At 36.7% G+C, this 50,044-nt stretch carries 38 protein-coding genes and 1 other annotated feature (1 of these 39 running past the window's edge); of the genes, 28 read left to right on the plus strand and 10 right to left on the minus strand.

All coding sequences use genetic code 11. From position 1 onward, the window contains the following. The 6 genes from ABH968_RS16445 to ileS form a co-directional block, all read left to right on the plus strand. Positions 1 to 343: the 3' portion of a YggS family pyridoxal phosphate-dependent enzyme gene (locus tag ABH968_RS16445; protein WP_370045611.1), read on the plus strand. Its footprint begins 362 nt before the window's first position; 343 of the gene's 705 nt are visible here — the last part of the coding sequence; its start codon lies beyond the left edge, outside the window; the stop codon is at positions 341 to 343. Beyond that, positions 327 to 824 (plus strand): cell division protein SepF, encoded by a 498-nt coding sequence (locus tag ABH968_RS16450; protein WP_370045613.1) that lies wholly within the window; start codon positions 327 to 329, stop codon positions 822 to 824. Before ABH968_RS16445 ends, ABH968_RS16450 begins: the two co-directional genes overlap by 17 nt. A 20-nt stretch (positions 825 to 844) precedes the next feature. Then, the gene (locus tag ABH968_RS16455; RefSeq protein ID WP_053483383.1) at positions 845 to 1,126 is read left to right on the plus strand and encodes a YggT family protein; all 282 of its coding nucleotides are present in this window, start codon (positions 845 to 847) and stop codon (positions 1,124 to 1,126) included. A 500-nt stretch (positions 1,127 to 1,626) separates the two neighbouring features. Beyond that, positions 1,627 to 2,415 (plus strand): YlmH family RNA-binding protein, encoded by a 789-nt coding sequence (locus tag ABH968_RS16460; RefSeq protein WP_370045615.1) that lies wholly within the window; start codon positions 1,627 to 1,629, stop codon positions 2,413 to 2,415. Between the two features lie 95 nt (positions 2,416 to 2,510). Further along, positions 2,511 to 3,035: a DivIVA domain-containing protein gene (locus tag ABH968_RS16465; RefSeq protein ID WP_370045617.1), complete on the plus strand. Its 525-nt coding sequence runs from the start codon at positions 2,511 to 2,513 to the stop codon at positions 3,033 to 3,035. A gap of 99 nt (positions 3,036 to 3,134) precedes the next feature. Further along, positions 3,135 to 3,354 (plus strand) — a binding site (T-box leader). A gap of 354 nt (positions 3,355 to 3,708) precedes the next feature. Continuing rightward, positions 3,709 to 6,477, plus strand: a complete 2,769-nt coding sequence (gene ileS, locus ABH968_RS16470) for an isoleucine--tRNA ligase (protein WP_370045619.1) — start codon at positions 3,709 to 3,711, stop codon at positions 6,475 to 6,477. Between the two features lie 488 nt (positions 6,478 to 6,965). On the opposite strand, the gene ABH968_RS16475 is transcribed toward ileS, so the two are convergent. Further along, complete coding sequence (locus tag ABH968_RS16475; RefSeq protein WP_370045621.1) at positions 6,966 to 8,144, minus strand: AraC family transcriptional regulator; 1,179 nt, start codon at positions 8,142 to 8,144, stop codon at positions 6,966 to 6,968. A gap of 237 nt (positions 8,145 to 8,381) precedes the next feature. On the opposite strand from ABH968_RS16475, the gene ABH968_RS16480 reads away from it, so the two are divergent. The 14 genes from ABH968_RS16480 (at position 8,382) to pyrE (ending at position 23,941) form a co-directional block, all read left to right on the plus strand. Beyond that, positions 8,382 to 8,717, plus strand: coding sequence for a DUF485 domain-containing protein (locus ABH968_RS16480; RefSeq protein ID WP_370045623.1), 336 nt, complete (start codon positions 8,382 to 8,384; stop codon positions 8,715 to 8,717). Positions 8,718 to 8,741: 24 nt separating this feature from the next. Next, positions 8,742 to 10,310, plus strand: coding sequence for a sodium/solute symporter (locus tag ABH968_RS16485; RefSeq protein WP_370045625.1), 1,569 nt, complete (start codon positions 8,742 to 8,744; stop codon positions 10,308 to 10,310). 480 nt (positions 10,311 to 10,790) lie between these two features. Then, positions 10,791 to 11,270 (plus strand): signal peptidase II, encoded by a 480-nt coding sequence (lspA, locus tag ABH968_RS16490; protein ID WP_370045627.1) that lies wholly within the window; start codon positions 10,791 to 10,793, stop codon positions 11,268 to 11,270. After that, positions 11,267 to 12,178: an RluA family pseudouridine synthase gene (locus ABH968_RS16495; RefSeq protein ID WP_370045629.1), complete on the plus strand. Its 912-nt coding sequence runs from the start codon at positions 11,267 to 11,269 to the stop codon at positions 12,176 to 12,178. Before lspA ends, ABH968_RS16495 begins: the two co-directional genes overlap by 4 nt. Positions 12,179 to 12,418: 240 nt before the next feature. Continuing rightward, positions 12,419 to 12,961: a bifunctional pyr operon transcriptional regulator/uracil phosphoribosyltransferase PyrR gene (gene pyrR, locus ABH968_RS16500; protein ID WP_370045631.1), complete on the plus strand. Its 543-nt coding sequence runs from the start codon at positions 12,419 to 12,421 to the stop codon at positions 12,959 to 12,961. A 20-nt stretch (positions 12,962 to 12,981) separates the two neighbouring features. Continuing rightward, positions 12,982 to 14,292, plus strand: coding sequence for a solute carrier family 23 protein (locus ABH968_RS16505; RefSeq protein WP_370045633.1), 1,311 nt, complete (start codon positions 12,982 to 12,984; stop codon positions 14,290 to 14,292). Between the two features lie 182 nt (positions 14,293 to 14,474). Then, positions 14,475 to 15,353, plus strand: coding sequence for an aspartate carbamoyltransferase catalytic subunit (locus ABH968_RS16510; protein WP_370045635.1), 879 nt, complete (start codon positions 14,475 to 14,477; stop codon positions 15,351 to 15,353). Position 15,354: 1 nt separating this feature from the next. Continuing rightward, entirely contained in the window at positions 15,355 to 16,632 is a 1,278-nt protein-coding gene (locus ABH968_RS16515) for a dihydroorotase (protein ID WP_370045637.1), read from the plus strand. Beyond that, positions 16,632 to 17,732: a carbamoyl phosphate synthase small subunit gene (locus ABH968_RS16520; protein ID WP_370045638.1), complete on the plus strand. Its 1,101-nt coding sequence runs from the start codon at positions 16,632 to 16,634 to the stop codon at positions 17,730 to 17,732. Before ABH968_RS16515 ends, ABH968_RS16520 begins: the two co-directional genes overlap by 1 nt. Next, positions 17,725 to 20,922, plus strand: coding sequence for a carbamoyl-phosphate synthase large subunit (carB, locus tag ABH968_RS16525; protein WP_370045639.1), 3,198 nt, complete (start codon positions 17,725 to 17,727; stop codon positions 20,920 to 20,922). The genes ABH968_RS16520 and carB overlap by 8 nt, the downstream gene beginning before the upstream one ends. Position 20,923: 1 nt before the next feature. Then, the gene (locus ABH968_RS16530) at positions 20,924 to 21,697 is read left to right on the plus strand and encodes a dihydroorotate dehydrogenase electron transfer subunit (protein ID WP_370045641.1); all 774 of its coding nucleotides are present in this window, start codon (positions 20,924 to 20,926) and stop codon (positions 21,695 to 21,697) included. Continuing rightward, positions 21,694 to 22,608: a dihydroorotate dehydrogenase gene (locus tag ABH968_RS16535; RefSeq protein WP_370045642.1), complete on the plus strand. Its 915-nt coding sequence runs from the start codon at positions 21,694 to 21,696 to the stop codon at positions 22,606 to 22,608. The genes ABH968_RS16530 and ABH968_RS16535 overlap by 4 nt, the downstream gene beginning before the upstream one ends. After that, complete coding sequence (gene pyrF, locus ABH968_RS16540; RefSeq protein WP_370045644.1) at positions 22,605 to 23,309, plus strand: orotidine-5'-phosphate decarboxylase; 705 nt, start codon at positions 22,605 to 22,607, stop codon at positions 23,307 to 23,309. Before ABH968_RS16535 ends, pyrF begins: the two co-directional genes overlap by 4 nt. Positions 23,310 to 23,311: 2 nt before the next feature. Then, complete coding sequence (gene pyrE, locus ABH968_RS16545; RefSeq protein WP_370045646.1) at positions 23,312 to 23,941, plus strand: orotate phosphoribosyltransferase; 630 nt, start codon at positions 23,312 to 23,314, stop codon at positions 23,939 to 23,941. Between the two features lie 448 nt (positions 23,942 to 24,389). Here the strand turns inward: pyrE and ABH968_RS16550 are convergent, their stop codons facing one another. After that, positions 24,390 to 25,919 (minus strand): cardiolipin synthase, encoded by a 1,530-nt coding sequence (locus tag ABH968_RS16550; protein WP_370045648.1) that lies wholly within the window; start codon positions 25,917 to 25,919, stop codon positions 24,390 to 24,392. Positions 25,920 to 27,410: 1,491 nt separating this feature from the next. Between ABH968_RS16550 and ABH968_RS16555 the strand changes: the two genes are divergently transcribed. The 8 genes from ABH968_RS16555 (at position 27,411) to ABH968_RS16590 (ending at position 37,872) form a co-directional block, all read left to right on the plus strand. Then, positions 27,411 to 28,415, plus strand: a complete 1,005-nt coding sequence (locus ABH968_RS16555; protein ID WP_370045650.1) for an ABC transporter ATP-binding protein — start codon at positions 27,411 to 27,413, stop codon at positions 28,413 to 28,415. Then, complete coding sequence (locus ABH968_RS16560; RefSeq protein WP_370045652.1) at positions 28,412 to 29,392, plus strand: ABC transporter ATP-binding protein; 981 nt, start codon at positions 28,412 to 28,414, stop codon at positions 29,390 to 29,392. Before ABH968_RS16555 ends, ABH968_RS16560 begins: the two co-directional genes overlap by 4 nt. A 61-nt stretch (positions 29,393 to 29,453) precedes the next feature. Then, entirely contained in the window at positions 29,454 to 31,178 is a 1,725-nt protein-coding gene (gene opp4A / locus ABH968_RS16565; protein ID WP_370045654.1) for an oligopeptide ABC transporter substrate-binding protein, read from the plus strand. Positions 31,179 to 31,261: 83 nt separating this feature from the next. Further along, positions 31,262 to 32,227, plus strand: coding sequence for an oligopeptide ABC transporter permease (gene opp4B, locus ABH968_RS16570; RefSeq protein WP_370045656.1), 966 nt, complete (start codon positions 31,262 to 31,264; stop codon positions 32,225 to 32,227). Positions 32,228 to 32,240: 13 nt separating this feature from the next. Continuing rightward, on the plus strand, positions 32,241 to 33,149 hold the full coding sequence (opp4C, locus tag ABH968_RS16575) for an oligopeptide ABC transporter permease (RefSeq protein WP_370045658.1): 909 nt from the start codon (positions 32,241 to 32,243) through the stop codon (positions 33,147 to 33,149). 165 nt (positions 33,150 to 33,314) lie between these two features. Beyond that, complete coding sequence (locus ABH968_RS16580) at positions 33,315 to 33,455, plus strand: hypothetical protein (protein ID WP_370045660.1); 141 nt, start codon at positions 33,315 to 33,317, stop codon at positions 33,453 to 33,455. Positions 33,456 to 33,541: 86 nt separating this feature from the next. After that, complete coding sequence (locus ABH968_RS16585) at positions 33,542 to 36,577, plus strand: lantibiotic dehydratase (protein ID WP_370045661.1); 3,036 nt, start codon at positions 33,542 to 33,544, stop codon at positions 36,575 to 36,577. 77 nt (positions 36,578 to 36,654) lie between these two features. Then, complete coding sequence (locus ABH968_RS16590) at positions 36,655 to 37,872, plus strand: lanthionine synthetase C family protein (protein ID WP_370045663.1); 1,218 nt, start codon at positions 36,655 to 36,657, stop codon at positions 37,870 to 37,872. Positions 37,873 to 38,434: 562 nt separating this feature from the next. Here the strand turns inward: ABH968_RS16590 and ABH968_RS16595 are convergent. From ABH968_RS16595 to ABH968_RS16630, 8 genes are all read right to left on the minus strand, one after another. Then, positions 38,435 to 39,361, minus strand: coding sequence for an ABC transporter ATP-binding protein (locus tag ABH968_RS16595; protein ID WP_370045665.1), 927 nt, complete (start codon positions 39,359 to 39,361; stop codon positions 38,435 to 38,437). Further along, positions 39,354 to 40,409 carry an ABC transporter ATP-binding protein gene (locus ABH968_RS16600; RefSeq protein WP_370045667.1) on the minus strand — a complete coding sequence of 352 codons (1,056 nt, stop codon included), beginning with the start codon at positions 40,407 to 40,409 and terminating at the stop codon, positions 39,354 to 39,356. The genes ABH968_RS16595 and ABH968_RS16600 overlap by 8 nt, the downstream gene beginning before the upstream one ends. 14 nt (positions 40,410 to 40,423) lie before the next feature. Then, a complete protein-coding gene (locus tag ABH968_RS16605) occupies positions 40,424 to 41,344 on the minus strand; it encodes an ABC transporter permease (protein WP_370045669.1) in 921 nt (306 codons plus the stop codon). Next, positions 41,344 to 42,273: an ABC transporter permease gene (locus ABH968_RS16610; RefSeq protein WP_370045671.1), complete on the minus strand. Its 930-nt coding sequence runs from the start codon at positions 42,271 to 42,273 to the stop codon at positions 41,344 to 41,346. Before ABH968_RS16610 ends, ABH968_RS16605 begins: the two co-directional genes overlap by 1 nt. A 131-nt stretch (positions 42,274 to 42,404) precedes the next feature. Then, positions 42,405 to 44,054 carry a peptide ABC transporter substrate-binding protein gene (locus ABH968_RS16615; RefSeq protein WP_370045673.1) on the minus strand — a complete coding sequence of 550 codons (1,650 nt, stop codon included), beginning with the start codon at positions 44,052 to 44,054 and terminating at the stop codon, positions 42,405 to 42,407. A 1,699-nt stretch (positions 44,055 to 45,753) separates the two neighbouring features. Then, positions 45,754 to 47,439, minus strand: a complete 1,686-nt coding sequence (locus ABH968_RS16620; protein ID WP_370045675.1) for a methyl-accepting chemotaxis protein — start codon at positions 47,437 to 47,439, stop codon at positions 45,754 to 45,756. A gap of 650 nt (positions 47,440 to 48,089) precedes the next feature. Continuing rightward, complete coding sequence (locus ABH968_RS16625) at positions 48,090 to 49,787, minus strand: Rqc2 family fibronectin-binding protein (RefSeq protein ID WP_370045677.1); 1,698 nt, start codon at positions 49,785 to 49,787, stop codon at positions 48,090 to 48,092. Positions 49,788 to 49,842: 55 nt separating this feature from the next. Beyond that, positions 49,843 to 50,044: hypothetical protein (locus tag ABH968_RS16630; RefSeq protein WP_370045679.1), on the minus strand; the 202-nt coding region annotated here is incomplete at its 5' end.

Genomic DNA, 50,044 nt, shown 5'->3' on the forward strand with positions numbered 1-50,044 from the left:
AGTTAATGTATCAGGCGAAGAATCAAAACATGGTTTATCGATTGAAGAAGTCCTGCCTTTTATTGAATCATTAAAGAGTTTTACAAAAATTCAAGTTGTTGGTTTAATGACAATGGCACCAAATACAGATGAGGATACAATTATTCGCTCTGTTTTTAAGCAATTAAAACAATGTCAACAGCAAATAGCCGAGCAAGGATTCGCACACGCACCTTGTACCGAGTTATCAATGGGCATGTCTAATGACTTTGAAATTGCGGTAGAAGAAGGGGCTACATTTGTTCGAGTTGGAACGGCTCTTGTTGGAAATGAAAGAGGGGAACAGGATGAGCATGAAAAATAAAATTAAAAACTTCTTTTATCTAGAGGAAGAACTAGAAGAAGAAATCACGCAAGCTCCTATTCAACAGCAACGGACCGTACAACAACAGCAACAGATTCAATCAGTGAAGCCTAAAAAAGTTATGAAGGAGCGTAAGGCACCGGTTCAGGAAATTTTTCCGCAGAGTACAACACCTACAAACAACATTGTAAGTTTGCAGGCAGCAATGAATTCAAAAGGCGCAAAAGTTGTATTAGTTGAACCTAGAGTTTATGCCGAAGCTCAGGACATTGCTGAACACTTAAAAAATAAGCGTGCAGCGATCCTCAATTTACAACGTATTGAGCGAGAGCAAGGTGTACGGATTATTGATTTTTTAAGTGGCACAGTTTATGCACTTGGCGGTGATATTCAAAGAATCGGTAAAGACATTTTCCTATGCACACCTGATAATGTAGAAGTGTCTGGCGAAATTTCGAATTTTATTTTAGACGATAATTAATAGCGAGGATTGTAGTTTATATGACTTTTTATTTAATCTTGAAGTATGTGTCAATAGCATTTTATGTCTATTCACTAATGTTAGTCGCATATGTTTTAATGTCTTGGGTGCCAGCTATTCAAAACTCATCAATTGGACGTTTATTAGCAAAAGTATGCGAACCTTATCTTGCCATCTTTAGAAAATTCATTCCGCCAATTGGCATGATTGATATTTCACCTATCGTAGCAATATTTCTCCTTAATTATATTCAAAAAGGTCTATTTATTGTTATTTTAAAAATATACGATATGTTTGCTTAAAAGAAATCCTCACGAACGGTGGGGATTTTTTATTTATGGGGAATACTAAATATAAACAATTTAGTGGTGATTCCCAAGAATTCATAAGAATAAGTAGGGATCGAGGTTTTAACTATCCCTGCAGAAAGCGTTCTACCAGCGTATAATGTGCACGTACATATTTTTATGAAATATCAAAATCCTGGATAACGTTTGTTGAAACGTATCTATGTATATAAGTTGATCTACGTTCCGACTGGGCGACTCCTTGGGGATCAGCGTCACAGATGAGACCCTGGAGCGAGCCGGCAGGGGAACGAAGGCTAAGAGCATCACGTCCTGTGATAACGCCTTCGTGACCAACTTCGTGTTGGCCGAAGCGGCTCATCGGACGCCCCCAGGAAAGCGCCCAGCCGGAACGGAAATCAACCCTACGTTATGATTATGAGCCTATTTTTAATAATCCTTAAAATACCAATGAAATTGTACAGATAAAAGAGTGATAATAGAGGTGGAGTTACATGGAGCATTTAATACAGCATTTTAGGAAAGATGAACAGCCTTTTATTGAACAGGTTGTGGGCTGGCAGCATGAGGTAGAGGATCGATATGCTCCAAAGCTTACTGATTTTCTAGATCCTCGACAGCGCTTTATTGTTGCATCGATAATTGGACAGTATGACACTTTAAAAATAGCTAGTGCTGGGCTCTTTGAGGATGCAGAAAGACAACGCATGCTTATTTATCCTACTTATTATGAGCCTATGGAGGAAGATTTTCAGCTTACAGTATTTACAATTCAATATCCTGTGAAATTTGTCCAACTACGACATCCAGATGTTCTTGGAGCTTTATTATCTTTAGGATTGGATCGTGGCAAATTTGGTGATATTCGTGTCAATGACTATCTAGTACAATTTGTAGTAGCGAATGAGGTAGCGGAATATGTACGCTTACATTTAACTGGCATCGGCAAAGTAAAGGTACATGTAGAATCGATTAAAGAGACGGAGCCATTGCTTCAAAACGAGGAAGAGTGGCTAGAAGAGTCTCATACTGTTTCTTCAATGCGTTTAGATGTTATTATTTCCACTGTTTTAAAAATTTCTCGTCAGAAGGCACAAGCATTAATTACAGGTAAAAAGGTACGTATCAATTGGACTGAACGGGATACAGTTGCCTTTGAATTACAAGAAGGGGATATTTTATCTGTACGTGGTAGCGGTCGAATAAAAATTATGATGACTGAAGGCCGTACAAAAAAAGATAAAATTCGTTTACAAATCGGTCGATTGACTCAAAAAAGCTGAAAATCAAGTAAATTTCATTAATTTTTACTGCTAAGTTGTTGGAACAATTGTATAATAGAAAGTACGAATGTACATGTAAAGGAGAGAAGGATCGTATGCCATTATCACCTATTGATATACATAATAAGGAGTTTACTAAATCCTTCAGAGGTTATGCTGAAGATGAAGTAAATGAATTTTTAGATCAAATTATTAAAGACTATGAAATTTTGTTACGTGAAAAAAAGGAAGTAGACAGACAATTAGAAATTTCTTTAGAACAAGCGAGACATTTTAACACTTTAGAGGAAACGTTACAAAAATCAATTGTTGTTGCACAAGAGGCAGCTGACGAAGTGCGAAGAAATTCTCAAAAAGAGGCTAAACTCATTGTAAAGGAAGCAGAAAAAAATGCTGATCGTATTATCAATGAGGCTTTAACAAAGGCTCGAAAAGTGACAATTGAAATTGATGAGCTGAAAAAGCAATCAAAGGTATTCCGTAATCGTTTTAAAATGCTTGTAGAGGCACAGCTGGATTTACTAAATGCAGACGATTGGGACCATTTGCTACAATATGATATTGACCTTACTGAAATTCAAACATCTGTTGAAGAAGCACAGGAAGCCGATCAAGTTTAATCACTATTATGTAGACATTGGAACGCAATAAGTGAAGCTTGACGTGATTGTTTGATTTTCATATACTATGGTAATAGTAATTATTTTGAACACATATGCAAACAGGCAGAGACGAAGACAGTATTTGTTAGGCGTAGTTAAGCGATTTGGGGATAGTGTGAGCCCAAACAAGCAAATAACAATGAACATCACTTCGGAGCTAAATAACTGAATGAAGTAAGTTATTTCGTGACGCACAACGTTAACGTGCTTTAAGTGGTAGTACAATTTTGTGCTACAATTAGGGTGGTACCGCGAGTATAAGCTTCTCGTCCCTTTTTGGGATTGAGAGGCTTTTTTATGTTCAAATGGCGGAAGACTTCCATTTCTATTCGTGTGAAATGGATAAATTCTATGATTGAACTACTTCCGTTGTTAAAACGTGTTGATTTTGCTAATAACTAGAACTCGAGGAGGGCATTTCACAAAACGTATGCTATGTATATAAGTTGATTGGAGTGGAGGCTGGGCGACTCCTCGGGGATTAGCGGCTCATCGGACGCCCCCAGGAAAGCGCCCAGTCGCAACGGAAATCAACCCTACGTTATGGTGATAAGCCTAATAACTGTCGTATGTGAATGTGCGCCTAAGTGCATATGTTCTTTGTTTGTAAAATAAAGGAGGAATTGAAAAAATGGTTGAGTACAAAGATACTTTATTAATGCCAAAAACAGATTTCCCAATGCGTGGAAACTTACCGGCAAATGAACCGAAGATGCAAGAAAAATGGAATGAAATGGACATTAATAAATTACAGATGGAGCGTACAAAAGGACGCCCTGAGTATGTGTTACACGATGGACCTCCATATGCAAATGGTGATATCCATATCGGTCATGCTTTAAATAAAGTGCTGAAAGATATGATTACGCGTCATCGCTCGATGACTGGCTACCAAGTAAACTATATTCCAGGCTGGGATACACATGGTTTACCAATTGAGCAAGCACTTACGAACAAAGGTGTAAAGCGCAAAGAAATGTCTGTTGCTGAATTCCGTAAATTATGTGAAGAGTATGCTTACGAGCAAATCGACAACCAACGTATACAATTTCGTCGTTTAGGTGTTCGTGGTGATTGGGAAAATCCATATATTACATTAAAGCCTGAATTTGAAGCGCGTCAAATTGAAGTATTCGGAAAGATGGCTGAAAAAGGCTATATTTATAAAGGTTTAAAACCAGTTTACTGGTCTCCATCATCTGAATCTGCACTTGCAGAAGCAGAGATTGAATATAAAGACGTTAAATCGGCTTCTATTTATGTAAGCTTTGCGATTAAAGATGCTAAAGATATTGTCCCAGCAGATGCTAAAATTATCATTTGGACAACAACACCTTGGACAATTCCAGCAAACTTAGGGATTTCTGTAAACCCTGAATTTATCTATGTGGTTGTTGCAGTTGCCGATAAAAAATTCATCGTTGCAAAAGAATTATTAGAAACAGTTGCTAACGAACTTGAATGGGAATCGTATGAAGTTGTTCAAGAAGTTAAAGGTGAAGCATTAGATCGAATTGTTGCACAGCATCCATTCTATGACCGTGAATCTCTTGTGATGGTTGGAGAGCACGTAACTGCTGAAGCGGGAACTGGTTGTGTTCATACAGCGCCAGGACACGGGGAAGATGACTATCATATTAGTAAGCAATATGGTCTACCAATTCTTAGCCCTGTTGATAATAGCGGCTGCTATACAGATGAAGCACCTGGTTTTGAAGGTGTATTCTACAATGATGCAAACAAATTAATCACAGAAAAATTAAAAGAAGTAGGCGCATTAGAAAAACTTAACTTCTTTACACACTCTTATCCACATGACTGGCGTACGAAAAAACCAGTTATTTATCGTGCAACACCACAATGGTTTGCGTCAATAGATGCATTCCGTGATGAGTTACTAGACGCAGTAAAATCAACGACATTTACACCTGCTTGGGGTGAAACTCGTCTTTATAATATGATTCGTGACCGTGGAGACTGGGTAATTTCACGTCAGCGCGCATGGGGTGTGCCAATTCCAATTTTCTACGCTGAAAATGGTGAACCAATTATTACACCAGAAACAATTGCTCATATCTCTGAATTATTCCGTGAACATGGGTCAAATATTTGGTTCCAAAAAACAGCAAAAGAATTATTACCTGAAGGCTTCACACATACAGGTAGCCCGAACGGTGAATTTACAAAAGAAAACGATATTATGGACGTTTGGTTTGACTCAGGTTCTTCTCACCAAGGTGTGCTAGTAGAACGTGGTATGAAATATCCAGCTGATTTATATTTAGAGGGCTCTGACCAACACCGTGGATGGTTCAACTCATCATTAATTACTTCTGTAGCTATTAATGGCTATGCACCATATAAGGGACTATTAACACATGGTTTCGTGCTAGATGGTGAAGGTCGTAAGATGAGTAAATCTTTAGGGAATGTAATTATCCCGAAAAAGGTTATGGATCAATACGGAGCAGATATTCTTCGTTTATGGGTTGCTTCTGTAGATTATACAGCCGACGTTCGTATCTCAATGGATATGTTGAAGCAAGTATCTGAGGTTTATCGAAAAATCCGTAACACATTCCGCTTCTTACACGGAAATGTAGCTGATTTCGATGCAACGAAAGATCGCGTAGCATATGAGGATCTTCGTGAAATGGATCAGTATGTTTATATGCGCCTACAGGATGTATTAAAAACTGTAAGTGCTGCATATGATCGCTATGATTTCGCAGCTGTTTATCATGCAGTGAATAACTTTGTTGCAGTAGAATTATCTTCATTCTATTTAGATATTGCAAAAGATGTTGTGTACATCGAAGGCCATGACAACAAAGATCGCCGTGCGATGCAAACAGTTATTTATGACACATTAATGACATTAGTAAAAGTAATGTCACCTATTATCCCTCATACAAGTGACGAGATGTGGTCTTACTTACGTGCTCAAGGTGTTGTAGAAGAGGTATCTGTACAATTAACAGACTTCCCAGAGGTAGATGAACATGAAAACTTCGAAAGTCTACGTGCAAAATGGGTGAAAATTATTGATGTTCGTGATGATATTTTAAAAGCATTAGAGGAAGCTCGTACTGCAAAAACAATCGGTAAATCACTTGAAGCGAAAGTGACAGTTTATGCGAAAGAAGATGTGGCGGCATTATTAAATGATGCAAACATTGATTTTGCACAGCTTTCAATCGTTTCTGCCTTTGAAGTAGCATCAATTGAAGCTGCACCTGCAGATGCTTTAGCTCTAGAACATGCATCGATTGTTGTAGAAAAGGCAACAGGTGAAAAATGTGAGCGTTGCTGGTCTATTTCTGAAACGATCGGCTCAAATGAAGCTCAACCAACAGTATGCGCGCGTTGTGCTGAAGTTGTAGAAAAGTATTACGTTTAACTTCTTTCAGCAAATGTCTTTTGTACCGAAAGCGTAGCGACAGGTACAGTAGTCGCCCACCTCTATAGGTGATGAGATGAATGCGGTTTTAAGTCACTTTTCTGCGGGTGTCCAAATATCCGCTGAAATAGAGGAACTCAGTCTAAGAGCGCCACGTCCTGTGGCAACGACTGAGTGACCAACTTCGTGCTGTTGCCGCTGCCGCTTCGCTTTCGCGCAATAAACATTTGTTGGCCTAAAGCCTCCGGCGGATGTCACGGAATCGGCTTTGTGCAGGCACAAAGCCGATTCCGGACGCAATTATGCCGAGGCCTAATTGATAAAAGCAAACAGTAATGCAAACTAAAAATAAGAATCTGCATTCTATGTAATTAATAACGCAAGTCTCCTTGATGATGGGGGGGCTTGCGTTTTTTACTTTGTCGTTGAGGTCAGCAGATTCTTTTTGGTAATGGAGTGACTTGAATGCTTCGATTACGTGTTCTGAACTATTTAAATAATATTTCTTGCGTATTGCGGTAGTCTGTTGGGGATATACCGACATATTTCTTAAAGGTAAGGCTGAAATAATTAGGTGTGTTAAAGCCACAGATGAAGGAGATTTTTTCAATGGTGTAATCGTATTTTCGCAAATACGGCAATGACTTGATAATACGTGTAAAGGCTACATAATCCACAAAATTGCGACCAGTCTCTTTTTTAAACAATCTGCTAAAATGAGTAGCACTAAAGTTGATATATTTGGCAACATCACTGATCGTAAGTTGCTCATCATAGTGCTCCTCGATATATTGGATAGCCTTTTGTAGCTGTTCTTGCTTTGTCAAATCTTCATAAAATCGTATATGAATACTATGAACGGGCGGTTTCCTCCGTGCCTTTCGAGCTTGGCTATAGGATTCCTTAACTTGCATGGCGTCCTGAAAAACTCCACCAATCCCCATAAAAAGGTGGATGCAATAATCTTTTTTTAACACTTCAATAACCTCAAGTAAACAAGCTACCCCCTCAGACCAATGCTTAAATGATGTGTATTCATTAGGAATGCGCATAAGCAACAGTAAATAACGTTCAAAATGTAAAAAGGATAGAGGTGCTTTATTAGCAAAGTTTTGGTGAAATACATTTGTTATAACACTGCTGGCATCATGAGGGATAGGTCCACCTTCATTCACATCAATATAGCCCTGGATTAAAAAGGCGATATTTGGGATGCAATTCCTCGATAAGAAAGATGATGACTGGATTATTTCCTGCTCACTTTCAATCTCTCCTCGTATAAGACGTTTTAAAAAAGCTTCTCGGAAAGGTGAAGTATGGTCTTGCGTAATTTGCTGAGATAACTCAAGCATTGTAAGAGTACTTGCTTGTTTTTCTTTATTAGACGTATAAAGCTTTTTAACAATGCGTAGAAATTTTGCTTTCTGTAATGGTTTTATGAGGAGTGCGGGCAAATTTAGTTCAATTGCTATCCCAGTTGAGTAGGTAAGGTGTTCTGCAACAATAGGGATAATTATATTATTGGGATAATTTCTTTTTAACCGATTTATCTTTACCCAGTCAAATAAACGGTTGATTTCATAGACGATGATGGCGGAAATTTCTGTTTTGGGTTCTTCACAGTTAATAAAGGTATTAGGTAGAAATTCTTCTAGCCAGTAGTCCATTTGTTGTTTTTCATTTGAATTATCAATGTACCAAACAATATTTAGAATGCTAACATCTCCTTTCTATTGTAAATGAAAAACAATAAAAACATTTTAACTTAAAATAGCATTTTTTTGTACTAATACAGCAATATTTTGTAACTATATTATAGATTAAATAGAATAGAATAATTGTAGTAAATAATAATTTGAAATTTCAGATAATTATTTACCGATACAGAAAGGGGGAGCTGAAATATGGCAGGAGTAGGGAGTCATGATTATGAATACGTGGAAGCTGGAACCGTAGATGTGAAGGACCTTCCACCACTAGATGCAACTACGAACAAAATTATGAAAGATGAGTTTACTACAGGTTTTAGCTTAACGGTATTTTATTTCATTTTAATTTTTAGTATTCCAGTTATGAACTGGTTCGCTCCAGAGCTTGCTTTCAAGAAAATTTGGGGTGGCATGACATTTACATGGTTTGTGACAACCGTCGTTATGATGGTAATGGCCTTTATTATTGCGTATGTGCATACAGCATTGTACGAAAAACGCCTAAAGAAATACGAAATACTAAATAAGTAGTTTTAGCTAAGGGGGGTATGTTTAATGATGAAAGCTCTATTAGAACCGAAGATGTTAATGACGATTGCTTTAATGGGAACAATTGTATACATTACGTATTTAACGAAAAGAAATGCAACGGCATCCGATTTCTTTGTTGGGGGACGAAGTTTTGGATGGTTTACAAATGGCTCTGCAATTGGAGGAGACTATTTAAGTGCAGCTACATTTCTTGGGATAGCTGGTTTAACTTTTCAATTAGGTTACGACGGTGCTTATTATGCATTTTGCTTCTCCATCGGATTAACGTTATTAGCTATTTTTGTGGCAGGTCCATTAAGACGTTTTGGAGCATTTACCGTTGCTGATTTTTTAGCCTATCGTTTTCATAGTAGACGAGCTCGGCTAGTAGCAGTAGCTGTGGTTTTAGCAATTTCTGGTTTTTATGCAGCGCCACAATTATTAGGAGCTGCACAAATTTTAAGTATGTTTTTTGGGACTTCATATGAATTCGGCATTATTTTTACCTGTGTTGTAATGATTTTCTATGTAGGAATAGGCGGTATGAAAGGAACAACAATCAACCAAGCTTTAGAACTTTGGATTCGCCTTGGTGCGTTTATTGTTATGTTGATTACTGCGATATATGGTGGTTTGCATTACGATAAGATTTTAGCTGCCATTAATTCATTCAGCGGTCCGATTGCAGGAACTTCACCATATGCCCTAGATGGAAGTGATGTTAATTTTGATGGTGCTGCTTGGACAGGAACAGGCTTTTATTTCCCAACATTTTGGCAAACTATCAGTATGACAATAGGTTTAGCATTAGGTACAATTGGTCTGCCGCATATATTACTAAGATTTTATACAAATCCAAGTGCGAAGGCGGCTCGTAAATCAGCATTAATGGCGATTGGGATTGCCAGTACGTTTTTCTTATTAGCTGTATATTTAGGTGTTGTAGGTCGTTCTATTTTTATCTCGGGTACAGCAAGTGAGGAGGTAATGCGCGATCTAGTGCTTGGCGGAAACAATATGGTTATTCCTACAACAGCATTAGCACTAGGAGGTAAATGGCTACTTGGGCTAGTCATTGCAGGTGCATTTGCGGCCATATTCTCAAATTTATCAGGGTTATTTATTACAAGTTCAGGTGCATTAGCCCATGATTTATATGCAAGCATTATGAAAAAGGATATTACAGAAAAACAACGAGTGCTTGCAGGGAAAGTAGCAATTGTTTTATTAGGTATTTTATATGGAGCATTGGGCTTACTAGTTAAGGATGCATCCATTGGACATTTAGTCGCACTAGCCTTTACTGTTGCCGCGAGTACATTTACACCAATATTTATTTTAGGCATTTGGTGGAGAGGGATGACAGAAAAAGGAGCTATTGCAGGTTTACTCATTGGTCTTGGCGTATCTATGTGGATGATTTTCCTACCAGGAACATTACCAAGTTTCTTACAATTTAAAATCCCTGGCATCGTAACAGTACCAGTAGGCTTCTTATCGGTTGTTATTGTGTCATTATTAGATCGAAAAGTACCAGCTGATGTCAATGATTTCATGAAGCGTGTGCATTCGAAAGAGTCTGAAACAGCCTAAAACTTTTCCATCTGTATAACATTGAATAAAAATTGATAAGCTATTGCCATTACTTATGAAGTGATGGCAATAGCTTTTTTGTAGGAACGAAAGTGACGGATAGAAACTAGAGCGACGGAAAGAAGAGCCGAAGCGAAGGATAGAAAGACGAAAGTGACGGAAAGAAGAGTCAGAGCGACGGATAGAAAGACGAAAGTGACGGAAAGAAGAGCCAGAATGACGGATAGAAACTAGAGCGACGGAAGGAAGAACCGAAGCGAAGGATAGAAAGATGAAAGTGACGGAAAGAAGAGCCAAAGCGACGGATACAAAGTCGAAAACGACAGATAGCTCAACGAACGCCCACAAGAAAGCGCCGAATCGGAGCAAAAATCACCCCTACATAATGGTGTTAAGCCATATTTTCATGCTATATTAGTTATTCTGAGATGGGCTGTTATGGTAGAATAGGTTAGATGTTGAGCGAACGGAGGAGTGTCTGTGTATAAATATTATGGATTGGCCGCATTCGTGATTATTTTAGATCAATGGACAAAATGGCTAATTGTGAAAAATATGGAGTTTGGTGAAAAAATTTCAGTATGGGATCCGTGGTTTGGGATATTGTCTCATCGAAATAGAGGAGCAGCATGGGGAATGTTAGAAGGACAAATGTGGTTATTTAGCATTGTCACGATAGGCGTTATTTGTGCCATCCTATATTTTTATCATAAAGAGGCTAAGGGTAAACCTATTTTTCAAGTTGGCTTAATGCTTTTATTAGGCGGAGCTGTAGGTAATTTTATTGACCGTATGTTTAGAGGTGAAGTGGTCGATTTTGTAAATGTCTTAATTCCAGTAATTAATTATGATTTCCCAATCTTCAATATTGCGGATGCAGCTTTAACATTTGCGGTAGTAATATTAATGATTGGCTTAATCGTTGAAGATAAAAAAGAAAAGAAACAGGTGAAACAATGAAGCAAGTATCATATACAATGGAAGAACAACAACAAGGAGAGCGCATTGATAAGGCAGTTTCAAGTGTGCAATCAGAGTGGTCGCGTACACAAATTGGTAATTGGATTACTGAGGGTATTGTCAAAGTAAACGGAGAGACTGTCAAGGCGAAGTATAAGGTAAAAGTAGGGGATATTGTAGAAATTGATGTACCCGAAGCAGAGCCATTAGATGTTATTGCTGAAAATTTAGATCTTGATATTGTTTATGAAGATGCAGATGTCCTTGTTGTGAATAAACCAAAGGGCATGGTTGTCCATCCAGCGCCTGGACATATGACAGGTACTCTTGTAAACGGCTTAATGTATCATTGTCAGGATTTATCAGGCATTAATGGCGTTATGCGTCCGGGAATTGTGCATCGTATTGATAAGGATACATCGGGATTATTGATGGTTGCTAAAAATGATGCAGCTCATGAATCGTTAGTGAATCAGCTAGTCAATAAAACAGTAACACGTAAATATACTGCGCTAGTACACGGGCATATTGCACATGATAAAGGAACGATTGATGCACCGATTGGACGCGACCAAAAAGATCGTCAAAAACAAGCAGTTGTCGATAAAGGGAAGCATGCAGTAACTCACTTCCAAGTTATCGAACGCTTTGGCGAATACACTCTTATGGAATGTCGTTTAGAAACAGGACGAACTCATCAAATTCGCGTGCATATGAAATATATTGGCTACCCTCTTGTTGGTGATCCAAAATATGGACCAAAAAAGACAATAGACTTTAATGGACAAGTATTACATGCAGGAATTTTAGGATTCGATCACCCTACATCTGGCGAATATATGGAGTTCGAAGCACCAATTCCTGCTGATTATGAACAATTATTAAATGATTTACGAAATATGCATTGACGTATAGTAAAAGAAGGTCTATACTAACGAAAGTGAATGAACAACTTAACTAAATATTCACCTTTAATGACAGTCCAGAGAGGCTGAGAAGGTACATGTGAATGTGTTGCAAAAAATTTGTGCTGCAAATTTTTCAACATACTATTTAAACACGTATATAACCCTCTCAGGCCATTCGCCTTGAGAGGTTTTTTTATGGACACATGACCAACAATAAATAAAAGGGAGGAGGAAACTTACATGGCACAAAATGAGCTATTAGATGGCCCATCTATGGCAAGAGCGTTAACACGCATTGCACACGAAATTATTGAACGCAATAAAGGAATCGATGAATGTATTTTAGTTGGTATTAAAACACGAGGTGCATTTCTTGCAAGACACCTAGCAGAACGAATTGAAAAAATTGAAGGCAAACCAATTCGTACGGGGGAGCTAGACATCACCCTCTATCGAGATGATTTAACGACAAAGCATGATAATGAACAGGCACATGTTGAACAAGTAGATATTGATGATGTGGTCGTAAATCAAAAAATTATTTTAGTTGATGATGTACTTTACACAGGACGTACAGTACGCGCAGCACTTGATGCAGTAATGGATTTAGGGCGACCTGCACAAATTCAACTTGCAGTCCTGATCGATAGAGGTCATAGAGAACTACCAATAAGAGCTGATTATGTTGGTAAAAATGTACCAACATCTGGAACAGAGCGTATTGTCGTAAATTTACAAGAGGTAGACGGAGAAGATTGCGTCATCATTTTTAAAGAAGACTAACTATAAAGTGAGGAAACATTATGTCAAATGCAGTATTAGATATTAAGGATAAACCGACCCCGGTCCAACTAGTGACATTAAGTTTCCAGCACATGTTTGCCATGTTTGGGTCAACGATCTTAGTTCCTCAGTTGGTAGGTCTTAGTCCAGCGATTGCCCTTTTAACAAGTGGAATTGCTACATTGTTCTTCTTATTAATTACGAAATTTCAGGTGCCAGCATATTTAGGTTCATCCTTTGCCTTTATTGCACCGATTTTACTTGTAGCAGGTGGTTTAAATAAAGATGGTTCAAGTGTAAATCCAGGTCATGCGATGATTGGTGCTATGGCAGTCGGGATTACATATGGTATCGTATCCCTTATCATCTGGAAAAGCGGCTATAAATGGATTATGAAAATTTTACCGCCGATTGTAGTAGGACCTGTCATTATGGTAATTGGTCTTGGATTATCAGGGACAGCGGTAAATATGGCGATGAATGTAGATGGTAAATATAGCTTTTTACACTTCTCAGCAGCGTTAGTGACATTATTTACAGCTATTATTTTCACGATTTTCTTTAGAGGTATTTTAAGCACAATGCCAATCTTAATTGGCTTAATCGTGGGATATATTTACTCAATGATTATCGGGATTGTAGATTATTCACCAATTGCCGAAGCAAAATTCTTTGCAAAGCCTGAGTTTTTAATCCCAGGTGTTCACTATAACTTTGAAATCACAACAAAGCTACTCTTAACAATGGTGCCAATCGTTATCGTAACTATTTCAGAGCATATTGGTCACCAGTTAGTATTAGGTAAAGTTGTTAATCGAGATTATATTAAAGAGCCAGGCTTACACCGTTCACTTTTAGGTGATGGAATTGGAACGTTTATTAGTGCATTAATCGGTGGTCCACCGAAAACAACTTACGGTGAAAATATCGGTGTCCTTGCTATCACACGTGTTTACAGTGTGTATGTCATTGCAGGCGCAGCAGTCGTAGCAATTTTACTATCATTCTTCGGGAAAGCAATGGCAGTTATTGCAACAATCCCAACAGCTGTACTTGGTGGGGTTTCCATCCTACTCTTCGGTATCATTGCAGCAAGTGGATTACGAATGTTAGTTGATAATCATATCGACTTTGGGAATAGTCGTAACTTGGTCATTGCCTCTGTTATTTTAGTCATTGGCATCGGTGGTGCGAAGTTCGTTATTTCAGAATCACTAAGTATCGAAGGTATGGCGTTAGCAGCGATTATCGGTGTTCTTTTAAATGCCATCCTACCAGGTAAAAAAGAAGCGGAACTACCAGTACCGTACAATCAAAATAAAGATTCATAGAAGTACCTTTTAATGAATTGTCCAGAGAGGCAAAAAAAGGGAAGTTGTAGACAGGCTAAAAGTAGGAGTGTATCCTGCTGTAGTTTGTCGCGCCTCCTTATGCCTCGTTGATGACATCAACGGGGCTTTTATTTTACAAAACGTTTCATAACGTTCATGAAACACACCCTACGGAGGTTACAATGAAGAGCTTATTATCGATGGAACATTTAACAATTGAAGAAATTAACCACATTCTAGATCGTGCGCAAGCTTTTGAGAATGGTGAAGCATCATCATTATCTCGCCCATACAACGTCGCAAATTTATTTTTTGAACCAAGTACGCGCACGAAAACAAGCTTTGAAATGGCAGAGCGTAAAGTTGGCTGTATCGTTATCCCATTTGACGGTAGCTTTTCGAGCGTCTCTAAAGGGGAGACATTGTACGATACGGTAAAGACATTAGAAATGATTGGCATGGATGCAGTAGTCATTCGCGCAAAGGAAGATGCGTATTACAATGAACTACTTGAAGGCATCAATGTATCCATTATTAATGGAGGTGACGGCACTGGTCAGCATCCGTCTCAATCATTATTAGATCTTTATACAATCAAAAAAGAGTTTGGTTCTTTTGAAGGGTTGAATGTGACAATCGCTGGAGATATATGCCATAGCCGTGTAGCGAAATCGAATGCGTTAGCGTTACAGCGCTTAGGGGCAAATGTTCATTTCCTTTGTCCGGAAGAGTGGGCAGGCAAGTTCGAAGCGCATCATTCTTGGGATGATTTAATCGAAATAAGCGATGTGATTATGTTACTTCGTGTGCAGCATGAACGTCATAAGGTAAATAAAAGCTTCTCAAAAGAGAGCTATCATCAAGAGTACGGTTTAACAATTGAACGTGAGAAACAAATGAAGGAAAAGGCAATTATTATGCATCCAGCACCGGTCAATCGTGATGTAGAAATTGCTTCAGAGCTAGTAGAATGCGAGCGTTCTAGAATTTTCGAGCAGGTTCGTAATGGTGTCTATACACGAATGGCTATTGTTGAAACAATTTTAAAGGGGAGAGAGTAACATGACAAAGGTTCTTCAAAATGTACAAATGCTAAATGAACAAGGTGAGCTACAAACAGTAAATATCGCTATGGCAGATGGCAAAATTACTGCAATAGGTCAAAACGTTAATGTAGCAGACGCAGAAATGATCGAAGGAAATGGTTTAGTTGTTGCACCAGGCTTTGTCGATGTACATACACATTTACGTGAGCCGGGCTTTGAACATAAAGAAACAATTGCTACAGGGTCAGCATCAGCAGCAAAAGGTGGCTTCACAACAATTTGTGCGATGCCAAATACAAAACCAGTGCCAGATTCAGTAGAAAATATGCAGTTGATTAACGGTCTTATTAAAGAAAGTGCAGTTATTCGAGTACTTCCATACGGCTCATTAACAAAGGACATTTCAGGCGAGGTTCGTACAAATGTTGAAGAATTAAAAGCACATGGGGCTGTCGCATTTTCAGATGATGGTGTAGGTATCCAGCTTGCATCAACAATGTATGAGCAAATGAAAGATGCAGCACAGCACGATATGGTAGTTGTCGCACACTGCGAAGATAACTCATTAATCTACGACGGTGTGATGCATGAAGGGCAGCGTAATCAAGAGCTTGGCTTACCAGGAATTCCATCGATTTGTGAATCCGTTCAAATTGCACGAGATGTTCTACTGGCAGAAGCAGCTGGAGCACGCTACCACGTATGCCACGTATCAACGAAGGAATCTGTACGTGCAGTACGTGACGCGAAAACAGCGGGTATTCGTGTCACTGCAGAAGTTTGCCCACATCATTTATTACTTGAAGAAATGGACATTCCATCAGATGATGCAAACTGGAAAATGAATCCTCCTCTACGTGGAGCAGATGATAAAGACTCACTTCACGCAGCTATGCTAGACGGCACAATCGATTGTATCGCTACAGATCATGCTCCACATACAGTAGAAGAAAAATGCTGTGGTATGGTTGGTGCTCCATTTGGCATTGTAGGCTTCGAAACAGCGTTCCCACTGCTTTACACACAGTTTGTAGAAACAGGAAGATGGACGTTAAAACAGTTGATTGACTGGATGACTGTAAAGGCAGCTCAAATTTTTGATTTACCATACGGCACATTAGAAGTTGGTGCTTCGGCAGATATGATCTTAATTGATTTAAATAAAGAGCAAACAATTGATGCAGAGGGCTTTGTATCAAAAGGACGCAATACACCATTCAATGGTTGGGCTGCAAAAGGATGGCCAGTTCTTACAATTTTTGAAGGTAATATCGTATACCAGGAGGCAGAGTAATGAAAAAACGTTTACTTATTTTAGAAGATGGCACAGTATTTACAGGTACAGCGTTCGGTAGTGAGCGAGCTTCACAAGGCGAGGTTGTATTCACAACAGGGATGACAGGTTATCAGGAAACCATTTCAGATCCTTCATTCTACGGACAAATCGTAACGTTAACTTACCCTTTAATCGGTAATTACGGTATTAACCGTGATGATTTTGAATCGATCACACCTGCAATTCGTGGATTTGTAGTTCGTGAATTAGCAAAAACACCTTCAAACTTCCGTTGTGATTTAACGGTAGATGAGTACTTAACTTCAAAGGATATCCCGGGTATTGAAGGAATCGATACACGCAAATTAACACGCATTATTCGCAGTAAAGGGTCAGTAAAGGCTATTTTAACAGCGGCTGATGAAGAAGTGAATGTGGATGAAATCGTAGCAAAATTACAGGCAACACCAGCGATTACACATCATGTTCGTGAAGTATCACCGAAAGCAGCCTACCCATCACCAGGTCGTGGCAAACGCGTCGTATTAATTGACTATGGTATGAAGCATGGTATTCTTCGTGAGTTAAACAGACGTGATTGCGATGTACTCGTTGTACCTTACAACACTTCGGCAGAAGAAATATTAGCGTGGCATCCAGATGGCATTATGCTGTCAAACGGTCCAGGTAACCCTGAAGACGTAGCAGAAGGCATTGAAACAGTACGCAATTTAATTGGAAAAGTGCCAATGTTCGGTATTTGCTTAGGTCACCAAATTTTCTCGCTAGCATGTGGTGCGCGAAGCTTTAAATTACCATTCGGTCACCGTGGTGGTAACCATCCAGTAAAAGATTTACGCACAGGCCGTACAGACTTAACATCTCAAAACCATGGTTATGCAATCGACATCGATTCATTAAAAGATACAGATTTAGAAATAACACATATTGCATTAAATGATGGTACTTGTGAAGGTGTACGACACAAGAAATATCCAATCTTCACAGTGCAATATCACCCAGAAGCATCACCGGGTCCAGAGGATTCAAATCACCTATTTGATGAATTTATCGAAATGATGGAAGTAGAAGCAGGGAAGGGGAAACAACATGCCTAAACGTACAGATATTGAAACTATTTTAGTAATCGGATCAGGTCCAATCGTGATCGGACAAGCAGCAGAATTTGACTACGCAGGAACACAAGCTTGTCTATCTTTAAGAGAAGAAGGCTATCGTGTTATTTTAATAAACTCAAACCCTGCGACAATAATGACAGATACAGAAATTGCCGACAAAGTATATATTGAGCCAATTACACTTGAGTTTGTATCTCGAATTCTACGTAAAGAGCGTCCGGATGCCATCCTACCAACACTTGGTGGTCAAACTGGTTTAAACATGGCCATTGAATTAGATAAATCGGGAATTCTAGATGAGCTTAGTATTGAAATTCTTGGAACAAAATTAGAAGCGATCCATAAAGCAGAAGACCGCGATCTATTCCGTAATTTAATGTATGAGCTAGGTGCTCCAGTACCTGAATCAGATATTATCCATAACTTAGACGAAGCGAAAAACTTTGTAGCGAAAATTGGCTACCCAGTAATCGTTCGTCCTGCCTTCACACTTGGTGGTACAGGTGGAGGTATTTGCTACAACGATCAAGATCTAGAGGAGATTGTGACATCTGGTCTAAAATATTCCCCAGTAACACAATGTTTACTAGAAAAATCAATCGCTGGTTATAAAGAAATCGAATATGAAGTAATGCGTGATGCTTCCGACAACGCAATCGTTGTATGTAACATGGAAAACGTTGATCCAGTTGGAATTCATACAGGTGATTCTATCGTAGTGGCACCTACACAAACACTTTCAGATCGAGAAAACCAAATGCTACGTAATATTTCATTAGATATTATCCGAGCTCTAAAAATTGAAGGTGGCTGTAACGTACAGTTAGCACTTGATCCATATAGCTTTAATTATTATGTGATCGAAGTAAACCCTCGTGTATCACGCTCATCAGCTTTAGCATCAAAAGCAACGGGCTATCCAATTGCAAAGCTAGCAGCAAAAATCGCAGTTGGTTTAACATTAGATGAAATCAAAAACCCTGTAACAGGTTCAACGTATGCTTGCTTCGAGCCAGCTCTAGACTACATCGTGGCGAAAATTCCACGCTGGCCGTTCGATAAATTCGAATCAGCAAAGCGTAATCTTGGTACACAAATGAAAGCGACTGGTGAAGTAATGGCACTTGGTCGTACATTTGAGGAAGCTATGCTAAAAGCAGTGCGCTCTCTTGAAACAGGTCAAGTTCACTTAGAGCTGAAACATGCAGAAGAAAACTCTGATTCTTGGATTGAAAAACGTATCCGTAAAGCAGGTGACGAGCGTCTATTCTTTATCGGTGAAGCACTTCGTCGCGGTGTAACTATTGAGCAAATCCATGACTGGTCTGCCATTGACTTATTCTTCTTAAATAAATTCAAAAACATCGTAGATATGGAGCAAACACTTGCTGACAATAAAGACGATAAAGAAGTGTTACGTACAGCAAAACGACTAGGCTTTGCAGATAAGAAGATTGCTGAGCTTTGGGAAACAACTCCAGAAGAAGTATATGCATATCGTAAAGAAAATGGCATTGTCCCAGTATATAAAATGGTTGATACATGTGCAGCGGAGTTTGAATCTGAAACACCATACTTCTATGGCACATATGAGGATGAAAACGAATCGATCAAATCAGACAAGCCATCAGTTATTGTACTTGGTTCTGGTCCAATCCGCATTGGGCAAGGGGTAGAATTTGACTACGCAACAGTACACTCAGTATGGGCAATTCAAGAAGCGGGCTACGAAGCGATTATTATTAACTCGAATCCAGAGACAGTATCCACTGACTTCTCGATTTCAGATAAATTATACTTCGAGCCATTAACAATCGAAGACGTTATGCATATTATCGACCTTGAGCAACCAATTGGAGTAGTTGTACAATTCGGTGGCCAAACAGCTATTAATCTAGCTGATAAATTAGCTGCAAATGGAGTGAAAATCCTAGGTACATCTCTTGAAGATATCGACCGTGCAGAAAACCGTGACAAATTCGAGCAAGCATTACGCGACTTGAACATTCCGCAGCCACTAGGTCAAACAGCTGTATCAACGGAGGAAGCACTTGCTATTAGTGAACGTCTAGGCTTCCCAGTACTAGTTCGTCCTTCATACGTACTAGGTGGACGCGCAATGGAAATTGTCTACAACGAAGAGGAATTACAACATTATATGGAGAACGCGGTAGAAGCATCTCCAGATCATCCAGTTTTAGTAGACCGCTACTTAACTGGTCAAGAAATCGAAGTAGATGCAATTTGTGACGGTGAAAATGTCTTAATTCCAGGTATTATGGAGCATATCGAGCGAGCAGGGGTTCACTCTGGCGACTCTATCTCTGTATACCCGCCACAAAAATTAACACAAGCACAAAAAGATACGTTAGTGGATTATACAACTCGCCTTGCAAAAGGTCTTGGCATCATAGGCTTAATGAACATTCAATATGTAATTTCACAGGGCGAAGTATACGTTATCGAGGTGAACCCTCGTTCATCTCGTACAGTACCGTTCTTAAGTAAAATTACAAACATTCCGATGGCAAATATTGCAACGAAAGCGATTCTTGGTAAATCAATCGTAGAACAAGGCTATCCAACAGGCTTAGCGCCAGAACAAAAAGGTGTCTTCGTTAAAGTGCCAGTATTCTCATTCGCTAAATTACGTCGTGTTGACATTACACTAGGGCCTGAAATGAAATCAACAGGTGAAGTAATGGGGAAAGATGCAACATTAGAAAAAGCACTTTACAAAGGTTTAGTTGCAGCAGGTATGGAAATTCGTACAGAAGGCACAGTATTGTTCACTGTGTCCGATAAAGATAAAGAGGAAGCAATTGCACTTGCAAAACGCTTCTCAACAGTAGGCTATCGTATTGTCGCAACTGAAGGTACAGCTCAAGCGTTTGAAGCGGCAGGCGTACGCACAGATATAGTTGGCAAAATCGGTGCAAAAGGTCAAACATTAATCGATTTAATACAAAACGGTGAGGCACAACTTGTTGTCAACACTTTAACAAAAGGCAAGCAGCCGGCACGTGATGGCTTCAGAATTCGTCGTGAATCTGTAGAAAATGGCGTACCTTGCTTAACTTCATTAGACACAGCGGAAGCGATGGTCCGAGTTATTGAATCAATGACATTCACAGCAGAACAAATGCCAAAAGCGGAGGTAGTACATTAATATGATTCGTCAAGAGAAAATGACGGTCGTCTCTCAAAAGCAAATTGCGACAAACATTTTCGAATTGACACTTCGTGGAGAACTGGTTCAGGATATGACACCTGGCCAGTTTGTCCATGTAAAGGTGTCAGATTCATTGGAGCCGCTTTTACGTCGACCAATAAGTATTGCAAACATAGATAAAAACAACAACGAATTTACAATGATTTATCGTGCGGAGGGTCGCGGAACAAAAGTGTTAGCGACAAATCGTGAAGGGCAGCTTGTCAATGTTCTTGGTCCAATCGGTAATGGGTTCCCGGTAGAAGCAGCAAAAGAGGGAGGCACAGCCCTACTAGTTGGTGGAGGAATCGGAGTACCTCCATTACATGAGCTTTCCAAGCAATTGAACGCACGTGGTGTTAAAACAATTCATGTGCTAGGGTTTCAATCGGAAGATGTATGCTTCTATGAGGAAGAATTCAGTGCCCTTGGAGAAACACATTATGTAACGGTTGATGGCTCTAAAGGAACAAAGGGTTTTGTCACAAATGTTTTAGAGTCACGAGCACCTGAATTCGATGTCTTTTATTCTTGCGGTCCACTACCAATGTTAAAAGCGCTTGAAGGCTTTTATCCAGAAAAAGAAGGTTATTTATCATTTGAAGAGCGTATGGGCTGTGGGATCGGTGCTTGTTTCGCATGCGTATGTAAAACAACAGATCAAGTAGCAAAAGACTATGTCAAAGTATGCTCTGACGGTCCAGTTTTCCCGAAAGGTACGGTGGCATTATGAGTCGTTTAACTATCCAACTACCAGGCTTAGATTTAAAAAATCCAATAATGCCTGCTTCCGGCTGCTTTGGCTTTGGACGCGAATATGCACAGCTTTATGATTTATCAAAGCTCGGCGCTATTATGATTAAAGCTACGACTGTAGAAACACGTCCCGGCAATCCAACTCCACGCGTAGCAGAAACAGCAGCAGGGATGTTGAATGCAATTGGCTTACAAAACCCTGGCATTGAAAAAGTAATGAATGAAGAATTGAAGTTCTTAGAAAAGTATGATGTGCCAATCATTGCAAATGTTGCTGGTACGGAAACAGAAGATTACGTGGAAGTAGCACGTCGTATTTCAACTGCACCAAATGTTAAAGCATTAGAGCTTAACATTTCTTGTCCGAACGTTAAATGTGGTGGTATTCAATTTGGTACAGACCCTGCAACTGCACGTGAGCTAGTTAAAGCTGTTAAAGCTGTTTCTGAAGTGCCTGTATACGTGAAATTGTCGCCTAACGTAACGAATATCGTAGAAATTGCACAAGCTGTTGAAGCAGGTGGTGCAGATGGCATTACAATGATTAATACACTAATCGGTATGCGTTTAGATGAGCGTACAGGTAAACCAGTGATTGCTAATGGTACAGGCGGCTTATCTGGTCCTGCCGTAAAGCCAGTTGCGATTCGTATGGTTTATGAGGTGTATAAGGCTGTCAATATTCCGATTATTGGGATGGGTGGCGTGACGGAAGCGCAGGATGTTATAGACTTTATGTCGGCTGGCGCATCTGCAGTTGCTGTTGGAACAGCAAACTTTGTCGATCACTTCGTTTGTCCAAATATTATTGATGAACTACCAGCAAAGCTCGATAAATTAGGAGTAGAGCATATTTCAGAAATTATCGGAAGGAGCCATCGCTCATGAATACAAAACCAATACTTGCACTAGATTTCCCTGGAGAAGCAGAAGTATTCAACTTTCTAAAGCACTTTAATGAGCCTCTTTTCGTGAAAATTGGTATGGAGTTATATATGCAGGAAGGACCGGATATTGTACGCAAGGTAAAAGATCTAGGTCATGATATTTTTCTAGATTTAAAATTACACGATATTCCTAATACAGTTGGCTCTGCTATGAAGGGCTTAGCAAAATTAGGAGTAGATTTAGTTAACGTTCATGCGGCGGGCGGACGTCCAATGATGGAGGCAGCGCTTGAGGGGCTTGAAGCGGGTACTCCGGCAGGACGTGAACGTGCGGCATTAATTGCCGTAACACAGCTGACTTCTACAACAGAAGAGCAAATGCAGGCAGAGCAAAAAATTGCTTTATCTTTACAGGAGTCTGTATTACATTATGCAAGCTTAACAAAACAAGCTAGTTTAAATGGTGTTGTCTGCTCCGTACATGAAGCAAAAGCTATTGCTGAAGCGTGCGGTGAAGATTTCTTACGTGTGACACCTGGTATCCGATTAGCAGGTGGCGACGCACACGACCAAAAGCGCATTGCAACACCAGACGGCGCAAAACGTGACGGTTCTTCGTTAATCGTCGTTGGACGTGCCGTTACAGGTGCACAAGATCCAGTAGCAGCATATAAAATCGTAAGTGAATTATGGGAGGCATAAATATGACATTACAAAATGAAATCGCACACGCTATGTTAAAAGTAGGAGCAGTAGAATTAAATCCAACAGAACTATTCACATGGGCATCAGGCATTAAATCCCCAATCTACTGTGATACACGTCTAACAATTTCTGACCCTGTAATTCGTAAGCAATTAGCAAACGGTCTAGCATCTCTTATTAAAGAAAACTTTGGTACAACTGAAATCGTAGCAGGTACAGCAACAGCGGGCATCCCACATGCAGCTTGGGTAAGTGATATTTTAGATTTACCGATGGTTTATGTACGCTCTAAAGCAAAAGAGCATGGCCGTGGCAACCAAATCGAAGGAAAATACGCAGCAGGTCAAAAAGTCGTAGTAGTAGAAGACATCGTTTCTACAGGCGGCTCATCCATTACAGCTGTAGAAGCCTTACGCGCAGCGGGCTGTGAAGTGCTAGGCGTTGTTTGCGTCTACACATACAATCTTCCACGTGCAGAACAAGCATTTGATGAGGCAGGCATTAAATATGTATCTCTAACAAATTTCGATTATTTAATTGAAGCAGCTAATGAATCAGGCACTATTAAAGAAGGAGACATTCCGTTCTTAAAAGACTGGCATGGAAAATTAAAAGCAGGAGAGCTTTAATAAAAAAGGGTGGTATGAAAAAATTCATACCATCCTTTCATTTGTTGAAAAACTATTGCGTCATAAAAAAGACCGTCTACAGACTCAATATTTTTTCGAGTTTGTTTACAGTCTGAAAGATCAGAAGAATTTTTGCTAATGTTGAAGTGCTTTAGATAGGGTGATTTCTTAAAAAAAAGTAGAATAACACGCAATAAGAGATACACGATATGTGAAGTGGTTGATCGGAGTGGAGGCTGGGCGACTCCTTGGGGATTAGCGATAGAGGAACGAAGGCTAAAACCATCACATCCTGTGATAACGCCTTCGTGACCAACATCGTGTTGGCCCGAGACCCTGGAGCGAGCATCGCGAGTGAAGCGGCTCATCGGACGCCCCCAGGAAAGCGCCCAGCCGGAACGGAAATCAACCCCTCGCTTTGACCAAGAACTACACTTTATTTAATCATTTACAGTAGAGGAGAAATGAGTCGCATAAGTGATTCAAGCATGCGCTTTTGAATACTTCGCTTTTGAAATGATGCCCATGTAATTTCTATGGATTCTTTAAAATCTTGTTCAAAATCATTTTTTATATCCAGAACCGTTTTAGATTCATATAGGACCGCAATGATTTCATAATTAAGCTCAAAACTACGAATATCCATATTTGCTGTACCAATTGATGCAACTTCATCATCAACAAGGACAATCTTAGCGTGCATAAAAGCATCTTTATAACGATAAATGGAGACACCTGCTTTTAGGAGTGGTGTAAAGTATGATTGGGATGCTTGATCACTAATGATACTATCACCTTTTCCGGGATATAAAATACGGACATCGACTCCGGAAAGTGCACTCAAACGTAATAATGTTAATGTTTCCTGATCAGGAATGAAGTATGGAGTGGCAATCCAAATTGACTTTTTGGCAGAGCTCATAATTTTCAATAAAGCATTCCGAATACTTGTATCATCTGAGCTAGGTCCACTTGCAACGATTTGTACGGCACCTTGTGCCTGATGAGTTCCTTGACTTGGAAAGTATGTGCTATCCATAAATTGATTCCAAGACTCAGTATTTAAACTACTAGTGGCATAGAGAAAATCTTCTAGGAAAATGGCCTGCAGTTTATATAATGCTTTTCCTTCTATTTTTAAATGGCTATCACGCCAAATAGGAAACTTCTTCGAACGACCAAGATATTCATCCCCGACATTGAGTCCACCTGTAAATCCAATGGTCCCATCTACAATCACAATTTTACGATGGTTACGATAATTGACGGTTTCTAATAGCCAAGGTGAAAGAATAGAATCAAATTCGACTACTTCAATTCCTGCTTCTTTCATTGGTTGTAAGAAACGCCTACGTAATTTACTACTGCCGAGTCCATCGTAAAGAAAGCGTACAATCACGCCAGATTTTGCTTTTCTTATTAAGGCATCTCGAATTGTTGTACCGATTTCATCTGATCGATAAATATAGTATTGAATATGAATATGATGTGTAGCATTTTCAATCGCTTGTATGATCTCAGTAAATGTTTCATCACCATTTGTTAAGAGTTTTGTTGCTGTTTCATTTGCAACAGGACCACCGCCAAATTTTTGTATAACTTGTGCCAAATAGGTGGATCTTTCATTTAAAGGGGAAGAGGGTTCTAAATTAAAACTTCTTCCTGCTAAAATTCCACGGAATAACTTCCTTTTTTCTTCTGAACGATGTAAATGTTTCTTTCTTCTCCAGCGACTTCTTCCGAACAGTAAGTACAGAAGTAAACCGATAACAGGGAGAATGGCTAATACTAAAAACCAAGCCAATGTACTTTGCGGGGAACGATTTTCAATAAAAATAACGAAGGAAATTCCTATAATTGTGATAGGCAATAGTATGCCGATTAATGTATATAAGGAAATAACGGACTTATTTAAGACTACGAGCATAATTGCTGCAATTGTAAATACAAATAGTAATTGGACAACGCGATTTTTCATATGTATACATTTCACCTATTCTTTCTAATAGTCTTATAAGAGGAAGTTGTATTTTAACAGTTTTATGATAAATTGTTTTCTTTTTTTTTACAATATAGACATTTCCGCGTCAACGTATTATATTGTTACGTTTCTAGTAATGAGCTAATCAATATCGCTAATTGCAAATGCTTCCTCTATTGTAAATCAAAAATCTTTAATATTGATCATTCTGAACCCTTTAGATCAATTATGCCATGGGTACACGCACGATCAAGGGAAACCTAAATATTAATATGTAGGTCTGTTTCAAAGTGTAGGACCGTACATTAACAAAAATGGGCAAGAAAAAGCATTCGTTGCGATACCACTTAAATTTTTTGGTCATTTCCATAATACTACTAAGGAATTATTCGTTAAATTAGCCCAAATCAAAGTCCTCTTAACAGCTTTACTTTCGTTAAATTGAAACAAAATTCGGAATTATTAACTATTTTATGTAAATAAATTATTTATTTTTTACAAGAAAAAATAAGAAGAAGTCCGTAACAATTTCCTATGAAAAGTGGCATTAAATTACTTGTCTGCAGTAATATTATTTGCTTTAAGGTATTAATGTGCTAACAGAAAAAATTATTCGTTTATAGTTATTAGGGAATAAGTGTAAATATGGTAAAGTGTGAAAATTCAGGATTATCACCAAAAGTGAAGATGGCATTTGTTAAAACGTTTGTCATGCATTAAGTTGATGGAGTGGAGACTGGGCAACTCCTTGGGGATAGCTTCACAGATGAGATCCTGGAGAGAAGGGGTAGGGGAACGAAGGCTAAAAGCATCACGTCCTGTGATAACGCCTTCGTGACCAACATCCTGTCGCTGCCGCTACGTTGTACTACGCTTTCGCACAGAAAACACCTGTTGCCCCGACGCCCCTCAGAAAAGCACCCAGTCGGAACGGAAATCAAGCCCACGTTATGGTGATGAGCTAAAATCCATCTAAAAACCTTTAATAATCAAGAGATCCGAATAATTGAAGATTTTATGAGGGAAAAAATAAAGAATAATTAAATTATCTGATATATTAAAATAATAAAAAAATAATACTTTAAATCAATAAAGTGAGAATTGAACAAATATTCATTTATCAAAAATACAAATTTATTGAGTGAAATTGGAATAGTTGTATGGATTAATTTGTATATAAGAATATAAGGAATGTAAAAATTCACTTGATTAAACATGTTATTTCTAGATAAAATGGTAGTACATTTAATTATCAGAATATTATTTCATTTAGGACTTGTGTTAAATTCCTTTATAAAGAAGAAATTGATATTCTTTTAATTTAATGATTTTTATTTTGAAATAAGTCTATTAAAATCCGATTTTTTCAGAATATTAATTTAACTAAAAGTAATTTTTTTGTAAAAAAGATATTGCTTAACACGTAGCATCTAATCACTACATTGACAACAGTAGTTAAGTAAAAACTCTTAAAAGGTGTGATATAAAATGAGCTTAATGTTAGAAGTGAAAAACCTTAAAGCTGGTTTTGATATAGACGGGGAGCTATATCATGCAGTTGATGATGTTTCATTTTCAGTTAAATCAGGTCAGATCGTTGGAGTAGTTGGTGAATCAGGTTGTGGAAAAAGTGTAATGTCTCTTTCTATTATGCAATTACTTCCCAAAGGAGTTGGTAAAATCACTGGAGGTGAAATAAGATTCCATGGGAAAAACATAGAGGATTATTCGAACGACGAGATGAATAAAATTAGAGGAAATGATATTAGTATGATTTTCCAGGAACCGATGACATCCTTAAATCCTGTTTTTACTATAGGTTCACAAATTGAAGAGATTATGCTTAATCATAGTAAAATTTCTAAGGCTGAGGCTAGAAGTAAGGCGATTGATTTATTAAATCAGGTTGGTATTCCAAGAGCTGAAAAAATTATTAATGAATACCCTCATCAATTGTCAGGTGGTATGAGACAAAGAGTAATGATCGCTATCGCTATTGCTTGTCAGCCTAGACTTTTAATAGCGGATGAGCCAACTACTGCACTTGATGTAACAGTCCAAGCCCAAATACTAGATTTACTGAAAAGTATTCAGGGAAAAAATAACATGTCTATTGTACTGATCACTCACGATTTAGGTGTAGTTGCAGAAATGTGTGATGAAGTAATTATTATGTATGCTGGAAAGATCGTAGAACGGACAAATGTTGATAACCTGTTTTACAATCCAAAACACCCATATACAAAGCTCTTAATGGCATCGATTCCGAGAATAGATACAGAAGTAAATGAGTTAGCTACTATTAAAGGCATTGTACCTTCTTTAAAAAATATGCCTCAAGTAGGCTGCCGTTTTATTGATAGATGTCCATCGGCGATGCCTGAATGTAGCAATGTTACGCCGCAACTTACCTTCGTAGATGATAATCATGAAGTCTCTTGTTTACTTTTTGAAGGCTGTAATTCTAGAAAGGGTGTGAGCACGACAATATGAGTCAAACTGCAAATAAAGAAAATTTATTGGAGCTAATTAATTTAAAAACCTATTACCCGATTAAAGGTGGATTTTTCAAACATACGATTGGACATGTTAAAGCAGTTGATAATATTTCTTTTTCAATAAAAAATGGTGAAACATTAGGGTTAGTAGGCGAATCTGGCTGTGGAAAGTCAACAACAGGTCGTACGATTTTAAGATTGTTAGACTCAACAGAAGGAAAAATTATTTTTAATGGTCATGATATTACAAAATTGCAAGGAAAATCATTAAGAGAAATAAGGAAAGATATCCAAATGGTGTTTCAAGATCCTTATGCATCATTAAATCCTATGCAAATGGTAGGTAGTATCATAGCTGAACCCATCATGAATTACCATAACAAATCACTTAAATCCTTAAAAAATGAAGTTTTGGAGCTTTTACAAAAAGTTGGCTTACCCGAAGATGCATATTACAAGTATGCACATGAATTTTCAGGTGGTCAGCGCCAACGAATTGGTATTGCAAGAGCACTTGCACTTAAACCAAAACTAATTATAGCAGATGAACCAGTTTCAGCATTAGATGTCTCTGTGCAATCTCAGGTTCTTAATCTGCTAAAAGAGTTACAGGAGGAGTTTGACTTAACATTTTTATTTATTGCTCATGATTTAAGTGTTGTAAAACATATGAGTGATCGAATCGGTGTTATGTATTTAGGAAATATTGTGGAGATTGCAGATAAGGAACATATTTATGAGGAACCACTGCATCCTTATACACAGGCGTTAATCTCCGCGATTCCAGTACCTGATCCGAGGAAAAAGAGTAGCCGAATTGTATTAGAGGGGGATATCCCTAGTCCGGCTAATCCTCCTAAAGGATGCCCTTTCCATCCGCGGTGTCCGAAGGCAATGGAAGAGTGTTCATTATCAAAACCAACCTTAAAGGAGGTGAAGCAGGGGCATAGAGTTGCATGCCATTTATATTAAAAAATAACAAGAGAATAGTGTAATAATTATTTTCAAAATAAAATTCACGGGGGGATAAAGAATGAAAAAATCAGCATTATGGGCTTTCATGCTAATGCTAGTTATGGCTTTGTTTTTAACAGCATGTAATAACGACAACTCGACAACTGACAAAGAAAAGGAAAAAGGCAAGGATGATTCCACAAAGACTAGTGAAACAGCGAAAAGTGGAGTTGTAACTTTCGGTACTGACCAAGCGCCTGAGGGTGTTTATGATCCAGCCTATTCAGGTAGTATTGTAGATAGTTATATTCAAGATTTTACAATGGAAGGTATCTATACTGTAAATGATAAATTGGAATATGTTCCTAATTTAGCAAAGTGGGAAATTAGTGAGGACAAATTAACTTATACGTTTACATTTGAGAAGGGTGTAAAATGGCATAATGGTGAAGAGTTAACAGTTGATGACTGGGTATTTGCATTAGAAACAATAGCACATCCAGATTACGATGGCCCTCGTTTCAATTATGTTGAAGGTATTAAAGGAGCAAAAGCAAAAAAACTGGGGAAAGCTGAAACAATCGAAGGTATTGAGGTTGTTGATCCATATACAGTGAAAATTACTTTTGAGGAAGTAGAAGTTAATAACCTAGAAAAGCTTTGGTCTAACCCAATGCCAAAGAAACATTATGAAGGTATCGCGGTTAAAGACTTAGCTGAATCTAAACAGGTTCGTGAAACTCCTGTTGGTTTAGGAGCATTCAAAGTGAAAAAGGTTGTAGAGGGCGAATATTCTGAATTAGAGCGTTTTGATGATTACTGGAAGGGCAAACCGCAGCTTGACGGTATAATTGTAAAAACAATTGACCCATCATTAACAGCTGGTGCGTTCCAAAACGGAGAAATTGACATCATGGCTATTAAACCACAAGCAGTAAAAGAATTGTCAGCATTAGATAAGGTACGTATTGAAGAAACTAACGGTGTTAGTTACTCATATATTGGTCTTCGTTTTGGTCATCGTGATAAAGCTACTCTTACAAATGTAGCTGATTTTGATAAGTTTAAATCAAAAGAATTGCGTCAAGCACTATTATACGCAATTAACCGTCCAGCAATGATCGATGCTTTCTTAGAAGGAAAAGCTAATGTTGCGAATACTGTGATTCCTCGTACTTTTTGGACTGCTGCTGAGGAGTCAGAATTAAATCAATATGAATACAATCCAGAAAAGGCTAAAGAGCTTCTTAAGGCTGCAGGTTATGTAGATAAAGATGGCGATGGCTTTGTAGAAGATCCGAGTGGTAAGCCATTTAAAATTTCATTTGGCCACTATGCCGGTCCTGCTGCATTTGAGGGACGCTCTCAAGCAATTATTCAAGCTTGGAATGATGTCGGAGTGAAAACAGAACAAGCAACTGGTACTTTAATTGAGTTTAACTTATACAATGATATGAAAGATAATGATGATGCTGCATTAGAAGCATTCTTCGGCGCTTGGAGTACTGGTGCTGACCCAGATCCATCTGGTTTATGGGGGAATGATGCTGAATGGAACTATGGTCGCTACGTAGATGCTAAGAACCAAAAATTGATAAAACAAGCCTTAAGTAAAGAAGCATTTGATAAAGATAAACGTAAATCAATTTATGTGGAATGGCAAAAATACTTCAATGAAGAATTACCAGCCCTTCCATTATGGGAAAACTTAGATTTATATGCCATTAATAATCGACTACAAGGTGTTCATGTCAACGCTGTTAGTTTCCAAACAGATGTTTACAAATGGCACATTAAGGAATAAATTGTAAACTAACTAAACCTACTAACTAGGTCCACTTCACAAATTGGGCCTAGTTAGTAAATTTCTAGATAAGGAGACGTCATATGCTTCAATACACACTTAGAAGATTACTTGGCATGATCCCATTGCTACTCCTTATTTCGTTGGTGGTGTTCTTTTTAGCAAAAATGATGCCAGGAGATCCGTTTGCTGGTGAAATTGATCCGTCTAATACGAATCCACAATACATCGAAGAAATGAGAGAAAAATTAGGCTATAATGATCCAATTATCATGCAATATGGTAGATGGGTCGGTAAATTTATACAAGGGGATTTCGGGAAATCTACTGTTTATAAAAAACCGGCTGCAGAGATTATTGCTCAGCGAATACCAAATACAATATTTTTAGCATTAATATCATTAGTTTTTACGTACTTTTTTGCATTTCTTATGGGAATGTATGCAGGAAGAAAGCCTTATACACTCGGAGATAATTTAATTGCAACTTATAATTATTTAGCTTTAGCAATTCCATCGTTTGTTGCAGGGATTGTTGCTATTTATTTCTTTTCCTTTAAGCTAGGATGGTTTCCTTTTAGTGGTTCTGTAGGTGTAGGTATAGGGGAGGGAACTTGGGAGTACTACATAAGTAGGGTGCACCATGTTTTATTACCGGCACTTATTTTAGGGTTATTGGGAACGGCGTCCTATACACAATTTTTACGAAATGACATTATTGAAAATAGTAGGAAAGATTTTGTAAGAACAGCGAGAGCAAAGGGAACAAAAGAGTCGAAAATATATAACAAACATATTTTGCGGAATTCTATTATTCCAATAATTACGTTTCTTGGTTTTGATATTGCAACATTAATTAGTGGTGCAGTCATAACAGAAACTATCTTTACTTATCCTGGAATAGGTGCACTCTTCTTAGAATCTGTTGGACGTAGAGATTATGCGGTCATGATGTCGATAACTATGCTACTTTCGTTTTTAACGCTTTTTGGGAATTTAGTGGCAGATATATTATATGGTGTGGTAGATCCACGTATTAGACTAGATTAAGGAGGGGGAAATTATGACATTGGTAACTGATCAAGAAGTTTTATCTCCAAAGACGCCGAAAAAAAGCCCCTCGCCATGGGTGATAGCGAGACGAAAGTTTGCTAAAAATAAATTAGCTATGTTTAGTCTGATTTTTTTACTATTGGTTATCGTTTTATCGTTTTTAGCTCCTTATATTACAACAAAAGATATTGTACGTGTCGACTTAACGAAAATTAGTCTATCTCCATCAAGTGAGCATTGGTTGGGAACAGATACGAATGGACGAGATGTTTTTACTAGAATGCTCTACGCTGGTAGATCATCTTTAAAAGTTGGCTTAGGTTGTATGCTTATTATTGTAATAATTGGTACGACTGTTGGCGCTATTTCGGGGTATTTTGGAGGGAAAATAGATCGAATGTTGATGCGATTTACTGACTTCGTATTAATGTTCCCATTTTTAGTATTCGTCATTGTTTTCAATACGATCGTTGCAGGAAAAGTATCTGGTTTATGGACATTAATATTTGTCATTTCACTTTTAGGCTGGGGAAGTGTTGCAAGGATAGTGCGTAGTAGGGTGCTAGCTGAAAAAGAAAATGAGTATATATTAGCAGCTCAGTCAATTGGCTGTAAACCTTCAAAAATAATTATCAAGCACTTATTGCCAAATGTTGCCTCGACGATTATTGTACAAGCAACACTATTAATGGCTGTTATGATTGTGGCTGAATCCAGTTTAAGTTTTTTAGGGTTTGGCGTGCCAGCAGATACACCAAGTTGGGGCAATATGCTATTTGAAGCTAGAAACTCAGATGTACTGAAGGATAAGCTGTGGATGTGGGTACCACCTGCAACAGCCATTACTCTAGTTATTTTGTCTATCAACTTTATTGGAGAAGGATTAAAAGATGCTTTAAATCCAAAATCAAGAAGGTAATTGGCGCATATTGCTGCGAGAGTTGAATATTAATTAAAGATATTTTTCATAGGAATTAATTTTCTGTATATTCTAAAATAAATAACTTGCAAATTTAATCCCTTTTTATTACAATTAAGTTATAGTTTTCAAAATATTATGTTTTTGAAGGAGGTGAATTGGTAAATGGAAAGAGATATTTTTGATTTAGATTTAAAAGTATCAGAAGTAAGCCCACAGATTTTGCATCCAGAACAAGAACTACCAAGTTCTAAAGATGCTAACGCTAACCTTTCTTTTAAGCCACCTTGTCCGATAAGACCATAACTATAAATGCGGTGAAAAGTTATTTCTTTTCGCCGCTTTATATTTTTGCTAAATCTGAAATTTTAATAGAATAGGGAGGTTAAATTATGAAAAAAGACTGGAATATATTAGATTTAAGTGTTGTGAGAACCCCATTATTCCCACTTTCATTTTATATGAGTAAATTATCCTTAGAAACAAATCCAGAAAATATTATAAATTTAGTTCTGAATAATCAAGTTATTAAAGAAGCAATATATTTTGCTAATCCAAATCTCTTAAATGAATTAAAAAAATATAACAATAAAAGTGATAAGAAAAAAAGAAATATTATAACCTCTTTATATAAATACCTTGCAAGAATTTCTACAAAATCAACTCCATTTGGACTTTTTTCAGGAGTTCAAGAAGTTTCGCAAAAAAACACTTCATATACCTCTTTAAATAATCAAACAGAAAAAAAAAATAATAAATATATAAGAGTAGATTCAATGTGGTTACTAGGTGTCATAGAAAAAATAGAAGTTCAGGAACAATTGTGGGATTTTATAAATGTTAAATTTGTGGATATGTATTTATTTGAGGGAGATAGGATATTTTTCCCGTACAAAACGATGTATGGACAATTTGATAGGTATAAGGAGCAAGGTGAAAAAAATGGTTTTTCCATTCGCAATAACGAGCTAATTAATAAAATAAGGTTAATTACAACTGACTTTATCCCACTTTCTGTTTTGTTATTTGAGCTAAAAAATATTTATACGGATTATAATGTGACTGAAATTAAATCTTATTTGAAACAATTAATATCCCTTGAAATATTACATACAAATTTGCGTCCAAATTTAACAAATGCAAATAGTCTAGATGATTTATTATTATTTTTTAAAAGATTTAATTTATCAGATCAGCCAATGTTTCAATTGCTTTATAAAATACAAGAATTTATTTCGGAATATTCCGATTTGGAATTAGGTGAGTTTGAAAGTATTGAGTTATTGAATGAAATAAAGGTGAAAATGGAGGATTTATATAAATGTAAAGATTATTTACATATAGATTTAAAATTTGAAAGTGATTATGAGCTTCCAAGAAACTTTGATGAGGATATAAAGAAAGCAATTGATATACTAAGTCTTTTTTTAATTCATCACAATCAAAGTTTAGAAACCTTTAAAAAAGTATTTATTGAAAAGTATGGCTACAATACAGAAATAAAATTAGTTGAATTACTATATTCTCTTGAAATTACTGATTATACGACAAAGAATATAACGACAAGAACTTTAGATGAGGTAGAGGATCATACAATTTATAATTATATGGAAAGCTTAATCACTAATGCTTTATTTCAAGGACTTGAAGAATTGGAGATTACTGATAACGAAATAATAAAGTTTAAACAGTATCAAAAAATAGACTTCTCCTATGTATATGAGTCATTTGATATGCTATTCTCAATAGTCAAAAATAATAATCATGTTTATTTGACAGTTAATAATGATAATTTTTCTGACAATGCAGGACAATTAATAGGAAGATTTTTTCCTTTGTTAAGTGATAAATATACAAAGGAAATTGAAATATTAAATGATTTTGAAAAGAATATTTATGGAGATAATTATGAGATAGCTGAAGTTGGTTGTCAAAGTGTTTACGGAAGAGCTTCTAATATACGTTCAACTATAAATCCTAGGGATTATGAATTACCTATTCTTTCAGGTTTTTCTAAATTAAAAAATAATATTAAAATTGGTTCGATTCTTTCTGGAATTAATGATTATGGAGAATTATATTTGAAAAATTCTGATACAAATAACTTTATTGTTCCGAAAACAACAAATATGTTAAATGGCGTAAATTATTTCCCTAAGGTATATAAATTTTTATTAGACGTAGGAAAAGAGGGAGAGATTCCTTTTCAAACTTTCTTTCCGATTTTTTATAATAAATTTGTATTTACTCCTAGAATCAGATATAAAAATATTGTTTTGTCTAAAAAACAATGGAGAATTGATCTATATATTTTGCAGTTAGAGAAGCAGTTCAAATATGAGGATTGGGAATATGCAATTTCTAAATGGAGAGAAACGTACAAAGTTCCAAGAATAGTTGAAATGAAAAATTTAGATTCGACAATTTATTTTAATTTAGATAATTCATTGCATTTAAAAATTTTAAGAAAAGAATTTTCTAAATTAAATAAGCTTATTTTTACTGAAGTAGACTATGGAATTGATATTAATTCTATTAAAGAAAATCAATTTAAAGAAGAATTAACAGTATCTGTATTGAATAAAAGGAGTATTAAAAAGAAATTTAGTACACTGCATAATAATTCAGAAATTAAGAGAAAGATTATTCCTGGTGATGATTGGATTTATTATAAACTTTATATTAAAGAAGATTATCAAGATGAGCTATTAATAAAGTCTATATTACCATCTATGAATAAATTATTGAAAGAAAATAAGATATATTCTTATTTCTATGTAAGATATATTGATTCTCGTCCTCATATTAGGCTGAGGATAAAAGTAGACTCAACAAATTTTAATTTTGTAATTTCATTTATGTATGATTGGATAAAAAAATATATTGAAGAGAATTTTATTGATAGTTTAAGTATTGATACGTATTATCCAGAATATATAAGATATGGTGGACATCAATTGGAAGAGCAATTTCATGAAGTATTTTTTGCAGACAGCCAATATTGTTTAGAGTTATTAAATTTAAACAATAAAATTGGGGAACCTATTGAGAAAATAATTTTTTATTCGGTAAAGTGTTTATTACAGGATATTGGTTTCGAAAAAGATAAGCAAATTAAACTTCTAAATCGATATTTATACCTACATAGGTTAAATAAAAAAATATTGAAATTGAATTTCAAAGATAATATTTTAGAAAATTCAGGGATAGATGATTCTAATTTCGAAGCTGAAGAAGTTTCAAAATTTAGAGCATGTGTGCTTAAACAATTCTCTAAAGAGTTAGAAATTGCTCAATTACAGGGATTTAACATAGATGATATTGTCCTATCAGTAATTCATATGAATGTAAATAGATTAATGATTGTAGATAAAGAAAAGGAAAATCAACTAATGTATAGTTTATTAAAATTTCTTGAGAAAAATTAAAAAAACTTTAAGTGTGAGTTATCTTCCAACATCATATTACATTTTTTCATAATCTTTATTATTTGGGGGTAAAACCAATGTATACTTCTTCTTTAGAGCTTCAAAAACAATGTTCAATACTTTTTGAAGAACATTTGAAAAACTTTGCTAACAATACTTTGAAAACAAATTTTGAAGATAAAAGTATTCACACCCTTAGTGATGGGATTCCGGGACTTTGTATTTTTTATGCAAGTTTAGATAAGTTATATCCGAAAAATGATTGGGACTATTATGCACACAGACATTTAGAAACATTAAATAAAAAGATAGACTTTAATAGTATAGATGTATCACTTTACAGTGGAATAAGTGGAATTGGGGCATCAGTTTTATCTTTAGCAAAAGAAGGTAGATACCAACAATACTTAAAATCATTAAATGAAGTTTTAGAAAATCGAATTAAAAAATTACTAAATGAATTCCCTTCAGAATCTGACGTCTCAACATATGATGTATTTTCTGGAATAACAGGTGTAGTTAGATATATGCTATTTTTTAAAGAAAATAATAATATGAATCAGTTAATAAAAGAACTAGTTAGCAAGATAATATTATTTGCTGAATCTGAAATGGATAGACTTTCTGTTGATTCTGCAAATAAAAATGATTCTGTTAACTTGGGAACCGCGCATGGTTTATCAGGGATCTTATCAATTTTATCAATAGTCAAACTAGAAAAATTTGAAGTTGAAAATTTGAATCTAACTATAGTTAATTTAGTAGCATTTTTTGAAAAAAATACATTCAAAACCTTAGGTGTACTTACTTTCCCTGAACGCTTACCTTTTATAAATACACCTAGACATAAAAAATATATTAATTCTTCTTGGTGTTACGGTCTAACGGGGATTACTAGATCAATGATTTTAGCATCTAAGGCAATAGATGATATGTTACTTAAAGAAAAATATATTAATAATTACAACATGTTCCTCAACTCTTTAAATTTAGAGAAAGGAAAGGTTTCTACCGTATTTTGCCACGGTGTTTCAGGGATAATTTATGAAACCTTCTTGATATATAAAGAATCTGGAAATATCAAATTTATTGAACACATTTTAAAGTTACTAACTATATTACATGACAATTCAGATTTTAATAATTTCAATTCATTTCCGGATCGCTCGTTAGAAGAAAACTATATTGAATACAAGGAGGGGATTGTAGACGGAACTATAAGTGTATACATAGTAATATTATCTATTTTGTTAAACGAAAGGGAAAATGTGGATTGGATTTTTTTGAAAAGTTAATTTTAATAATTAATACAAGATTGTTATTCATTAAAACTCCATCTATTACTAATACAAGGATGGAAAAGGAGGAACTTATATTAAAAAATGCGAATTAATATATTCTATCTCTAAATGCCAGTCCGCCATTTAAACTTCTATTTTTTGCTATACTTTTTTAATTATAGTTGAGGGAGATATTTATGGGTTATTAACTTATAGCTATAAAGAAAAAATTCTAAATGGATTGTGATAGGAATTATAATATTTCATGAAGTTTCATGGAACAAAGGGGTAGGAACTATAGCTTTAAATATTAAGTTTAATACTCTTTTTCATAATCAATCTCTAGTTCGTGTTTTATATTTACATTATAGTTTATAAACGGTAAATTGCAAACTTAAATAACTAATGCTTCAGATTTTTCGGGATATAAAAGGTGTGAAGAGAACGATGGAAACTATATTCATAATGTTTAAGCTTTTTAGATTACTAATTTACTGTAAGTAAAATGTAAAGTACTGAAGCAATAAAAAAACTCCCATCACAGTGTTTATACGACTGTTGATAGGAGTTAAGGTTATTATCGATTAGCAATCCAAGTTTTCACAAGATCGGCAGTACCATAAACGTAATGCTGCTCGCCAACTTCATGGTAAGTTGCGCTATCGTCAACCTCTGTATGCTTGTACGGAATACGTTGACGGCGTTTTTCTGACATTGGGTCAGGAAGTGGAATTGCTGATAATAATGATTTTGTATACGGATGAACAGGGTGATTGTAAATATCATCTGCTTTACCGATTTCCATGATTTTACCACGGTACATAACAGCGATACGGTCACTGATATACTTAACCATTGATAAGTCATGGGCAATGAAAAGATATGTTAAGCCACGTTCTTTTTGTAGTTGTTTTAATAAGTTAACAACTTGCGCTTGAATCGATACGTCAAGTGCTGAAATCGGTTCATCGGCGATAATAAACTTCGGATCTAAGCTTAGTGCACGAGCAATACCAATACGTTGACGTTGACCACCGGAGAATTCGTGTGCATAACGGTTTGCGTGCTCTTTGTTTAAGCCGACAGCCTCTAACAGTTGATTAACTTTTTCACGACGCTCTTTTTTATCCTTGTAAAGACCGTGAATAGTAAGGCCTTCACTAATGATTTCTCCAGCTGTCATACGAGGGTTTAATGAAGCGTATGGATCTTGGAAAATCATTTGCATTTGACGATTAAATTTCTTTAATTCATTTTTAGATTTCTGCCCATGGACGTTCTCACCATCGAAAATAATTTCACCATCTGTAATGTCGTACAGTCGAATAATGGAACGACCCGTTGTTGATTTACCACAGCCTGATTCTCCTACAAGACCGAGTGTTTCACCTTCGTATACATCGAAGCTAATACCGTCGACAGCTTTAATAGGGTTACTTGGTGAACCGAAATGCTGCTTTAAATTTTTAATTTCAAGAACTTTTTTTGCGCCTGTTTTAGTCATTTGATTGTGCCTCCTTTGCTAAATATCCTTCAATACGTTTAGCAACCGCATCTGGAAGTGGAATTTTTGGTGCATCAGGATGCATCAACCAAGTTTTGGCAAAGTGTGTTTCACTTACTTGGAACATCGGTGGCTCTTGCTCATAGTCAATAGCCATTGCGAATTCATTACGAGCAGCAAACGCATCGCCCTTTGGAGGGTTCGTAAGATCTGGTGGTGAACCAGGAATCGTGCGTAATAGCTCATCAGTATCGTTATCTAAGTCTGGCATTGAACCAAGCAGACCCCATGTATAAGGATGCTTAGGATTATAGAAAATATCATTAACAGTACCATATTCAACGATTTGGCCTGCATACATAACTGCAACACGGTCGGCAACGTTTGCAACGACACCTAAATCGTGGGTAATGAAAATGATCGATGTTTTCGAAGTTTTTTGGATTTCTTTCATTAGCTCTAAAATTTGCGCTTGAATTGTAACGTCTAATGCTGTTGTTGGTTCATCGGCAATTAGAAGCTTAGGATCAGCTGCAAGTGCGATGGCAATCACAACACGTTGACGCATACCGCCTGAAAATTCATGCGGGTATTGGCTATAACGTTTTTCAGGGAAGGGGATACCTACCTGCGTTAAAAGTTCGATTGCACGTTTTTTAGCATCAGCTTTTGATACTTTTTTATGTTTTAAAATAACTTCAGTTATTTGACGTCCGACCTTCATAGTCGGGTTTAAGCTTGTCATTGGATCTTGGAAAATCATTGCAATTTCATTTCCGCGTACTTTTGACATTTCTTTATCGCTTAAAGGCACTAAATCGCGACCGTTAAATAATATTTGTCCTGACTCATAAATACCAGGTGGCTGTGGAATTAGTTTCATTAATGCGTTACTCGTAACACTCTTACCAGAACCTGATTCACCAACGATTGCGAGTGTTTCACTTTCTTTTAAGTCAAAGTTTACACCACGAACGGCATGAACAAGTCCTGCATAAGTTTTAAAGTTTATTTTTAAATCTTTTACCTCTAGAATTGTTTTACTCATTTTTGTCCACCTCCTTATTTACGTAGTTTTGGATCTAATGCATCACGTAAGCCGTCACCAACTGCGTTAAACGCAAAGATTGTTAGTGAAATGAATAATGCAGGGAATATTAAACGCCAAGGAGCATTTGCAATCGCGCCATTTCCTTCAGAAGCCATTGTTCCCCAAGAGGCTTGTGGAGCAGGAACCCCAAGTCCTAGATAACTAAGGAAAGACTCTGTAAAAATAGCAGTTGGCACTGTTAATGTCATCGTTACTAAAATTGCACCAAGTGCATTTGGCACTAAATGTTTTAAAATTAAATGTCCTGTTCTTGCGCCCAGAGTACGAGCCGCTAAAACATACTCTTGATTTTTAATAGATAATACTTCACCACGTACAATACGGGCCATATTGATCCAACCTGTAATGGATAATGCGATAATCATTGGCACAACACCTGGTTCTAATACTACTAAAAGTACGATTACAACTAAAAGGTAAGGAACAGCTGTTAAAACATCGGCAATACGCATCATAATATTGTCAACGCGACCGCCTGCTAAACCAGAAATACTTCCCCATAATACGCCAATGATCAAGTCAATAATGGCAGCAGCAAACCCGATGAATAAAGAAATACGAGCGCCGGCCCATACTCGAACGAAAATATCTCGACCTAAATCATCTGTACCAAACCAAAATTTTGATGATGGTGGGGCATTAAAGGCTCCTAATTGATCACTATAATGGTATTGTGAAAACATCGGCACAAATGTAGCCAATAAAGCAATAATTACTAAAGTAATTAATCCAAAAATCGCCATTTTATTATGGGAAAAACGAATATATACTTCCTTCCAAAAGGAGACAGATTTATCTGCTAATTTTTCTGTGGCTTCGTGATTTCCGCCAACAATTTTAAACTTATCTTTTTCGATTTGTTGCTGTGTCATTACTTTTTCGCTCCTTTCAGTCTAATTCGCGGATCAATCACGCTGTATAAAATATCTACGATGAATACCGCAAATAAAAGAATGATTGCGTAGAATACGGTTGTCCCCATAACAACTGTATAATCACGGTTCGTAATACTTTGCACAAAGTGTTTACCTAATCCAGGAACCGCGAAAATTTGCTCTACAATGAAGCTACCTGTAACAACACCAGCAGTTAATGGACCTAAATAAGTAACGACTGGTAATAAGGCGTTACGTAAAGTATGGCGGAAGACGACTGTCCATTTGCCTAAACCTTTTGCACGAGCCATTTTTACGTAATCACTATTATTTTGTTCAAGCATACTTGAACGTGTCAATTTAGCTATAAAGCCCATATGCGAAAATGCAATAGCTAAGGCTGGCAATATACTATAACTAAAGCCTTGCCATCCACTAATCGGGAATAACTGAAGTTTGTATGCAAGGAAATACTGCATGAGTCCAGCTAATATAAAGGATGGAACGGAAATTCCGAGCACCGCAAAGGTCGTTGCCAAATAATCTGGGAACTTATTATGATAAAGCGCTGCAATTACACCGATTAATACACCAAACCCAATAGCTAGCAGCATAGCTTCAATTCCTAAAGTTAAAGATACAGGGAAGCCCTCTGCAATCATATCATTAGTTGAACGCGCTTTATATTTCATAGATTCACCGAAATCAAAAGTGGCCGCATCGATTAAATAATCTTTGTACTGAATATACCAAGGGTTATTTAATCCATACTTTTCGTTTAACTTTGCCTCTATTTGAGGAGGGAAATTACGTTCAGATGCAAATGGGTTACCAGGAGCAACACGCAATAGGAAAAACGTAGCCGTTACGATGACGAAAAGCGCGAGAAGTATATACATCAGCCTTTTCAAAATATATTTAATCACATAAAACTCCTCCTTCAATTTGTCAATTATCTGACAAATTAGTGCTTTCGTATTTTAAAAAGAGCTGACTCGCGCCGTAGTGGCTACGAGGCAGCTCTCCGCTTAGAGCTTAAAAAGAAATTGTTACCAAATTATTTAATCTTTACATCTTTAAGGTGAATATCACCTGTTGGATTTGGCTCTAAGTTTTCAATACCTTTTTTAACTACTGATAAATTAGTGTAGTAGTAAATAGGTGCAACTGGTAATTCTGTCATAGCCACTGCTTCTGCTTGTTTTAAATAATCAAGACGTTTAGCTTCGTCTACCTCAGCAACTGACTTTTTCAATAAATCTTTGTATTGAGCATTTTCCCAACCTGTTTGGTTGTTACCGTTTTTAGCCGTATCGAACATTTCAAGGAATGTATACGCATCTTTATAGTCAGCTACCCAGCCCATACGACCTACTTGATAGTCAGCAGTTCTTAATTTTTCTAAATAAACTTGCCATTCAGAATTATCTAATTTAGAAGAAATGCCAAGTTTTTTGCTCCATTCTTCTTGAATATATTGAGCAATTGCAGCATGTGCTTCAGAAGTGTTAAATGAAATGTTAACTTTAATATCTTTAGGATCTTTAATACCAAGTTCTTTCATCCCAGCTTCAAGAGCAGCTTTTGCTCCATCAACATCATTATCTTTCATGTAACCACGGTCATTTTCAAATCCAGGAATTACTACCGGAACCATACCTGTAGCCGGTTTTTGTTCACCTTTAGTTACGTTGTCAATTAATGTTTGACGATCGATTGCTAGAGTAAGAGCTTTACGGATATTTGCATTAGACATAATTTTGTCTTTTGTATTGAATTTATACCAATAAATACTTGCTTGGTCCTTGATTCTTAAAGAACCATCTTTTTTGAATTCATCAATTGCATTAAGATCTACTGTTTGGAATGGCGCACCGATATAGTCAAGCTCTTTGCCTTTAAACTTAGTAGCGACAGTAGCTTCTTTTTCAACCATAGCAATATTTACAGTATCAACATCAACATTTGATGCATCCCAATAATCTGCATTTTTCTTAAGAACGATAGAATCGTTATGTTTCCAGTCGCTTAATTTATAAGGACCATTCGTTACGAAATTTTCACCTGCGTCTGCGAACCATTCTTTATTGGCCTCAGTCACTTTTTGGTTAACTGGTAAATAAGTTTTGAATCCTGTTAATTCTAGGAAATATGGTGTTGGATTTTCTAAAGTTACGACTAAAGTTTTGTCATCTTCAGCTTTGATACCAACAGCATCAGCAGAACCGCCTTTTTCGTTGTATGCTTGAGCCCCTTTAATTGGGTAGAAAATAGAAGCATACTCAGAAAGGTTTTCTGGATTTAACGCCCATTTCCAAGCATATTCGAAGTCGCCAGCTACAACTGGATCACCATTTGACCATTTTGCATCATCACGTAAATTGAAAGTATAAGTCTTTTTATCATCACTGATCTTCCAATCCTTGGCCATACCTGGAGTAGCCTCACCGTTACCGTCTGAAACAGTTAGACCTTCAAAAACGTTAATTAAGATTGCACTAGATGTAGTATCTGTTGCAAGTTGTGGGTGTAAAGATGGTGGTTCTGAAGTAATTGCTAATTTAAGTTCTTTAGCTTTTGAACCAGAATCTTTGCCGTCTGAAGATGAAGAATTATCAGACTTATCACCGCCGAAGCCACATGCAGCTAGTACTAATGAAAAGACTGCAAGGACAGTTAATAATAAAAACTTTTTGTTTTTATTCATGTGAATCCCCCTTATACAATTTTTAAGCCTTTTTTGAAGCTCTTATTTAATATACCAAAAAAATCATTTGCACAAAATAAAAAAGATTCAAATTTATATAGTATTATCTGACATTTAAGAAGATAATAATTTTTTTCTATTTATCACATTAAAGAATGAAAGCACTTTCATAGTAATAATTTGATGTTTTTTTGTTCTGGATATCAAAAATAAAATAAAAATAAAAAAATGACTTATTATACCGAAAATTCATATTCTTTAGATAATATTATTGTTATTTTAAAAATGAGTCTAAAGTCACATATTTGATACTATAAGATATTTGTATAGATTTGTAGAAAATCATTGTAAAACTGAGTGATTTAGATTCTGAGTCATGTATTTTTTGTAATTTATAATTGCAAAGAATGAATATTTTTATCTATTAATGATATATAAGAAACTCGTTTTGTATTTATCTAAGATTAACTAGTATAAGAGAGAAAAAAGAAGAATTAGAGTGAAATGTGCTTTTCTTAAAGAATAAATGCACGATATTTTAGCGAAATATGTTTTTTTGAAATAATTTACACATTACTTGAATATACAGCAATGTATAAAAAACAGTGTATTGAATCAATTATATGTATGAAGGATTAGGAATATAGCAAATGGAAAAACATACCTGCTTTTAGGTGTTTCTATGATGTTGTTTTTTGGAGAAATCCATTTGTCTCACATAGGAGGAAAGCTTCTACATAAAGTTACTAAAATATTGTGTGAGTAGAACTTAATGAGTAGAAAATTACTTAAATTCTTCATATGGTCGATTTTACCATATTTTAATTACTAAGTGGTAGTTTTCTAAAAATAAAGCTCATCACCAAAACGTGTGGTTGATTTCCGTTCTGACTGGGTGCTTTGTTGCTGACGCTTCGCTTTCGCACAGAGCAAAGCTTCCTGGGGGCGTCAGATGAGCCGCTTTTGTTGTTGTTGCTGTCGCTGTGCTTTCGCACAGATAAAACATTTGCTGCTGCTACGTTAGCACTACGCTTTCGCACAGAAAACATCCGCTGCGCTCCAGGGTCTCGGGCCAACAGATGTTTTTTGCGCGAAAGCGAAGCGGCAGCAGCACCGATGTTGGTCACGAAGGCGTTATCACAGGACGTGATAACGCCTTCGTTCCTCTATTGCTAATCCCCAAGGAGTCGCCCAGTCTCCACTCCAATCAACTTATATAAATGGCATACGTTTTAACAAATGTCATCCGCAAATTTTGGAAATGATCCAAAAATAAACAGTAGTTAAAGATGAACATTTCCTAAAGTGAATGAAGGGTTTCATATTGAAATACGGTGTTAGTATCTTCAGCATCGCTCCTTTGCACTCACGCTTTCGCTATCAGGGAAGCTGAAAAACATTAATAAAGCAGAGCTTTTCGATTAAAGAAATGCTCTGCTTATATGTATCAATTATGCCTCGGAATAATTGCGTCCGGAATCGGCTTTGTGCTTAGGCCTGCACGAGGGCCGACACGATGTCGGTCATTTCGGTAATGCCACAGGACGTGGCGTTCTTAGACTGAGTTCCTCTATTTCAGCAGGTGTTGGGCACCCGCTGAAAAATAACTTAAATCCGCATTCATCTCACCTCTTATAAAGGTGGGAGACTTCTGTAGCTGACGATTCGTTTCGCTACAAAAGACATTTGCTGAAAGAAGTTAAAGCTTAAATTGATTAATTTGGGTTTGTAAGTCCGAGGATTTTTCGCTTAAATCTGTAGCAACATGATTTACTTGTTGCATTGTCGCAGCTTGTTCTTTACTAGCTTCGGCAATGATCTGTGTATTGGCTGCACTAGAAGAAGCACCCTGAGCAATTTCTGCAACAGATGCTGCTACTTGTTCAGCGCTTGCAGAGATTTCTTCAGAAGTAGACGAAATGTCTTCTATTTGATCTGTCATCGTAGTGATTGCTTTTACGATTGCTTCGAAAGAGTTGCCAGCATCCCCAATAATTTTTACACCATCTGTGACAGAGTGTAACCCATCTGTGACGGCTTTTTCTACATTTTGCGTATCTTCTCGGATTTCTTGTGTTAAGGTAACGATTTGATTGGCAGATTGCTTTGATTCTTCTGCTAGCTTACGAACTTCGTCAGCTACAACAGCGAAGCCTTTGCCATGTTCACCTGCACGTGCAGCTTCGATTGCAGCGTTGAGCGCTAATAAATTCGTTTGATCTGTGATGGCTGTAATTACTGTAGTTATATTGTCTATTTCTTCGGATTGCTTACTTAATTTTTGAACGAGATTATTAATCGTTTGGGTAGAATCATAAATAACGTTCATTTGTTGTTGAGCTTCATCAACTGTACGATTACCGTTATTCGCCAATGCAGTTGTAGTCACTGCGCTTTGGTGAAGTTGTTGAGTTGCTTCTGCTATACGTTGTACACCTATTGCTGTTTCATCCATTGCATGTGCACTTTCATTAGCAGCAATTGTAGCAGTAGATGCTGCATTCGCTGTCTCGTCAATGCGTACAGTAATCTCATCAGTAGAAGCAGAAATCTCTTCGATAGAGGCGGATAGTTCTTCAGCAGAGGCTGATAAATGTTCCGCATTGCCTTGAATATGTGTTAATAAACCTCGTAAGCTACTTTTCATTACGTTAAAGGCTGTAGAAAGCTGACCGATTTCATCTTTAGATTGATGAGAGATATCTTGATGATATAATTCACCATTAGCAATATTATTGGCAGCCTTAACTACAGATTTTAAAGGGCGTGAAATTGTACGCTGAACATAAAACATCAGTGATACTCCAAGTATTACACCAATGATGATAGCGATGATGGAGATTGTTTGTGAATTGGATACTGCTTGTTTAGATTCTTTCGTAACAACATCAAGTTGATTTTTTTGATAACTTACAATTTTCTCTGATACTGATAACAAATCTGTATTTGCTTTTTGGACATCGCCATTAACTTTTTGTATCGCTTCTTCTAATTTACCGGCATCATGAAGTGCTAGTGCTTCTTCAGCTGCTTTGTTAAAAGTTTCATTATGAGTATTTAAATCTTTTGCATAAGTCTCCATTTCGGATGAATCAGATTTTTCCATGATTTCTATTACATGCGCATCTAGCATTCTTGCATACTTTGTAAAGTTATCTTTATTAGCTGCTGTGCCTTCGAGAAGTATTGCCCGAATAAAAAGACCTTGCATTGCTCGTTCAGTTTGAATATTATCAGCTAATTCTACTAGCGCTACACGATTTTCTAACGCATTTTCTACTTTCTTGTCAATGTTTGAGAATTGAATAAACATAATCACCAATGAAATAATTAAAGTCAGAATGATGGTTAAAAAACCAAAGCTTAATTTTTTGCCTACAGACATAGAGATACGTCCTTTCTGGAATGCTATTTACTTTTTATTTAAATTTAGCCATTTAGAAGTGGAGAAGTCAATAACCTCGGAATAAACAGTTCGGAATATGCACGAGTTTTTTTGCTTTATTATAATAAGGGAAAATAGCTATAAAATTCAATCAAGTTTAAGGGGAATTTAATAGATGCATAGTTGTGGGGAGCGTCGATACGTCTCGTCTTCTCCATGGCGAGCCTTACCTTGATGAAAAATAATCAAACATATCTCATAGGCTGGACCTTTTAGTATTTTAATTATCATACTATTTTTGTTCAACTTGTCGACTTATATGAATGGTGAGGAACTGTTGATTTTTCACGGAGAGTGGCGACTCCTGCGGGATAAGCTTGTGCGTAAAGCCCTAACCTGGAGTGAAAATCAACCTTTGTTTATTAATACACATATTTATAAAATACTGAATGTCGGATTTTTACGATTAAATCTCTATACACCTTTATGCAATTCAAGAGTTTGTCTACAGTCTGAGAGGATGGGACATAGGTATATTTTTAAAGCGAAATTTAAAATTTTACATCAGAAAAGCGCGAGAAATCAACGTTTCTAAAATTGATTTCTCGCGCTTTTTAAGATTTCGACCAATTATTTTCTAGCTTTAATCTTTAAGACTGTTTTTTTAATTGTAAAATAACTGTCTCATCTGGATCAATGTATACAGTCTTTTGTTCAAAGTAAATCACAAAACCAGGTTTAGCGCCATTTGGCTTTTTTACCTGACGTATTTCTGTGTAATCTACTGGAACAGAGGAAGAGTCTCTTGCTTTTGAAAAATAGGCAGCAAGTGTTGCAGCTTCTCGTAATGTTGTTTCGTCAGGTTCACTTGTATGGATGACAACATGGGAGCCTGGAATATCCTTCGTATGCAGCCAGATATCTGTGCGTTTAGCTAGTTTAAATGTAAGCATGTCATTTTGTTTGTTATTTTTCCCAACAGAGATCGCTACACCTGTAGAAGAAACATAACGTTCAGGTTCAGGCTTTGCTTGTTTTTTCTTTTTTCGTGCATGACGTAATTTCAAATAACCTTGTTCTGCTAATTCTTCGCGAATTTCTTCTATATCTCCAGGAGCAGCTTGTTGTACCTGCTGAGCAAGCATTTCGAAATAGGTTATTTCATCTTTCGTTTTTTCTAACTGTTCTTGAACCATAATAAGGGCATTTTTTGCTTTTGTGTATTTTGTGTAATAGCCTTGAGCATTTTCAACAGGTGTTTTACGTTCACTCACTGGAATGGTGATTTCTTCATCTCCAGTTTCACTATAATAGTTAGTGACAGTTACTTCCTTTACACCTTTTTCAAACGCGTAAATATTCGCCATCAGTAATTCTCCATATAATTGGAACTGATCTAGCTTAGATGCGCGTTCGTAGTCTTTATTTAACTTTTTAGTTTTTAAGATAAGCTTGTCAATTTCATTTTGTAGCCATCGCTCCAAATCACCTGCCTGCTGTTTAACACGATCACGCTCAGCTCGAGCAAAGAATACGCGGTCAAGTAGCTCATGTACATTTGGATAAATCGTTACATCACCTTGTAAATGTGTTAGAGCGATTGGTGAGAAGTACGTTTTATTATTTGCGAGTACATACATCGGCTTTGTTCCACCATTATTAAAGGAAGCTATAAAATTTTTAAAGCAATTTACACGATCATCTGTGTCTGTTAATCGGAATAATAATTCCTCAGCATGTATAGGTGAGAAACCAATAAATTGCGAAACTACTTCCTTAGCCGTTTTGGGTTCAGAGAAAAACAGTGTAAGCTGTTCGTCGGTCACTGCTAGAGGGTGCCATTTATTCTGTGCGGGCGGTGCGATATAAGGCTGCCCAGGTAAAACTGTACGGAAACTATTTACGGAAGGTGGTAAATGCTTTAAGCTGTCGACTATTTTTCCCTGTTCCTTATCTATTAACAACAGGTTACTGTGACGGCCCATAATTTCAGCATGTAACTCCCTTACAATAGGGTCGCCAATCTCATTTTTACTTTCAATTTCTACTATTATAATGCGATCAAAATCGTGCTGTTTAATAGAAGAAATAAAACCACCCTCTATATGCTTTCTCAACAGCATACAAAACATAGGGGGTTCTGCTGGATTGTCAATAGATTGCTCAGTGAGGTGAACACGTGCGTAAGAAGGATGAATCGAAAAAAGTAATTTTTGATTGCTTCCGTTCGCACGGATATGTAGAATAACCTCCTGAGCGTTTGGTTGATGTATTTTAGTGATCCGACCTGTTACTAATTGTTGTAGGTCGGCTGTCATTGAATAAGTAAATAAGCCATCAAATGCCATATGAATTCCTCTTTCCAACGATATAAGCATCCTTGGTACTTTCGTATTTATTATTTTAATGGTGCATTAGCTTACACTCTAAAATTCGTGTAGTAGTTACTACTATAGAGTAGCAAGCTTTTCCACCAAAGCGTGTGGTTGATTTCCGTTCCGGCTGGGCGCTTTGTAGCTGTCGCTTTGCTTTCGCTACAGAAAACATTTGTAGCTGTCGCTTTGCTTTCGCTACAGAAAACATTTGTAGCTGTCGCTTTGCTTTC

The organism is Lysinibacillus sp. RC79 (assembly GCF_041262405.1).
GTDB lineage: Bacteria > Bacillota > Bacilli > Bacillales_A > Planococcaceae > Lysinibacillus.

Bases quoted from the DNA above. Each gene is read 5' to 3' on its own strand.
- ABH968_RS16450 (WP_370045613.1), top strand. From the start codon at position 327: ATGAGCATGAAAAATAAAATTAAAAACTTCTTTTATCTAGAGGAAGAA.
- ABH968_RS16465 (WP_370045617.1), top strand. From the start codon at position 2,511: ATGCCATTATCACCTATTGATATACATAATAAGGAGTTTACTAAATCC.
- ABH968_RS16615 (WP_370045673.1), bottom strand. From the start codon at position 44,054: ATGAATAAAAACAAAAAGTTTTTATTATTAACTGTCCTTGCAGTCTTT.
- carB (WP_370045639.1), top strand. From the start codon at position 17,725: ATGCCTAAACGTACAGATATTGAAACTATTTTAGTAATCGGATCAGGT.
- ABH968_RS16600 (WP_370045667.1), bottom strand. From the start codon at position 40,409: ATGAGTAAAACAATTCTAGAGGTAAAAGATTTAAAAATAAACTTTAAA.
- ABH968_RS16480 (WP_370045623.1), top strand. From the start codon at position 8,382: ATGGCAGGAGTAGGGAGTCATGATTATGAATACGTGGAAGCTGGAACC.
- ABH968_RS16515 (WP_370045637.1), top strand. From the start codon at position 15,355: ATGACAAAGGTTCTTCAAAATGTACAAATGCTAAATGAACAAGGTGAG.
- ABH968_RS16625 (WP_370045677.1), bottom strand. From the start codon at position 49,787: ATGGCATTTGATGGCTTATTTACTTATTCAATGACAGCCGACCTACAA.
- ABH968_RS16505 (WP_370045633.1), top strand. From the start codon at position 12,982: ATGTCAAATGCAGTATTAGATATTAAGGATAAACCGACCCCGGTCCAA.
- ABH968_RS16620 (WP_370045675.1), bottom strand. From the start codon at position 47,439: ATGTCTGTAGGCAAAAAATTAAGCTTTGGTTTTTTAACCATCATTCTG.
- ABH968_RS16455 (WP_053483383.1), top strand. From the start codon at position 845: ATGACTTTTTATTTAATCTTGAAGTATGTGTCAATAGCATTTTATGTC.
- pyrR (WP_370045631.1), top strand. From the start codon at position 12,419: ATGGCACAAAATGAGCTATTAGATGGCCCATCTATGGCAAGAGCGTTA.
- ABH968_RS16475 (WP_370045621.1), bottom strand. From the start codon at position 8,144: ATGGACTACTGGCTAGAAGAATTTCTACCTAATACCTTTATTAACTGT.
- opp4A (WP_370045654.1), top strand. From the start codon at position 29,454: ATGAAAAAATCAGCATTATGGGCTTTCATGCTAATGCTAGTTATGGCT.
- ABH968_RS16535 (WP_370045642.1), top strand. From the start codon at position 21,694: ATGAGTCGTTTAACTATCCAACTACCAGGCTTAGATTTAAAAAATCCA.
- ABH968_RS16560 (WP_370045652.1), top strand. From the start codon at position 28,412: ATGAGTCAAACTGCAAATAAAGAAAATTTATTGGAGCTAATTAATTTA.
- pyrE (WP_370045646.1), top strand. From the start codon at position 23,312: ATGACATTACAAAATGAAATCGCACACGCTATGTTAAAAGTAGGAGCA.
- pyrF (WP_370045644.1), top strand. From the start codon at position 22,605: ATGAATACAAAACCAATACTTGCACTAGATTTCCCTGGAGAAGCAGAA.
- ABH968_RS16595 (WP_370045665.1), bottom strand. From the start codon at position 39,361: ATGACTAAAACAGGCGCAAAAAAAGTTCTTGAAATTAAAAATTTAAAG.
- opp4B (WP_370045656.1), top strand. From the start codon at position 31,262: ATGCTTCAATACACACTTAGAAGATTACTTGGCATGATCCCATTGCTA.
- ABH968_RS16520 (WP_370045638.1), top strand. From the start codon at position 16,632: ATGAAAAAACGTTTACTTATTTTAGAAGATGGCACAGTATTTACAGGT.
- ABH968_RS16495 (WP_370045629.1), top strand. From the start codon at position 11,267: ATGAAGCAAGTATCATATACAATGGAAGAACAACAACAAGGAGAGCGC.
- ABH968_RS16580 (WP_370045660.1), top strand. From the start codon at position 33,315: ATGGAAAGAGATATTTTTGATTTAGATTTAAAAGTATCAGAAGTAAGC.
- ABH968_RS16485 (WP_370045625.1), top strand. From the start codon at position 8,742: ATGATGAAAGCTCTATTAGAACCGAAGATGTTAATGACGATTGCTTTA.
- ABH968_RS16550 (WP_370045648.1), bottom strand. From the start codon at position 25,919: ATGAAAAATCGCGTTGTCCAATTACTATTTGTATTTACAATTGCAGCA.
- ABH968_RS16590 (WP_370045663.1), top strand. From the start codon at position 36,655: ATGTATACTTCTTCTTTAGAGCTTCAAAAACAATGTTCAATACTTTTT.
- opp4C (WP_370045658.1), top strand. From the start codon at position 32,241: ATGACATTGGTAACTGATCAAGAAGTTTTATCTCCAAAGACGCCGAAA.
- ABH968_RS16605 (WP_370045669.1), bottom strand. From the start codon at position 41,344: ATGACACAGCAACAAATCGAAAAAGATAAGTTTAAAATTGTTGGCGGA.
- ileS (WP_370045619.1), top strand. From the start codon at position 3,709: ATGGTTGAGTACAAAGATACTTTATTAATGCCAAAAACAGATTTCCCA.
- ABH968_RS16530 (WP_370045641.1), top strand. From the start codon at position 20,924: ATGATTCGTCAAGAGAAAATGACGGTCGTCTCTCAAAAGCAAATTGCG.
- ABH968_RS16510 (WP_370045635.1), top strand. From the start codon at position 14,475: ATGAAGAGCTTATTATCGATGGAACATTTAACAATTGAAGAAATTAAC.
- ABH968_RS16460 (WP_370045615.1), top strand. From the start codon at position 1,627: ATGGAGCATTTAATACAGCATTTTAGGAAAGATGAACAGCCTTTTATT.
- ABH968_RS16585 (WP_370045661.1), top strand. From the start codon at position 33,542: ATGAAAAAAGACTGGAATATATTAGATTTAAGTGTTGTGAGAACCCCA.
- ABH968_RS16555 (WP_370045650.1), top strand. From the start codon at position 27,411: ATGAGCTTAATGTTAGAAGTGAAAAACCTTAAAGCTGGTTTTGATATA.